We start from the raw sequence: 56,121 nt of genomic DNA, 5'->3' as shown, positions 1-56,121 counted from the left end.
CGGTTGGGACTTCGCCGACGTCTTCCCCGGTGGTCAGGGCAACTGGGGTGGCGCGTGGCTCTCGATCCCCGAGACCAGCAAGCACAAGGAAGAGGCCGCGAAGCTCGCCGACTGGCTGACCCAGCCCGAGCAGCAGGTCAAGCAGTCCAAGGCCGCGGGCAACTTCCCGAGCACCATCAAGGCGCAGGAGACCCTCGCCGCCGAGGCGACGCCGAACGAGTTCTTCAACGACGCGCCCACCGGTGCGATCCTCGCCGCGCGCGCCCAGGGTGTGGTCGCCCAGTTCAAGGGTCCCGACGACTCGGTGATCCAGGAGAACGCCTTCCAGGTCGCGCTCGACGCGTTCGACCGCGGTGAGGCGACCTCCGAGGAGGCCTGGAACCAGGCACTCGAGCTCGTCAACGAACTGGTCGGTTAGCCGACCGACGGGCGGGGACCCGAGCGTCAGCTCAGGTCCCCGCCCGTCACCCACCGCCCCGCCCCGCTCCAGCCGCACCGCCCCACCTCGACCGGCTCGGGGACCGGACCGAACCCACTCCGAGGAACTCCGATGACCACCACCCTCCGGCCGGATACTTCAGCCCCGCCCGCGGCGCCGACGCGCCGACGGATCCGGAGCGCACTCACCCCGCGTCAGCGCCTCAGCCGCTTCGACCAGAAGGCGAGCCCGTACTTCTACGTCTCGCCGTTCTTCATCCTCTTCGCCCTCGTCGGCCTCTTCCCCCTCGCCTACACGTTCATCGTGTCGCTGCACGAGTGGGACCTGCTCACCGGGCAGGGGCCGTTCGTCGGATTCGACAACTTCGTCGCCATCCTCAACGACCGCTTCTTCTGGAACTCGATCTTCAACACGGTGAGCATCTTCCTGCTCTCCGCGATCCCCCAGCTGATCGTCGCGCTGCTCTGCGCCTACCTGCTCGACCAGGGGCTGCGGGCCAAGACGTTCTGGCGCATGAGCATCCTGCTGCCCTACGTCGTCACGCCGGTCGCCGTCGCGCTCATCTTCTCCAGCGTGTTCAACGAGGCCGACGGTCTCGTGAACAACCTCCTCAACCTCGTCGGCATCCCCGATCAGGAGTGGAAGCACAACACCTTCCTCTCGCACATCGCGATCGCGACCATGGTGAACTGGCGGTGGACCGGCTACAACACGCTGATCCTCCTGGCCGCCATGCAGGCCGTGCCGAAGGACCTCTACGAGTCCGCCGCGATCGACGGGGCCGGCGCGGTACGCCGCTTCTTCTCGATCACGATCCCGAGCATCCGCCCGACGCTCATCTTCGTGGTCATCACCGCGACCATCGGCGGTCTGCAGATCTTCACCGAACCGCGCCTGTTCGACGTGTCGAACGCGGGCGGCATCGGCGGCAGCGACCGGCAATTCCAGACCACCGTGCTGTTCATGTGGGAGCTCGCGTTCTTCCGTCGCGACTTCGGCGAGGCGGCGGCGGTCGCCTGGCTCCTGTTCCTGCTGATCGTCGCGGTCGGCCTGATCAACTTCCTCATCTCGCGCCGTGTGGCCGCCTCCGGCACCACGCGCACTCGCCGCCCGAAGGGAGCGAAGCGATGACCACCGTCACCCCCGAGCCGATCCCCGCCGAACGCGTCGACGTCGTCTCGCCCGAGCGACCCGCGCGCCCCGGCCGCGGCGGCCGACACCGCTCGCGCCTCGGCGAGGCCGGCATCGGCAGCCGCCCCGGATTCCTGACCTACGGGCTGCTCGCGGCCTTCGTCATCGGCGGCGCCTACCCGCTGTGGTGGTCGTTCGTCGTCGGCAGCGGCACCAACGCCACCCGCGGCGAAACGCTGCCGCTCCTGCCCGGCGGCAACTTCCTGACCAACGCGCAGAAGGTGCTCGACGCCATCCCGTTCTGGCTGGCGCTGTGGAACTCCGTGCTCATCTCGTCGATCATCACGATCTCGGTCGTGACGTTCTCGACCCTCGCGGGCTACGCGTTCGCCAAGCTCCGCTTCCGCGGTCGCGACGGCCTCATGGTGTTCGTCATCGCCACCATGGCGATCCCGACCCAGCTCGGCATCATCCCGCTGTTCATGGTGATGAAAGAGCTCGGCTGGACCGGCACGATCGGCGCGGTCATCGTGCCCATGCTGGTGACGGCGTTCGGCGTGTTCTTCATGCGGCAGTACCTGGTCGACGTCATCCCCGACGAGCTCATCGAGGCGGCGCGCATGGACGGCGCCAGCCAGATCCGCACGTTCTTCCACGTCGCACTGCCGGCCGCCCGGCCCGCGATGGCGATCCTCGGCCTCTTCACGTTCATGACGGCCTGGACCGACTACCTCTGGCCGCTCATCGTGCTGAGCCCGTCGAACCCCACCCTGCAGACGGCGCTCAGCCAGCTGCAGTCGGGCTTCTACATCGACTACTCGATCGTGCTCACCGGCGCGGTCATGGCGACCATCCCGCTGCTCATCCTGTTCATCGTGGCGGGCAAGCAGCTCATCTCCGGAATCATGGCAGGAGCAGTGAAGGGTTGACCCAGCACACGCACTTCCCCGCAGGCTTCATCTGGGGCTCGGCGACCGCCGCGGCCCAGATCGAGGGCGCCGCCCACGAGGGCGGCAAAGAGGACTCGATCTGGGACGCGTTCGCCCGCGTGCCGAACGCCGTCGCCGGCGGCGACACCCCCGAGCAGGCCGTCGACCACTACCACCGCGTGCCCGAGGACGTCGCCCTCATGCGCGAGCTCGGCCTCGACTCGTACCGGTTCTCGACGTCGTGGGCACGGGTCGTGCCCGGCGGGCGCACCGTCAACCAGGAGGGCCTCGACTTCTACTCGCGGCTCGTCGACGAACTGCTCGAACAGGGCGTACTGCCCTGGCTCACGCTCTACCACTGGGACCTCCCGCAGGCGCTGCAGGAACGCGGCGGCTGGGCCAACCGCGACACCGCGTACCGGTTCGTCGAGTACGCCGAGGCGGTGTACGGCGCGCTCGGCGACCGCGTCTCGCACTGGACGACGTTCAACGAGCCGCTCTGCTCGTCGCTCATCGGCTACATCGGCGGCGAGCACGCGCCGGGCCTGAACGACCCGGTCGCGGGTCTGGCCGCGGTGCACCATCAGCATCTCGCCCACGGTCTGGCGGTCAAGCGGCTCCGCGAGCTCGCTGCGGCGTCATCGACGGATGCCGCGGGGCGCGACATCCGGTTGGGCATCACCCTCAACCTCACGAACGCGGTACCGAACCATCCCGCCGATCCCGTCGACCTCGAAGCGGCACGCCGCATCGACGCCCTCTGGAACCGGATGTTCCTGGAGCCGCTGCTGCTCGGGGCGTACCCGACCGACCTGCTCGAGGACGTGAAGGCGTTCGGCCTGGCCGAACGGATCCTGCCCGGCGACCTCGAGGCCATTTCGCAGCCGATCGACTTCCTCGGCGTGAACCACTACCACGACGACAACGTGTCGGGGCATCCGCTGCCCGAGGGCACGCCCGCCGGCCTGCGCCCGACCGACAAGCCCGGCCGCTCGCCGTTCCCCGGTTCCGAGTACGTGAGCTTCCCGTCGCGAGGCCTGCCGCGCACCGCGATGGACTGGGAGGTCAACCCGTCGGGGCTCGAGGAACTGCTCGTGCGGCTCGGCCGCGAGTACGACAACCTGCCGCCGCTGTACGTCACCGAGAACGGCGCGTCGTACGACGACGTGCTCGGCGACGACGGGCGCGTGCACGACGTCGAACGCACCCGGTACATCCTCGACCACGTCGCCGCCGTCGGCCGGGCGATCGATCGCGGCGCCGACGTGCGCGGATACTTCGTGTGGTCGCTGCTCGACAACTTCGAGTGGGCGTGGGGATACGCGAAGCGGTTCGGCATCGTGCACGTCGACTACGACACGCTCGTGCGCACCCCGAAGGACAGCGCCCTCGCGTACGCGCGGCTCATCGCCGAGGCGAAGGGCTCGGCGGGCGCGGGTGCTGCCGGTGCGGGCGCCGGTGCGGGCGCCGCACCCGCCGGGGCGTCCGGTGCATCCGGCGCTGCGGCTATCGTGGGGTAATCGGAGTCACGAGAGGGGGGCCGGATGGCTGGGATCCCGAACGCCGGCTCCGCGCCGACGTTGGAGATGGTCGCCGCGCGCGCCGGAGTCTCGCGCGCGACCGTCTCACGCGTCGTCAACGGATCGCCGAAGGTCAGCCCCGACGTCGTCGCCGTCGTGCAGGAGGCGATCGCGGCGCTGAACTACGTGCCGAACCGCGCGGCACGCTCGCTCGCGAGCCGGCGGACCCAGGCGATCGCGCTGGTCGTGCCCGAGTCCACCGCGAAGGTGTTCAACGACCCGTTCTTCGCGACCCTCGTGCAGGGCATCGGGCTCGCACTCGCCGACACCGAGTACACGCTGTCGATGCTCATCGAGTCCGAGGCCGCCTTCGACAAGACCCGGCGCTACCTGCTCGGCGGCAACGTCGACGGCGCCCTCGTCGCATCGCACCACACCGGCGACCACTCGTACGCGCACGTCAGCCGATCGCTGCCCGTGGTGTTCGGCGGCCGCCCGCTCGACCCGGGCGAGCAGGTCAACCACACCGTCGACGTCGATAACGCGCACGGCGCCGAACTCGCGGGCGACCACCTCGTCGAACGCGGCCGCCGCCGCATCGCCGCGATCGCCGGCCCGCAGGACATGCCGCCCGGCGTCGACCGGTTGCGCGGCTGGCAGCGGTCGCTCGAGCGCGCCGGTCTCGCGATCGACCTCGTGGGCTACGGCGACTTCAGCCCCGCCTCCGGTGCCGAGGCGATGCGGCGCCTGCTCGAGCGCGAACCCTCGATCGACGGCGTCTTCGCGGCGAACGACCAGATGGCGATCGGCGCGTACACGGCGATCCTCGAGACCGGGCGGTCGATCCCGGGCGACGTGGCCGTCGTCGGCTTCGACGACGACCAGTACGCCGCCATGGCCGTTCCGCCGCTCACCACCGTGCACCAGCCGTCGCTCGAGATGGGCGAGGTGATGGCCCGCACGCTCGTGCGGCTCATCGACGGCGAGGACGTGCCCGCGACGACGCTGCTGCCGACCCGGCTCGTGGTGCGCCAGTCGAGCTGACGCGGCGGCGCTGCGCAGCCGCGCGGCCGCTGCCGCTCGGCCCGGTCCCGCCGCTGCGCCACCTGCCCGTCCTTTGCGCCACCTCGGCTGGCGCGGAGGCCGCCGAAGTGGCGCAGAGCGGTGAACAGAGCGCGAGCGCGTGGGCCGCGGGGCGCGGGGCGCGGGCCCGCGTCAGCGCACCTGCGGCACGACCTCGCTCGCGAGGAGCTCGAGCACGTCGAGGTCGTCGAAGTCGAGCACCTGCAGGTAGATCGTCTCGACGCCCAGCTCGGCGAGCCCGCCGAGGCGGTCGACCAACTCCTGCGGGGTGCCGGCGACGCCGTTGCGGCGCAGCTCCTCGGGGTCGCGACCGATCGTCTCGGCCCGCCGGCGGTACTCGGCCTTGGTCGCCCCGACGGTCGAGGTGAGGGCCGCCGAGTACGTCATCGACCCGGGTGCGCGCCCGGCATCCGACACCGCCGCCCGCACTCGCGCGAAGCCCGCGGCGATCTCGTCGTCCGAGCGGAACGCCACGTTGTACTCGCTCGCGAACCTTGCGGCGATCGCGGGCGTGCGCTTCGGGCCCGCTCCCCCGACGATCACGGGCAGCGGCTGCTGCACGGGCTTCGGCAGCGCCGGAGCATCCGTCAGTGTGTAGTTCGCACCCGCGTGCGTGAAGGTCGCACCGATCGGGGTCGACCAGAGCCCGGTGATCACCTCCAGCTGCTCTTCGAGGATGCCGAAGCGCGCCTTCGGGAACGGGAATCCGTACGCGGCGTGCTCGGCCTCGAACCATCCGGTGCCGAGCCCGAGCTCGATGCGCCCGCGGCTCATCGCGTCGACCTGCGCGACCTGGATCGCGAGCAGCGACGGATGCCGGAACGTCGCGCTCGACACCAGCGTGCCGAGCCGGATCGTCGAGGTCTCGCGGGCGATCGCCCCCAGCGTCACCCATGAGTCGGTCGGCCCGGGCCGGCCGTCGACGCCCATCGCGAGGAAGTGGTCGCTGCGGAACCACGCGTCGAACCCGAGTCGTTCGGCGGCCTGCGCCATGCGCACCTGCTGCTCGTAGGTGGCGCCCTGCTGGGGCTCGGTGAAGATCCTGAACTTCATGTGCTGTCTGCTCTCCTGGTCGGGGCTCGATCGGCCGAGTGTTTCCGTTCGTGCCCTCGGTTTCCCTTCGGGCGGAAACACGGAGCGCGAACGGAAACACTCGCGCTCGTCGGTCGGGTGAGGTGGGTGGGGTGGTCAGGTGGGTGGGGGCGGGCCGGACGCCGCGGTCTCGAACGAGACATCCGCCAGCCCGGCGAACCGGCGCCGCATCACTGCGATCGCGTCAGGATGCTCGTCGATGAGCACGAACCGGCGGTCGAGGGCCGCGGCGACCGCCCCGGTCGTGCCGGACCCGGCGAAGAAGTCGAGCACCCAGTCGCCCGGCCGGCTCGACGCCTGCACAATGCGGCGCAGCACCCCCTCGGGCTTCTGCGTCGGATACCCCGTCTTCTCGCGCCCGGTCGGCGACACGATCGTGTGCCACCACACGTCGGTCGGCAGTTTGCCCGCCGCGGCCTTCTCGGGGGTCACGAGCCCCGGCGCCATGTACGGTTCGCGGTCGACGGCGGTCGAGTCGAACCAGTACGCGTCGGGGTTCTTCACGTAGACGAGGATCGTGTCGTGCTTGGTGGGCCAGCGGTGCTTCGCCTTCGCGCCGTAGTCGTAGGCCCAGATGATCTCGTTGAGGAACGACTCGCGCCCGAACCGCGCGTCGAGCAGCACCTTCGCGTAGTGCGCCTCGCGGTAGTCGAGGTGCAGGTACAGCGTGCCGTCGTCGGCGAGGAGTCGCCACGCCTCGTCGATGCGCGGCTCGAGGAAGCCCCAGTAGTCGTCGAAGCGGTCGTCGAAGCGCAGCAGGTCGCCGCGGATGCGCTCGTACTGCTTGCCGGCGAACCCGGTGATGGTGCGGGGTGCGGCGGGCGCGGCATCCGGTTCGGCTCGCGAGACCGCGGCAGCCTGGGAAGGTGCGGATGCCTCGGATTCCGCGCCGGAAGGCGCAGACGCGCCGGATGCTGCGGACGCCTCGGATGCCTCGGATGCTTCGCCGGAGGCGTCGCGCACCCGCACGTGGCGCAGCGCCCGGCGGGCCTGCGTCCGCCCGGTGTTGAACGGCGGGTCGAGGTAGACGAGGGTGAAGGATCCGCTCGGCAGGGTGGGCAGCACGGTGAGGTTCTCGGCCTGGATGACGCGGTTCGAACCCTCGGATGCCACGCGCTCCAGTCTGCCAGGCGTGTTGCCAGCGACGGCCTCCGCGCCACTTGCGCACCCTCTGCCCCACTCGGGCTGGCGCGGAGGCCGCCGAACTGGCGCAGGGGCGATCTCGGGCGACGCGGTAGCGTGGCGTCGGGGGTGGTCGCGATGCGCGCGCTGATCGTGGTGGAGTCGATCTGGGGGAACACCGAGGCGATCGCGGTCGCGATCGGGGCCGGCATGGGGCCGGGCGCCGACGTGGTGCGCATCGACCGCGCGCCGACCGAGTTCGCGGCCGACCTCGACCTGCTCGTGGTCGGCGGGCCGACGCACGCGTTCTCGATGTCGCGCGCCGACACCCGCAAGGCGGCGCGCGACCAGGGCGCGTCGAAGGTGCCGAGACTCGGCATCCGCGAGTGGATCGGCAAGCTCGGCACGCCGCCCCGCGGCACCCGGGTTGCGACCTTCGACACCCGCAGCGTCGACCCGAGACTGCCCGGATCGGCCGCGAAGAAGGCGATGAAACGGCTGGTCAAGCTCGGGTTCGAGCCGCTCGCCGCGGCCGAGTCGTTCGGCGTGTACGGCTACAGCGGTCCGCTCGAGGAGGGTGAGATCGCGCGCGCCGAGCAATGGGGACGCACGCTCGCGGGGCGGCTCGCCTGAGCCGAGCCCGTACTCGACCGCTACTGCTCGACGTCGAGGCGGATGTGCCCGCGGAACCGGTCGGGGTCGTCGTCGTCCGGAGCATCCGACGCGAACGCGATGCCCTTGTCGCCGTCGCCCGGCAGCGGCGCGGGCGCGGGCAGCCGACTCTGCCGATCCTGTTCGACGGCGGCCTCGTACTTGCGCGGCGCGAAGACCTCGTCGCCGATCATCATGACGCCGCCGGAACCCCCGCCGCCGCGCTTCGTCTTATCGGAGAGGTCGATGAAGCCGGCGCGTTGCGCGAGCCAACCGATGCCGATGACCGCCCCCGCGATCACGAGCCACACCCACCACTCCATCCGTCGAGTGTACCGAGGCCGGCTGAGGCTTCCTCGCGGGTGCGTCCGTCAGGGAACCCGGTACAGCCAGTCGGGGGTGGAGAACTTCGACGCGACCAGCGCCTCGGCCTCGGCGAGCTCGTCGGCGGTGACCGCGCCGGGCTTCGCGCCGTAGAGCGCGGCGAACGTGTGCTTCAGCGCCTCGATGATCGCCGCACGGCTGAGCCCGGTCTGCGAGCGCAGCGGGTCGACGCGCTTGGCCGCCGACGCGATGCCCTTGTCGCTGATCTTCTCGCGGCCGATGCGCAGCACCTCGAGCATCTTCTCGTTGTCGAGGTCGTACGCCATCGTCACGTGATGCAGCACACCGCCCGAGCCGAGGCGCTTCTGCGCGGCGCCGCCGATCTTGCCGAGCGGAGACGCGATGTCGTTCAACGGCTGGTACGTCGCCTCGACGCCGATCGAGCGCAGCCCCTGCAGCACCCAGTCGTCGAGGAACGCGTACGAGTCGGCGAAGCTCAGCCCCTGCACGAGCTCGGCGGGCACGTACAGCGAGTAGGTGACGACGTTGCCCTTCTCCATCATCATCGCGCCGCCTCCCGAGATGCGTCGCACGACCTCGAAGCCGTACTTCTCGGCGCCCTCGGGGTCGACCTCGTTCTTCACCGACTGGAACGAGCCGATCACCACGGCTGACTCGTCCCACTCCCAGAACCGCAGGGTCGGCTTGCGGCGCCCCTCGCCGACGCGCGTGGCGAGCACCTCGTCGAGCGCGAGGTGCAGGCGCGGCGGCACCGCCGCGTCGTGCACGATCTCCCACTCGTAGTCGGTCCAGCTGCGGGCGTCGGTGAGCGCGCGACGCACCGCGACCGCGACGGCCTCGGCCGAGAAGCCGAGCATCACGGCCCCGTCGCGCAGGCCCGCCGAGATCGCAGCCGCGATCTGCTTCGCATCGGATGCCGCGGGCAGGCCCTCGAGCGCGGCGTCGATGTCGCCCAGCGCCTCGTCGGGCTCGAGGAAGAAGTCGCCCGCGACGCGCGGGGCGCGGATCACGTCGTCGACGACATCGAAATCGACGACCACGAGCTTGCCGCCGGGAACCTTGTACTCGCCGTGGAATGGGGGCATGGGCGACAGCCTACGACCGGATGGCCCGGGCAGCGCCGGTTTCGCGCACGGCGCCGGCCCGAGGCATCCGATCGTCAGCGAACCGCGCCGGATGCCGCGACCTCCCGATACTCGGGCAGCGCGATGTCGTTGGCGAACATGTCGGTGAGCTTCATCATGCCGGCGAGCATGAGCCGGTTCTTGAAGGTGAGGTCGCGCATCGCGATGCGCCACCGGCTCGGCGGCGCGAGGAACGGCCCGGCGTTGCCGCTGCGGGCGACCTTCGAGTAGCGGAGCATCCGCTCGTCGTAGTTCGCGAACGCGACCCGGTGGTCGCCGCCGGCCGCGGCGAGTTCGCCGGCCAGCACGTAGGCGCCGACGATCGAGAGCCCGGTGCCGAATCCGCCGAGGGTGTTCGCGTACCCGGCGTCGCCGACGAGCACGACCCGCCCGCTCGTGAACCGGTCGAGGTGCACGCGGTTCAGGCCGTCGAGGTAGAACTCGTCGGCGGTCGCGAGGCGCTCGAGCATCTCGGGCACGCGCCAGCCCGCGCCGGCGTACGCGTCGGCGATGAGGCGCTTCTGGGCGTCGACGTCGTGTCGGAGGGCGCCTGGGTCGTCGGAGGCGAAGACGAAGAAGTCGGGCGCCTTCGGGCCGCCGATGACGGCGAGCCTGCCCGGTTCGTTGTACCAGAGGCCCGGCTGGGTGGGCACGCCGGGCGCGTCGGGCGCGCCCGGTGCGTCTCCGGCGGGGCGATCGGATGCCTCGGCCGCCGCCTTCGCACCGCCGACCACCGCGTACGAGTACCCGAGGTACTTCACGAACTGCTGCTCGGGCCCGAACGCGAGCCGCCGCACGCCCGAGTGCACGCCGTCGGCGCCGACCACGAGGTCGAACCGGCCGGTGCGTCCGCTGCGGAACTCGACGTCGATGCCGTCGGCGTGCTCGTGCATCCGCTCGATGCGGTCGCCGAAGACGTACTCGACGCGGTCGGCGGTGTGCTCGTACATCAGGTGCGCGAGGTCGCCGCGGGCGATCTCGACGTCGCCGCCGCTGAAGGTGTGGGGCATGACGGCGTTCGTGCGCCCGGTCGCGTCGACGAAGTGCGCGTCGACGGCGGGGGTGCGCAGGTCGTGGATCGCGTCCCACAGGCCCATGCGCTCGAGCACCCGCCGATGCGTCGCGCCTTTGAAGTCGACGGCCTGGCCGCCGGCGCGCAGGGCGGGCGCCTGCTCCACCACGGTGACGTCGTGACCGCTGCGCGAGAGCCAGAACGCGACCGCGGGGCCGGCGATGCTCGCGCCTGAGATGAGGACCTTCATGATCGTTCCCTTCGTTTCTGTGTCTACCCGACACATATTAGTGTCTGGTAGACACAGAAAGTCAAGACCCACGCCCGAACCGGGAGGAACGATGTCCGAGCCCACCACGGCCGACCTGCTCTGGGCGCCGACGATCGGCACCGCGACGCGCCGGGGACCGCGCCCACGGGTGACGCTCGCCGAGCTCGTCGCCACGGGCATCCGCTTGGCCGACGACGAGGGACTCGACGCGGCATCCATGCAGCGCGTCGCCGACGAGGTCGGCGTCACCAAGATGGCGCTCTACCGGTACGTGCCGAACCGCGACGCGCTCATCGCCCTGATGGTCGACACCGCCATGGGGCCGGTGAGCGCGTCGGCGAGCGCGTCGGGACCCGCTTCGGAAGCGGACGATCCGGATGCCTCGCCGGCGTCCTGGCAGCCGCGCCTGCGCGCGTGGGCGCACGCCGTGCACGACGTGTTCGCCGCCCATCGCTGGCTGCTGACCGCGGCGGTCGGCGCGCGCGTGTTCGGGCCGAACGAGCTGAGCTGGACGGAGGCCGGGCTCGGCGTGCTCGAGGAGCTGCCGCTGACCGCGGGTGAGCGGCTCGACACGCTCACGCTGGTGAGCGCGCACGTGCGCGGGCTCGTGCAGCAGGAGACGCAGCCCGACCTCGAGGCGCAGCTCGCCGAGACGCTCGGCGCCGTGCTGACGGCGAACGCCGACGCCTACCCGCTCGCGGCCGCCGCCTTCGCCGATGCGGCGACGGACACGGCCCAGGACGCCGCACTGGAGTACGGCCTCGACCGGATCATCGCCGGCATCGCCGCCCTGATCGCCGCGCGCCAGCGCGCACCCCGGCGTTCGTAGGACACACGCCGGAATGCAGGTCGCGCAGCAGCGTGCGCGACCCGCATTCCCCGCGTTGTCCGGCAAACCCGCCTTGCGGCCTCCGACGAGCTCACGGAGACGCGGCGAGCGGCGTGGTCAGCTCGTGCAGGGGGCTCCGTTCAACTCGAACAGCCAGGGCACGGTCGCCGGGTCGGCACCGTTGCCGATGAAGCCGATGGTCGTTCGGGCGCCGGGCGCGAGCGCAGCGTTCCACGCGAGCGACGACGCGGTGACGACGCTGCCCTGCTGCGACCAGTCGGCGCTCCATCCGTTGCCGACGCCGAGGTCGCCTCGGAACGCCCACTCGAGCTCCCAACCGTTGATCGCGGTGGTGCCGGTGTTCTTCACCCAGATCTGGGTGTTGAACCCGCCCGGCCAGGTGCCGTGCACGAGGTACTCGATCGCGCACGTCTGGGCGGCGATCGGCGGGTTCGCGAGGGCCACGAGTTCGCGCGCCTGCTGCGGGAACCAGACGCCGGCGGCCGGGTCCTCGATGCCGCGTTCGGGGTCGAGCGGTCCACCGGTGCCGCGGTAGCACTTGCCGTCGCTCTCGCCGGGCACCTTGATCCAGAGGAAGGCGTCGATGAGCGCGTCGCCCGTGTCGGTGGTGGGCCGCTCGCCGATGCCGCGTTCGGGCGGGTTGCACCAGGCCTCGGCGTCGGGGTAGGCGCCCGCGGGCGCCGTCCACGGGCCCTGGCCGTTGCGGCTGGTGTCGATCACGAAGTGCGCCTGCGCGGCGGGGTCGCGTGTGAGCCCGGTGTCGGCGTAGGCCTGGTCGTAGGTCGCGTCGGTCGCCGTCCAGGTGTCGAAGTCGGCCGGGTTCGCCGGATAGTACTGGCTGCCGCACCATCCGGGTTCCCACCACGAGTTCTGCGAGAGGTGGATGCACTCCGAGATCCAGGTGCCGTACCTCTCGAGCTTGCGGGTCTCCTCGTAGTTCGACGCGTTCAGGAAGAACCCGTCGGTGCGCTCGACGCCCGCCCGGATGAGTCGCGCCGAGATGTCGCCGACCCCGAGCCATCCGGTGTGGGTGCCGTCGAGGTAGACGTGCGTGCCGGCGAGCGCAGTGAGCCGGTCGACCGCGCCGTTGACCTGCACGTAGCGTTCGTCGGCTGCGGTCGCCGGGTCGAGCTCGGCGGGCTGGCACCACTCGGCGTTGCCGTTGCCGTCGGTGTTCCACGGGATGATGCCGAGCCCGTCGGGCTCGAGGATGACGATCGCGTCGCGATCGCCGATGCCGGCGGCGACGCCGTCGACCCACGCGAGGTAGGCGGCGGTGTCGGCCGCACCGCCGGCCGAGTACTGCGAGCAGTCGCGGAACGGGAGGTTGTAGACGACGAGGGTCGGCACCTGCCCGAGCGCGGCGGCGGCGTCGACGATCTCGTCGACGGCGGCCTGCGCCTCGGCGGGCGTGCCCTTCGTGATCCAGTCGGCCGAGGGGATGCTGCCGAGCAGCTGGGCGTCGGCGCGCGCCTGCCCGCTCAGCGACTGCGCCGCTTCGAGCGTGGTGCTGTACGGGTTGCGGTAGAGCTCGGCTCCCTGCAGCGTGCCGTCGTCGTCAGCGGCGTTCGCCGGGGCGGCGGTGATGCCGCCGATCGCGCAGATCGCGACGGTCGCGGCCGCCAGCGCGAGCGCGCGCGGAAGTGGTCGTGGGGTCATGTTCGCTACTCCAGTTGGTCGTCGTCGACCTCGGTCGACTTCGTCGTGGACCGTTCGGTGGTGCGGGTTCGCATCGATTCGTGAGAGCGCTCTCACGGATGCGAGTTCAAAATGGCACGACCGCGGGACGGCTGTCAAGAGCGAAGCAGACGGATGTCCCGGGGCCGGCGTGCGAGCGGGATACGATCGCCGCGTGACCACTTTCTTCCTCGCCCGTCACGGCGAGACGGAATGGCATGCCGATCACCGGTACGCCGGCAACTCCGATGTCGGGCTCACCCGGCACGGCCTCGGCCAAGCGGCCGCGCTCGCCGCCTGGGCCGTGGATGCGCGGCTCGATGCGATCATCTCGTCACCGCTCAGCCGCGCCCGCCGCTCGGCCGCACCGTCGGTCGAGACGACCGGTCTCGCGCTGCGGATCGACGACCGGCTCGTCGAGATCGACTTCGGCGTGGGCGAAGGGCTCACCCCCGAGGAGATCGCCGACCGCTACCCGGCGGAGTGGACGGCCTTCTGCCGGGCGCCGGCCTCGAGCCCGCTGCCCGAGGGCGAGTCCGGGCGAGCCGGCATCGCGCGGGCGATGCCCGTGCTCGACGAACTCGTCGCGGAGTTCCCCGACGGGCGGGTGCTCATCGTCGCCCACGCGACGCTCATCCGCCTGCTGTTCTGCGAGCTCGCGGGCATGGACCCCGACGGCTACCGCGACCTGCTGCCCGTGCTCGGCAACTGCAGCGTCACCACGATCGTGTACCCGTGGCTCACCGAGTCGACGGCGGCGCATCCGAACCATCCGCGGATGCGTCTGCTCGGGTTCGACGTCCCGCCCGACCGCGCGAGCGTCGTCGACTGACGGGCGGCACCCGCCGCGAGGCCGTTCAGTCGACCGCGAAGCGCTCGTCCAGCCATCCGATCAGGTCGTCGCGCACCTCGAGCCGATTCAGCTCGTTGAAGACCTCGTGCCGGGCGTCGGCGTAGACGACGACCTCGACGTCCACCAGCCCCGACCGCGACACGTACGCCTGCGCGAGCCGCCGCGCGCTCTCCTCGCCGCCCAGCGTGTCGTCGGAGCCGACCATGATGAGCAGCGGCAGCTCGCTCGGGATCGCCGGCGCCGGCGCCGGCCGGCCGAGCAGGCGCATCGCGTCGATCGTGCCGAACAGCCGCCGCAGCGGGGTGAGGGTCGTGTACGGGTCGGCGACGAACGCCTCCGCAACAGCCGGGTCGCGACTCAACCACTCGGCGCCCGTGGTGCCGAGGTGCCGGTGGCGGCGGTTCAGACGCTCGCCCGGATCCATCCAGCGGAGCGTGCGGTACGCCGTGCCGGTCAACACCGCCCCGTCGTAGCGCACGGCGCTGCGGTTCAGGATGATCTGCGCCATCAGCGACCCCCACGAGTGGCCGAGCAGCACCAGCGGCACCTCGTCGCCCTCAGCCTCGCGGATGACGTCGGTGAACTGCTCGACCGCCGCGATCGTCGCCCGCAGGCCGCCCGGACCGAGCCTGCCGATGCGGTCGAGATCGCCACCGTGCTGCTCGAACCCCGTCCGGCCGTGCCCGCGGTGATCGTCGGCCCAGACCGAGTACCCCGCCTCGTTCAGTGCCGCGATGAGCTCGCGGTACCGGCCGATGTGCTCGCCCACGCCGTGCGCGAGTTGGATCACCGCCGACGGATCATCGACCCGGTGCGCCTCGTAGTGGATGTGGACGCCGTACGCGTCGGTGAACGTGGGCATGCGGCCAGTGTGGCAGGTGGGATGCCGCGCGGGGAGCTCACGCCTCCCGCGTCACCTCGACGGTCACGAACAGTTCGGATGCCCCGGGGCCGGCGTACACCCCGCGCAGCGGTGAGACATCCGCGTAATCGCGGCCGCGACCGACCAGCACGTGCAGGTCGCCGACCTGCGACAGGTTCGTCGGATCGTAGCCGCGCCAGTCGCCGTCGAACCACTCGACCCACGCGTGCGACTCGCCCGTGACCGTGACGCCGACGCCGGCCGACGGGTCGGGATGCAGGTAGCCCGACACGTACCTCGCCGGAATGCCGATCGCGCGCAGCGCGCCGACCGCGAGGTGCGCCATGTCCTGGCAGACGCCCTTGCGCTCGGCCCACGCCTCGCTCGCGGTCGAGTGCACCCCGGTCGCCCCGGTCACGTACTCGACCGCCTCGCCGACGGCGCGGCACACCTCGAGCGCGGTCTCGGCGACCGGCAGCCCCTCGGCGGCGATGGTCGCGGCGAGCGCCGCGAGCTCGTCGGGCGGCGTCGTCGCGGCCGTCTGCGACGAGAACTCGACGAGCGCGACGGTGCTGCGGCGAGCGCGTTCGAGCGCCTCCCAGTGCAGCTCGGGCGCACGCCGGTGCGGTGTCGGCTGCACCTCGACGAGGCTCGTCGCCGTCACCGACAGCTCGCGGTGCGGGGTCAGCACCTCGAACGTCGAGACCCGCGTGCCCCAGTAGTCGAGGTAGGCGTGCTGCGTCGCGCCCGGACGGATGTCGAGGCCCGCCTGCAGCACGAACTGCTCGCCGCCCGAGTTCGGCAGCATGCGCGCCTCGTTGTACGACGCGGTCGCCGGCTCGGCGTAGCCGAAGCCCGTGCGGTGCACGACGCGCAGGCGGCTCATGACACCTCCCCCGTCCACACCGGTACGGCGCTCGCCGGGAAGTACCTGCGCCGGATCGCCTCGCTCGCGCCCGACACCACGGCCTGCACGTGCTCCATCTGGTCGCTCAGCTCGTCGATGATCTCGGCGATCGGCCGGTACTCGAGCTCGGATCGGATCTGCCCGAGCAGCCGCTGCGCCTGGTCGGTGACGCCGACCCGTCCGGCACGCGGGTCGATCTCGCGCAGCGACTCCTCGGCGCGGGTGACGCTCGCGATCACCGACCGCGGGAACAGCCGATCGAGCAGCAGGAACTCGGCCGCCGACTGCGTCGACGGCAGACCCCGGTAGCTGCGCAGGTACGACTCGTAGCCGCCGCAGCTGCGCAGCAGGGTCGTCCAGCTGGGGCCGGATGCCTCGGTGAGCTCGCGTGTGGCGAGCAGTCGAGCCGTCATGTCGGCGCGTTCGATCGCGCGGCCGAGCGAGAAGAACTGCCACGCCTCGTCGCGGCTCGACGCCGAGTCGACGACGCCGAGCGCGAGCGCGGTGCGGTCGCGCACCCAGCGGAAGAACTCGTGCGTCTTGTCGGTCGCCACCCGACGGGGCATCCGCGCGTTGGTCTCGTTGAGCGCCTCCCACAGCTCGGTCGAGACGATCTCGCGGGCGCGGCGGGCGTTCTCACGAGCGGATGCCACGGCGTGCGCGATCGAGGCCGGATGACTCCGGTCGACGCCGAGCAGGGCGATCAGGTCGGCGGGGGTGAGGTGCACGTCGTCGTCGGGCACGCTGCCCATGACCGACATGAGTGCGCGGCATGCGGTGTCCTCGTCGATCCACGGGTCCTCGAGGAGCAGCTGCAGGTGCACGTCGAGGATGCGCGCGGTGCCGTCGCTGCGCTCGAGGTAGCGGCCGATCCAGAAGAGCGATTCGGCGATGCGGCTCAGCATGAGGGGGCCTCCGCGTTCGTCGGTCGGGGCGCCTGTTGCTGTTGCTGTTGCTGTTGCTGTTGCTGTTGCTGGCGCACGGGCGCCTCGTCGTCCTGCGGGGACGACTCGAGGCGGTGCCCGCCCGGGTTCGGGGCATCCGGCACGACGACCGGCATCGCCCCCGTCTTCGGCGCCGCCTGGTGCGCGACGAGCGGGCCCGACGCGAGGCGGGTCTGCGCGGGCGACGACCCGGTGGTCGGCCCCGACGGCGGATCGCCGCCGAGCACCCAGGTGTCCTTCGATCCGCCGCCCTGGCTCGAGTTCACCACGAGCTGCCCCTCGGGCAACGCCACGCGGGTCAACCCGCCCGGCAGCACCCACACCTCGTCGCCGTCGTTGACCGCGAAGGGCCTGAGATCGGCGTGCCGCGGCCGCAGGCCGTCCTCCACGAGCGTCGGGATCGTCGACAGCTGCACCACCGGCTGGGCGATCCACCCTCTGGGGTCGGCCACGAGTCGCGAGCGCAGCTCGTCGAGCTCGCGCCGCGAGGCATCCGGACCGACCACCAGGCCCTTGCCGCCCGACCCGTCGACCGGCTTGACCACCAGCTCGTCGAGGCGGTCGAGCACCTCGGCGAGCGCGTCGGGCTCCTCGAGCCGCCAGGTGTCGACGTTCGGCAGGATGGGCTGCTCGGCCAGGTAGTAGCGGATGAGGTCGGGCACATAGGTGTAGACGAGCTTGTCGTCGGCGACGCCGTTGCCGACGGCGTTCGCGATCGTGACGTGCCCGAGGCGGGCGGCGAGCATGAGCCCGGGCGCACCGAGCACCGAGTCGGGCCGGAACTGCTGCGGGTCGAGGAACTCGTCGTCGACGCGCCGGTAGATGACGTCGACGCGGGTCGGGCCGGCCGTCGTGCGCATCCAGACGCGGCCGCCCGAGCAGAACAGGTCGCGCCCCTCGACGAGTTCGACGCCCATGAGCCGGGCGAGCAGGGTGTGCTCGTAGTACGCCGAGTTGTAGACGCCGGGCGTCAGCACGACGACCGTCGGGTCCTCGACGCCCTCGGGCGCGCTCGCGCGCAGCGCCTGCAGCAGCCGGTTCGGGTAGTCGCCGACGGGTCGCACCCGCATGCTCGTGAACAGCTCGGGCAGGGTCTGCGCCATCACCCGCCGGTTCGAGACCACGTAGCTCACGCCGCTCGGCACGCGCACATTGTCTTCGAGCACGCGCCATTCGCCGAGCTCGTCGCGGATCAGATCGATGCCGGCGACCTGGATGCGCACGCCGTTCGCGCTCACGATGCCCGCGGCCTGGCGGTGGTAGTGCGTCGACGAGCTCACGAGCGCGGCCGGAATGACGCCGTCGGCGACCGCACGCTGCGGCCCGTACACGTCCGAGAGGAAGGCCTCGAGCGCCCGAACCCGCTGCGCGACGCCGGCCTCGACGTGCGCCCAGTCGTCGGCGGCGATCACCCGCGGCACGGCGTCGAGCGGGAACGGGCGCTCCTCACCGGCGAAGTCGAACGTCACGCCCTGCGCGAGGTACGAGCTCGCGAGGGCCTCGGTGCGGCCGCGCAGCTCGTCCTGGGTCATCCGCGCGAGCGCCGGGTAGAGCTCGCGGTACGGATCGCGCACGGCGGGGTCGTCCGCCGGGAACATCTCGTCCCACGGCCGCGCACCCGGTCGGGCGGTGCCGACCGACGTGGTCGCGTAGCCGTCGAAGAGCGTGCCCATGCCCGAAGGTTCGCAGGCGACGGTTTCGAAGCTGTTTCCGGTCTGCGTCGTGCCCGCGACATCCGTTCGCTCGCCGGAATCATTAGCAACACTAATTTGTTAGGCTAACGAGGTGGCAGATCAACCCAGACGCAAGCCGCTCGCCGAGCAGAGCACCGAGCTCCGCCTCGCGATCATGCGGTTGAGCCGGCGCCTCCGCCAGGAGCGCGCCGACACCGAGCTGAGCGCGAGCCAGTTCTCGGCACTCGGCTGGATCGCCGGCGAGGGCCCGCTCACCCTCGGGCGGCTCGCCGAGCTCGAGCGGGTGACGCCGCCCTCGATGAACCGCACCGTGAACTGCCTCGCCGAATCGGGCCTGGTGGCCCGCGAAGGGGCCCCCGATGACGGGCGCAAGGTGCTCGTGCGCACCACCGAGGCGGGCGACGCGATCATGCGCGAGACCCGCCGCCGCCGCGACGCCTGGTTCGCCAAGCGGTTCGCCGCCCTCTCCCCCGACGAGCGCGCCGTGCTCGCCGACGCCGCAGACATCCTGAGGAGGATCGCCGACCAGTGACCGCCATGTTCCGCTCGCTCGCGCACGTCGACTACCGCATCTGGTTCGTGGGCGCCCTCGTCTCGAACGTGGGCACCTGGATGCAGGCGACCACCCAGAACTGGGTCGTGCTCACCGAGCTCAGCGCGAACGACGCGCTCGCGGTCGGGCTCACGATGGCGCTGCAGTTCGCACCGCCGCTGCTGCTCGTGCCGATCACGGGGCTCATCGCCGACCGATTCGACCGGCGTTACATCCTCATGTGCACGCAGTCGGCGCTGATGCTGCTCGGCATCGGCCTCGGCCTGCTGCTGCTGCTCGGCCACGCCGAGCTCTGGCACCTGTACGTCTTCGCCGCCCTGCTCGGCATCGTCAACGCGGTCGACACCCCGGCCCGCCAGACGTTCGTCTCCGACCTCGTCGCGTCGAGCGACATGTCGAACGCGGTCGCGTTGAACTCGGCGTCGTTCAATGCGGCGCGCATGATCGGCCCGGCCATCGCGGGCCTGCTCATCGTGCTCGTCGGCTCGGGCTGGGTGTTCATGATCAACGCGGCGACGTTCCTCGCGGTGATCGGCGCGCTCGTCGTGCTGGCCCGCCGGCCGATGCGGCGCATCGCGCGGGCGCCCCGCGAGCGAGGGGCGTTCGTCGCCGGCTTCCGCTACGTGATGGGGCGGCCCGACCTGCTCGTGGTGTTCGCGATCGTGTTCCTGATCGGTGCGTTCGGCATGAACTTCCCGATCTTCTCGTCGACGATGGCGGTCGAGTTCGGGCGGGGCGCCGGCGAGTACGGCGTGCTCAACTCGATCCTCGCGATCGGGTCGCTCTCGGGCGCCCTGCGCGCGGCCCGCCGCGAGCGTGCGCGCATCCGCATCGTGATCGCCGCCGCCGCGCTCTTCGGCGTCGCGTCGGTCGTCTCGGCGGTCATGCCCACGTACTGGACCTTCGCCGCGTCGACGGTGCTCATCGGCCTGAGCGCGGTGACGCTGCTCACCACCGCGAACGGGTACGTGCAGACCACCACCGATCCGCTGCTGCGCGGCCGTGTGATGGCGCTGTACATGGCGATCCTGATGGGCGGCACGCCGGTCGGCGCGCCCGTGGTCGGCGCGGTCGCGAACTCGTTGGGGCCGCGCTGGGCGCTGGGTGTCGCGGCGATCGCCGGCGCGGTCGCCGCGATCGTGGGCGTCTGCTGGTTGGTGGTCGCGCGCGGCATGCGGCTGGGGCGGCATCCGGTCCGGCGGTGGTCGGCCCGGCTGACCTTCGCGGATGCTCCGACCGCCGCCATCGCGGTCGTGCCCACGCGTGCGGTGCCGGTCGTGGGCGACGACACCCTCGCTCCCCCGCCGCCGGGCGAGGAGCTGGAGCCGACGCTCACGGCGGAGCATCCGACCGCCGATTCGGCTCGACCGGCGCGCACTCCCGCCCTCAGGGCGTCGCGCGCCCCCGCGTCGACTCGCGCACGATGAGCTCGGGCTGGAACACCACGCGTTCGCGCTCGAACCCGTCGCCGCGCTCGGCCTCCTTCAGCAGCAGGTCGACCGCGGTGTAGCCGATGAGCGCAGCGGGCTGGCGGATCGACGAGATCGGCACCACCGCCGCGCTCGCGAAGTCGATGTCGTCGTAGCCGATCAGCGCGATGTCGTCGGGCACGCTGACGGCGCCGCGCATGACGAGCGCCTGCAGCACGCCCATCGCGAGCAGATCGTTCGCCGCGAACACCGCGTCGGGCCGGTCGGCCGCATCGCGTTCGCGGATGAGCTCGCCGGCGCGCCGGCCCTCGAGCACGGTGAGCGCGTCGGTCTCCACGACGTCGAGCGTCGCTCCGGGCAGGCGCTCGACGGCGCGGCGCGCGCCGGCCAGACGGTCGGCGACCTGGCGGATGCTCCGCGGCCCGCCGACGTACGCGATGCGACGCCGCCCGGTGTCGAGCAGGTGCTGGGCCGCGAGTTCGCCGCCGACCACGTCGTCGACCGCGACCGACGAGAAGCGCAGGTCGGCGGCCTCGCGGTCGACGAGCACGACCGGGGTGCCGCGGCTGCGCACCCGCTCGAGGCGGGGCAGGTCGTCGGCGAGGGGCGAGATGAGCACCCCGTGCACGCGCTGCTCTTCGAAGAGGTCGAGGTACGCGCCCTCGCGGTCGGCGTTGTCGTCGCTGTTGCCGAGCAGGATCGTCATGCCGTCTTCGGCGGCGCGGTCCTCGGCGCCGCGCGCGACATCGGTGAAGAACGGGTTGCGCACGTCGAGCACGACGAGGCCGATCGAGCGGCTGCGGCCGGCGCGCAGCTGGCGGGCGGCGTCGTTGCGGACGAAACCGAGCTCGCGGATGGCCGCGGTGACCCGCTCGACGGTGGCCGGCGCCACCTTGTCGGGCCGGTTCAGCACGTTGGACACGGTGCCGACCGACACGGCGGCGGCAGCGGCCACGTCTCGCACGCTGACGGCCAATCTGCACCCCCTGGCGACTCGATCGGGCTCGAACATAGCAGAGCCGGGCCCGCTTCGGCTGAAACGTTCCAATTCGGTAACGAAGCGCGCCGGGCGCCCCCGGCACGACTTGACGGAGGGGCCGCGCGGTGGCACCTTGGTCACGGCGATGAAACGATTCATTCGCGCGACCATCCGCTCACCTCGACGAGGAGGAACCCTTGCAGACGGAACCTGCGCCGACCGAAGCGCCCCCGATGCTCGAGCTCTCGGACGTGGCCAAGTCGTTCGGCTCCGTGGTCGCCCTGCGCTCGGGCAGCCTGCGCCTCGAGTCGGGCTCGATCCACGCGCTCGTCGGCGAGAACGGCGCCGGCAAGTCGACGCTCGTGAAGATCATCGCCGGCCTCTACCGCCGCGACTCGGGCGACCTGCGGCTGCGCGGGGAGGAGGTCGACTTCACCTCGACCGCCCAGTCGAAGGCCGCCGGCATCGCGGTGATCTACCAGGAGCCGACGCTCTTCCCCGACCTCTCGGTCACCGAGAACATCTTCATGGGCCGCCAGCCCACCGGCCGGTTCGGCCGCATCGACCGCAAAGCCATGCGCACCGAGGCCGAAGCGCTCTTCGCCCGGCTCGGCGTCGCGATCGACCCCGACCGCCCCGCCGAGGGGCTGTCGATCGCCGACCAGCAGGTCATCGAGATCGCCAAGGCCGTCTCGCTCGACGCGCGCGTGCTCATCATGGACGAGCCCACCGCCGCTCTGAGCGGCGTCGAGGTCGACCGCCTCTTCGCCGTCGCACGGAGCCTGCGCGACGAAGGCCGTGCGCTGCTGTTCATCTCGCACCGCTTCGACGAGATCTTCGCCCTCTGCGACGTCGTCACCGTGATGCGCGACGGCGCCTACATCGCCACCACCCCGATCGCCGACACCACCGTCGACGACCTCGTGCGCCAGATGGTCGGCCGCGACGTCACCGAGCTCTTCCCGAAGACCCCGGCCGAGATCGGCGAGCCGCTGCTCGAGGTCGAGGGCCTCACCCGCACAGGCGTCTTCCACGACATCTCGTTCCGCATCCGCGCGGGCGAGATCGTCGCGCTGGCCGGTCTCGTCGGCGCCGGCCGCAGCGAGGTCGCGCGCGCCGTCTTCGGCGTCGACCCCTACGAGTCGGGTTCGGTGCGGATCGGCGGGCGGGCGCTCGCCAAGCAACGACCGGATGCCGCGATCCGGGCCGGTCTCGCACTCGTGCCCGAGGACCGCCGCAAGCAGGGCCTCGTGCTCGAATCGTCGGTCGCCCGCAACATGTCGCTCGTCATCCGCAACCAGCTCGCCAAGGCCGGCCTCATCAGCTCGGCCGCCGAGAACAGCGCCGCGAAAGTGTGGGCGAGCCGGCTCGAGGTCAAGGCGAACGCGCTCGACACCGTGGCCGGCACGCTCTCGGGCGGCAACCAGCAGAAGGTCGTCCTCGGCAAGTGGCTCGCGACCGAGCCGACCGTGCTCATCATCGACGAGCCCACCCGCGGCATCGACGTCGGCACCAAAGCCGAAGTGCACCGCCTGCTCTCCGAACTCGCGGGCAAGGGCATGGGCATCCTCATGATCTCCAGCGAGCTGCCCGAGGTGCTCGGCATGGCCGACCGCGTGCTCGTCATGCGGGAGGGCCGCATCACCGCCGAGATCGATCGAGCGGACGCCACGAGCGAGAACGTGATGTTCGCAGCCACCCACGCCACCGGAGCCCACGCATGACCGCGCCAAGCCCCTCGACCAAGCCCGCTCCCGCCATCGAACGCGCCGACGTCACCAAGCGGCTGCGGGCCATCGGCGCCGCCCGCGAGTTCGGCATCCTGCTCGCCCTCGCCCTCGTCGTGATCGCGGCGACCGTCGCGAACCCGAACTTCCTCTTCTCGAGCGACGGCTGGCGCGACCTGCTGCTCACCCCGTCGATCCTGGTGCTCGTCGCGGTCGGCCAGGCCATCGTGCTCATCTCGCGCAACGTCGACCTGTCGGTCGGCTCGGTGCTCGGCCTCTCGGCGTACCTCGCCGGACGCCTGTTCATCGACGTGCCCGGCATCCCGATCCTCGCCGTGTTCGTCGCCGCGACCGTGTTCGGCGGTCTGCTCGGACTCGTGAACGGCGCGCTCGTCGCCTTCGCGAAGGTGCCCGCGATGGTGATCACCCTCGGCACCCTGTACGCCTACCGCGGCATCAACGTGCTGTGGACGGGCAGCGACCGGGTGAACGCATCCGACCTGCCGAAGGACTTCCTCGCACTCGGCACCGGCCAGATCCTGTGGATCCCGATCCTCACGATCATCGCGCTGGTCGTGCTCGTCGTCGCCGGCTGGATGATGAAGAACACCCGCGGCGGCCGCGAGTTCTACGCCATCGGATCCGACCCGGCCGCGGCCGAGCTCTACGGCCTCCGGGTCACCCGCCGCCTGCTCTTCGCGTTCGTGCTCTCGGGTGCGCTCGCGGGCCTGGCCGGCGTGCTCTACGCCGCCCGCTACGGCACGATCAACTCGCAAGCCGGCGCCGGGTGGGAACTCGACGCGGTCGGTGCCGCCGTCATCGGCGGCGTCGCGATCACCGGCGGCGTGGGCTCGGTCTGGGGTGCCGCGATCGGCGCCGTGCTGCTGCTCACCATCAACCGGGCGCTGCCGATCCTCGGCATCCCCGACTTCTGGCAGCGGGCCGTGGTCGGTGCGCTCATCATCGGCGCGATCGTGCTCGACCGCGTGCTCGCAGTGCGACAGAAACGCAAGCTCATCGAGGCGAGGGAGGACGACTGATGACGACCGCGACCACCGGCACCGCCGCCGTCCGCACCTACCGCGACTACGACCGCCCGCTCTGGCAGCGCCTGCTGCTGACCCGCGAGATGGCGATCGTGGGCCTGCTCGTGATCGTCGCCGTCGTGGCATCCGTCACCGTGCGCGGATTCGGCCAGCCGATCACGCTGACCTATCTGCTGCTGGATGTCACGCCCATCCTGCTCATCGCGCTGCCGATGACGCTCATCATGATCACCGGCGAGATCGACCTCTCGGTCGCCAGCATCGTCGGGCTCTCGAGCGTGGTCATCGGCGTGCTCACCCAGGCCGGGGTCCCGTTCGAGCTCGCGATCGTGATCGCGCTCGTGGTGGGCGCCGCCGGCGGTGCGGTCAACGGATTCCTCGTGACCGTCGTCGGCCTGCCGTCGCTCGCCGTCACGATCGGCACGCTCGCGCTCTTCCGCGGGCTCGCGGTGGGCCTGCTCGGCACGACCGCGGTGACCGACTTCCCCGACTTCTGGACCGGCCTCGCGAAGATGCGGGTGGGCAACACGAACATCCCCGTCGTGCTGTTCCTGTTCCTCGCGCTGCTCGTCGTCTTCGTCGTGCTGCTGCACTTCACGCCGTTCGGCCGAGGAGTCTACGCGATCGGCCTGTCGAAGGCGGCGGCGCGGTTCTCAGGCGTGCACGTCGAGCGCACGAAGCTCACCCTGTTCGTGCTGTCGGGCACCGTGGCGGCGCTCGCCGGCGTCTTCTACACGCTGCGCTTCGGCAGCGCCCGCGGCGACAACGCCACCGGCCTGGAACTGCAGGTCATCGCCGCGGTCGTGCTCGGCGGCGTGTCGGTCTTCGGCGGGCGCGGCGCGATCCACGGCGTGATCGCGGGCGTGCTGCTCATCGGCGTGCTCGCGAGCGCCCTGCGCCTCGCGAACGTCACGTCCGACGTCATCAACATCATCACCGGCGCCCTGCTCGTGGCGTCGGTGGTGGCCAACAGCTTCCTGGCGTGGCTGCGCAAGCGGCGGCGAGCACCAGGGGGAACCCCGCGCGTCGAGGCCTCCACAGCAGGGTGACCGGGCCGCGCGATCTGTCGATGCGATCACTCATCGACGAACCGATGAAGGGAAGAACAACGATGTTTCAGAACAAGCGGCGCGCGGGTGCGCTGACCGCGCTCGCGGTGGGCGTTGCGCTCATCGCCAGCGGGTGCGCGGTCGACTCCGGCACCGACGGCGGTTCGACCGAGGGCGGCGGCGAGGCGAACCTCGCGATCACGTTCCTGCCGAAGAACCTCGGCAACCCGTACTTCGACACCTCGTCGTCCGGCGCGCAGGAGGCCATCGACGAGTTCGGCGGCACCTTCGCCGAGGTCGGCCCGGCCGAGGCCACGCCCGACGCGCAGGTGAGCTACATCAACACCCTCACCCAGCAGGGCGTCGGCGCGATCGCGGTGTCGGCCAACGACCCCGAGGCGATCTGCGACGCGCTGAACGAGGCGCGCGACGCCGGCGTCAAGGTCGTCACGTTCGACTCCGACACCAACCCCGAGTGCCGCGACCTGTTCATCAACCAGGCCACCGCCGAGGGCATCGCGAAGATCCAGATCGACCTCATCGCCGAGCAGATCGGCGACGCGGGCGAGATCGCGATCCTGTCGGCCTCGGCCAACGCGACGAACCAGAACGCGTGGATCGAGCTGATGGAGGAGGAGCTCGCCGCCAGCCACCCCAACATCACCCTCGTCGAGACGGTCTACGGCGACGACGACGACCAGACGTCGTTCGACAAGACCGCGGCGCTGCTGCAGACGCACCCGAACCTGAAGGGCATCATCTCGCCCACCACGGTCGGCATCGCGGCCGCGGCGCGCTACCTCTCGACGTCGGAGTACAAGGGCAAGGTGGCCCTCACCGGCCTCGGCACGCCCAACCAGATGCGCGAATACGTCGAGGACGGCACCGTCACCGCGTTCGCGCTGTGGAACCCGGCCGACCTCGGCTACCTCGCCGCGTTCGCCGCGAAGGCGCTCATCGAGGGCGAGATCACGGGCGCCGAAGGCGACACCTTCGACGCGGGCAAGCTCGGCTCGTACACCGTCGACGAGAACGCCACCGTGCTGCTCGGCGACCCGTACGTGTTCGACGCCGACAACATCGGGGACTTCGACTTCTAGGCCGACGTCCCGCAGGGCCCGGCCGGCCGCGAACCGGCCGGGCCCCCGGACCCGCTCAGCGATCATGACCCAGCGCATCTGCTTCCAACTCCAGGTCGAGCCAGGACTGCTCGACGAGTACCGCGAACGGCACGCGGCCGTCTGGCCCGACATGCTGCGCGCCATCCGCGACGCCGGTCGGCGCAACTACTCGCTCTTCCTGCGCGACGACGGCCTGCTCATCGGCGTCTACGAGACCGACGACGACGCGGCATCCCAGCGTGCGCTCGAGGCCGACCCGCGCACCGCGGCCTGGGAGGCCGAGATGTCGGGCTTCTTCGTCACCCTCGACGGCCGACCCGACCAGGCCGCCCCCAGACTCGCCGAGGTGTTCCACCTCGAATCCCAACTCGCCGCGCTCGACGAGGCGCGCTGACCGAGGCATCCGCCCCAGATCGAAAGCAGGACGCAGTGACCACGTTCTCCCCAGAAATCCAGGCCGCGCTCGCGCAGCAGGCCATCGAGCTGCCGAGCTGGGCGTTCGGCAACTCGGGCACCCGGTTCAAGGTCTTCGCGACGCCCGGCACCCCGCGCGACCCCTACGAGAAGATCGCGGATGCCGCGCAGGTGCACCGGTACACGGCGCTCGCGCCGACGGTCGCGCTGCACATCCCGTGGGACCGCGTCGACGACTACGACGACCTGCGCCGCCACGCCGACGACCACGGCGTCGCGCTCGGCACGATCAACTCGAACACGTTCCAGGACGACGACTACAAGTTCGGCGCCCTCACGCACGAGGACGCGGCGGTGCGGCGGAAGGCGATCGACCACCACTTCGAGTGCATCGACATCATGGATGCCACGGGCAGCCGCGACCTCAAGATCTGGCTCGCCGAAGGCTCGAACTACCCCGGCCAGGCCGACCTGCGCGGCCGGCAGGACCGCCTGCACGACTCGCTCGCGACCATCTACGAGCGACTCGGCGACGACCAGCGTCTGGTGCTCGAGTACAAGTTCTTCGAGCCGGCTTTCTACCACACGGATGTCCCGGACTGGGGCACCTCGTACGCTCAGGTCGCCGCGCTCGGCGATCGCGCCGTCGTCTGCCTCGACACCGGACACCACGCGCCCGGCACGAACATCGAGTTCATCGTGATGCAGCTGCTGCGGCTCGGAAAGCTCGGCTCGTTCGACTTCAACTCGCGGTTCTACGCCGACGACGACCTGATCGTGGGCGCGGCCGACCCGTTCCAGCTGTTCCGCATCATCTTCGAGGTGATCCGCGGCGGCGGGCTCAACTCGCCCGACGTGGCGTTCATGCTCGACCAGTGCCACAACATCGAGGACAAGATCCCCGGGCAGATCCGCTCGGTGCTGAACGTGCAGGAGATGACGGCGCGGGCGCTGCTCGTCGACCGCTCCGCACTGGAGGCGGCCCAGAAGGCCGGCGACGTGCTCGAAGCGAACCGCATCTTCATGGACGCGTTCTACACCGACGTGCGCCCCGCGCTCGCCGAGTGGCGCGTCTCGCGCGGGCTGCCCGCCGACCCGATGCGCGCGTTCGCCGAGTCGGGCTACCTCGCGCAGATCGCCGCCGACCGCGTCGGCGGCGTGCAGGCCGGATGGGGGGCGTGAGCATGACGAACCCCACTGCTGCCGAACTGATCGCGCGGTCGAACCGCCTCGGCGCCGACCCGCGGAACACGAACTACGCCGGCGGCAACACGTCGGCCAAGGGCGTCGAGACCGACCCCGTCACGGGCGAGCCCGTCGAACTGCTCTGGGTGAAGGGCTCGGGCGGCGACCTGGGCACCCTCACCGAGCAGGGCCTCGCGGTGCTGCGGCTCGACCGGCTGCGCGCGATGGTCGACACCTACCCCGGTGTCGAACGCGAGGACGAGATGGTCGCGGCCTTCGACTACGCGCTGCACGGCAAGGGCGGTGCGGCGCCGTCGATCGACACCGCCATGCACGGCCTCGTGGACGCGGCGCACGTCGATCACCTGCACCCCGACTCGGGCATCGCGATCGCGACCGCCGCCGACGGCCCCGAGCTCACCGAGCGGATCTTCGGCGACCAGGTCGTCTGGGTGCCGTGGCGTCGCCCCGGGTTCCAGCTCGGGCTCGACATCGCCGAGATCAAGGCGGCGAACCCGCAGGCCGTCGGCTGCATCCTCGGCGGTCACGGCATCACCGCGTGGGGCGACACGAGCGACGAGGCCGAACGCAATTCGCTCTGGATCATCGACACCGCCGCCGCGTACCTCGCCGAGCACGGAGCATCCGAACCGTTCGGTGCGGTCGTGCCGGGCTACGAGTCACTCCCGCCCGCCGAGCGCCGCGCGAAGGCGGCGGCGCTCGCCCCGACCATCCGCGGCCTCGCGAGCGTCGACAAGCCGCAGGTCGGGCACTTCACCGACAGCGACGTCGTGCTCGAGTTCCTCTCGCGCGAGAAGCTCGCCCCGCTCGCGGCGCTCGGCACGAGCTGCCCCGACCACTTCCTGCGCACCAAGGTGCGCCCGCTCGTGCTCGACCTTCCGGCCGACGCGTCGATCGAGGCATCCGTCGCCCGCCTGAAGGAGCTGCACGCCGAGTACCGCGCCGACTACGCCGCCTACTACGAGCGCTACGCGACGCCTGCTGCGGTCCCTGAGCCCGTCGAAGGGAGCCCCGCTTCGACGAGCTCAGCGAGCGAGAGCGGGAGCTCCGCTTCGACGAGCTCAGCGAGCGAGGGCGGGAGCCCCGCGATGCGCGGCGCCGACCCGGCGATCGTGCTCGTGCCGGGCGTCGGCATGTTCTCGTTCGGCAAGGACAAGCAGACCGCGCGCGTCGCGGGCGAGTTCTACGTCAACGCGATCAACGTGATGCGCGGCGCCGAGTCGGTCTCGACGTACGCGCCGATCAGCGACGAGGAGAAGTTCCGCATCGAGTACTGGGCGCTCGAAGAGGCGAAGCTGGCGCGGATGCCCCGGCCGAAGTCGCACGCGACGCGCGTCGCCCTCGTCACGGGCGCCGCGTCGGGCATCGGCAAGGCGATCGCGACGCGGCTCGCGGCCGAGGGCGCGTGCGTCGTGATCGCCGACCTCGACCTGGAGAAGGCGCAGGCGGCCGCGGCCGAGCTGGGCTCTTCGGATGTCGCGATCGGCGTCGCGGCGAACGTGACGGATGCCGCGCAGGTGCAGGCCGCGATCGATGAAGCGGTGCTCGCATTCGGCGGGCTCGACCTGATCGTGAACAACGCCGGGCTCTCGCTCTCCAAGCCCCTGCTCGAGACCACCGAGGCCGACTGGGACCTGCAGCACGACGTCATGGCGAAGGGCTCGTTCCTCGTGTCGAAGGCCGCGGCCCGCGTGCTCATCGACCAGGGCATGGGCGGCGACATCGTGTACATCTCGTCGAAGAACTCGGTCTTCGCCGGCCCGAACAACATCGCGTACTCGGCGACGAAGGCCGACCAGGCGCACCAGGTGCGCCTCCTCGCGGTCGAACTCGGCGAATACGGGGTGCGCGTCAACGGCGTGAACCCCGACGGCGTCGTGCGCGGGTCCGGCATCTTCGCGTCGGGATGGGGCGCGAACCGCGCCGCGACCTACGGCGTCCCCGAGGAGAAGCTCGGCGAGTTCTACGCGCAGCGCACGATCCTGAAACGCGAAGTGCTGCCCGAGCACGTCGCGAACGCCGTGTACGTGCTGACCGGGCCCGAGCTCAGCCACACGACCGGGCTGCACGTGCCGGTCGACGCGGGCGTCGCGGCGGCGTTCCTGCGATGAACGGAGACGCCCGCTCCGCCGGTCGAGGAGCGCCGGCGGGCGCGGTCGCCGCGGTCGACCTCGGAGCGACGAGCGGGCGGGTCGTCGTCGGGCACGTCGACGCGGCCGCCGGCCGCCTGGAGCTCGAGCACATCGCGCGATTCCCGAACGGCGGCGTGCGCCTCGCCTCGGGGCTGCACTGGGACCTCACCGGGCTCATCCGCGACGCGTCCGCCGGGCTCGCCGAAGCGTTCCGGCGGGTCCCCGGCATCCGGTCGGTCGGGATCGACGCGTGGGCCGTCGACTACGCCCTGCTGCGCGGCGACCGCATGCTCGGCGAACCGTTCCACTACCGCGACGAGCGCACCGCGCGCGGCGTCGAGGCGGTGCATCGCGTCGTGCCGTTCGCCGAGCTGTACCGCCGCAACGGGCTCCAGTTCCTGCCGTTCAACACGGTCTACCAGCTCGCCGACGAGCAGGAGAACGGATGCCTCGCCCTCGCCGACACCGTGCTGCTGGTGCCCGATCTCATCGCGTTCCAGCTCACCGGCGCGCGCGTCGCCGAGCGCACGAACGCGTCGACGACCGGACTCGTCGGGGTCTCGTCGGGCGAGTGGGACACCGAGCTGATCGCGCGGCTCGGGCTCGAGGCATCCGTGCTGCCCCCGCTCGTCGCACCCGGCACCTCGCTCGGGCCGCTGCGCCCGGCCGTCGCGACCGAGCTCGGCGCGCCCGGGCTCGGCGCAACCGACGGCGTCGAGGTGGTCGCGGTCGGATCGCACGACACGGCGTCCGCCGTCGTCGCGGTGCCGATGCGCGCCGAGTCGGCCGCGTACATCTCGTGCGGCACGTGGGGACTCGTCGGCGTCGAGGTGGCCGAACCCGTGCTCTCCGACGCGGCCCGCGAGGCGAACTTCACCAACGAGGGCGGCGTCGACGGACGCATCCGGTTCCTGCACAACGTGATGGGGCTGTGGCTGCTCAGCGAATCGGTGCGCTGGTGGGAGCGCGAGTCGGGCGAACCCGTCGACCTGCCGAGCCTCATCGGCGCCGCCCGCGACGTCGTCGCCGAGGTGCCCGTGTTCGACGTCGACGACCCGCGCTTCATGGCGCCCGGCGACGTGCCCGGCCGCATCGCCGAGTGGTGCGCCGAGCACGGCGTCGCCGCGCCGCGCACGCGCGCGGAGTTCGCCCGCTCGATCATCGAGAGCCTCGCTGAAGCGTTCGCGGCCGCCGTGCGCACCGCGTCGATCCTGTCGGGGGTCGACGTCGAGACGATCCACCTGGTCGGCGGCGGCTCGCAGAACACGCTGCTCTGCCAGCGGACCGCCGATCGCGCCGGCATCCCGGTGCTCGCGGGGCCTGTGGAGGCGACCGCGCTGGGCAACGTGCTCGTGCAGGCGCGCGCCCAGGGGTTGGTCGCCGGTGACGCCGACCTCGAGTCGCTGCGCGCGCTCGTCGCGGCCGCGCTGCCGCCCAGACGGTACGAACCGCGCTGAGTCGGGCGTGCGGGGCGTCGCCCGCGTCGCGCTGCCCGCGCTGCCCGCGCGACGTCCCGCGCGACGTCCCTCCGGCAGGTCGCCGCTGCGCCACCTGCGCGGCCTCCGCGCCAGCCGAAGTGGCGCGGCGCCGGCCGAGGTGGCGCAGCGGCGGCGGGCGGGGCCGATCGAGACGACGCCCGCCCGCGCGGCACACGAGCGCCGGGAATCATCGGGGCCGAGCCGCGCTTGCACCAACCATGGGGAATCCGCCTGCGACGGCCGCGCTCACCGCGACGCGCGATGCGGCGAGCATCGACGCCGTGCTCGACCGCCTGCGGTGGCGCGTGCTCGAGTTCGCCGACTACTCGCTGGTTCCGGGCGTCGACCGGGCCGACGCGGGGCAGGGCATCCGATTCCACTACGTCGCGAGCGGAACGGTGTCGATCAGCTGCCCCGCCGGTGCGATCGACGTGCGCGCGGGCGACTTCGTGCTGCTCTCGCGGGCCGTCGGCGCGACGCTGCGCGCCGACGGCCCGACCCGACTCGTCAGCGGATCGCTGCACCTCGAACTCGGGGGCGGCGTCGCGCGCGGGCTGATGCCCACCGTGCTGTTCGCCGGCGGATTCCGCACGCACGAGCCCGCCTTCGCATCGCTGCTCGAGACGCTGAACCGCGAGGCCGTCGGCGAGCGCGCGGGATACGAATCGGTCGCCCGCCGGGTCGCCGACCTCGTCGCATCCGCTGCGCTGCGCGTGTGGTTCGAGCACGGCTGCGGCGACCCGCGCGCCTGGCTCGTGCATCTCCAGGACCCGAACCTGGCACGCGCGCTCGAGGCGATGCACGCCGATCCGGGCGGGCGCTGGACCGTCGAGGCCCTCGCGCGCCTCGCGCGGGCCTCGCGGTCGCAGTTCGCCGAGCGGTTCCGGCAGTCGGTCGGCGAGACGCCCGCGAGGTACCTCACCCGACTGCGCATGGAGCGGGCCGAGCGGATGCTCCGGGCCGGCGCCAGCGTGACCGAAGCCGCCGCCGCGCTCGGCTACGACAGCGACGAGGGGTTCAGCCGCGCGTTCCGCCGGCACGCGGGCGCTCCGCCGAGTCTCTGGAGGGCGACCGCCGGCGCCGCGTGAGCCGCCGGCCGCCCCACCGTGTGCCGACATTCGACGAATGCGGGGTCAGCGGCGCCCGGCCGCCACCAGCACGACCCCGCCGGCGACCGCGACCAGACCGCCCGCGATGAGCGCCGCCTGCACGCCGGCCGAGTCGACGACGAGCCCGCCGACGGCTGCGCCCACCGCGATCGCGATCTGGAAGGCCGAGACCACCAGCCCGCCCGCGCTCTCGAGTCGGTCGGGTGCGACCCGCGCGATCCACGCCTGCACGGTCGTCGGCACCGCGCCGAACCCGGTGCCCCACACCAAGACGCCCAGCGCCACGAGCCAGAGGTTCGACCCGCCGAGGGCGAGCATCGCGGTGCCGACGCCGATCGCGAGCGGCACGCCGACGAGCAGCACCCCGAGGCGCCGGTCGGCGATCGGCCCGGCGGCCAGGTTGCCGATGAAGGTCGCGACCCCGAACACCACGAGCAGACCCGCCAGCAGCGCCGCCGACATCCCGTCGACCGATTCGAACACGGGACGCAGGTAGGTGAACCCCATGAAGTGGCCGCCCGCGAGCAGCACGATCGCGAGCACGCCGAGCGCCACGACCGGGCGCGCCGCGGTCTGCAGCAGCGAGCGCACGCCGGGCGCTCCCGTCGGGGGCACCGACGGCAGCGTGATCGCCTGCACGATGAGCGCCACGACCGCAGCGGCCGCAGCGAGCAGGAACACCGCGCGCCAGCCGAGCACCTCGCCGAGGTAGGCGCCCGCGGGCACCGCGGCGATCGTGGCGAGGGTCATGCCGGTGTTCACGACGGTCATCGCCCGGCCGATCCGGTCGGCGGGCACGAGCTGCGCGGTCACCGCGAGCGAGAGCGCCCAGATGCCCGCGATCGCGAGCCCGAGCAGCAGGCGAGCGGCGAGCATGCCGCCGAAGGACGGCACCACGGCCACGAGCACGTTCGACAGCGCGGCCAGCGCGGTGAGGCCCATCACCACCCAGCGCCGGTCGACGCGCGGCACGACGGCGACCACGAGCGGCCCGCCGACGATGCCGGCGAGGCTGGTGGCGGTCACGAGCTGGCCGGCCGCGCCCTGCGTGAGGCCGAGGTCGGCCGCGATCGGCGAGAGCAGGCTCGCCGGCAGGAACTCGCTCGCGACCATCGTGAAGATCGCGAGGCTGATCGAGACGACGCCCGCCCACGCGGCGCGGGTGCGCTGGGGCGGCGACGCCGGTGGTGCATCGCGGACGACGCCGGCGGCGGTCGGGGTCGCGATCGGTGCGGCGGGGATGGAGGACGTGTTCGTCATGCTGCTCCTTCAGGTCTTCCCCTGCGGCAACGCGCCGATGCACGCGGTCGATCCGACCATGCGTCGGCATCACCCGACCGTTCCGCCGGGAATCGTCGCCGGCACCAGACCGCAGCGAGGACCGAGCCGAACACCGCACCGGGCCGCGCGCCGCGCGTCGCGTGCCGCGCGTCGCGGGCCGCCCGCGTGCCGCCGCCCGCGCGCCGCTACCCGAGCAGCGGCAGCGCGGCGCCGATCGCGAGGTCGGCGGTCGCCACGGCCTGGCCGGTGACGAGCGAGCGGTTGCCCGCGAGGCCGACCGCCATCGAGCGCACCCCGTCGTGCCAGGTCGCCGCACGCCCGAGCGGGTCGGCTTCGGCGCCCGCGAACACGTCGCGCAGCAGCACTGCATCGCCGCCGCCGTGGCCGCCCTCGCCGTTCGGGATCGGCACCTCGCGCGCGGCGCCGAACTGACGCTGCACCACGAGCCGCTCCGACACGGGTCGCCCGCTCTCGCGAGCCACCTCGTCGGGCCGGGCACTCGGGTCCACCACCGGGCGGCCGTCGCCGTCGACGAGCACGGCTCCCCGCTCGACGACCGTGAGCTCGGCCCGGCCCGCGGTGCCGTTCACCGCGACCGTGTAGCCCTCCCACGGCGAGTGCGCGTTGAGCGAGTACGACATGGTCGCCCCACCCGCGTAGTCGACGACGAGCGCGAGGTTGTCCTCGATGGTGATGCCCTCGTCGAACACGTCGCGGTCGCGCAGGTAGCCGTCGTGGTGCTCCTGGTCGTAGTAGAGGCCGCGCAGCACGGGGTCGTCGCGCAGATCGAGGCTGAACGCGTCGCGCAGCGGCGAGTCGTCGGTGCCGCGCGCGGGGCGCGCACCGAGGCCGCGGCGGCGCGCGTTCTCGGCGCCGTAGAAGCGCAGGCCGCCGCTGGCGTACACCCGGGTCGGCCGGTCGTCCAGCCACCAGTTCACCAGGTCGAAGTGGTGGCTCGACTTGTGCACGAGCAGCCCGCCCGAGTTCTGCTTCTCGCGGTGCCAGCGCCGGAAGTAGTCGGCCCCGTGCGCGGTGTCGAGCACCCACTCGAAGTGCACGGACGTGACCTCGCCGATCTCCCCGGACGCGATGAGCTCCTTGAGCGCGGTGTTGCGCGGCGAGTAGCGGTAGTTGAACGTGATCACCACGTCACGGCCGGTGCGTTCGACGGCCTCCGCGATGGCGCGGACGCCGGCCTCGTCGACCGTGAGCGGCTTCTCGACCACCGCGTCGGCCCCGCCCTCGAGCGCGGCGACGATGTAGCCGGCGTGGGTGAAGTCGGGCGACGTGATGATGACGCGGTCGATGCCGTGCTCGGCGATCGCCTCGCCGAGGCGGTCGGCGTCGAAGCGCGCAGGCACCGGCAGCGAGGCATCCGCGAACACCTGCTCCGACCAGTCGAGCCGGCCCGCATTCGGATCGCTCCAGGCGACCAGCCGGGCGGTGTCGGCGTGCGCACCGGTGATGGCACCGAGGTACATCTGCGCGCGTGAACCGGTGCCGATCAGGGCGTAGCGGATGCTCCGGGGCTGCGACATGGGACTCCTGACGTCGGCTGAACTGTGGTGGTCGGGTGGTGGCCGGCTTACTTGATGCCGGTGGTCGCGAACCCCTTGATGAGGTAGCGCTGTCCGATGAGGAACGCGAGGAACAGCGGGATGAGCGACACCACCGACATCGCGAACATGGCGCCGTAGTTCGACGACGACTGCGCATCGATGAAGCCCTTCAGCGCCACCGACACGGGGAAGTTGTCGCGGGTGCGCAGGTAGATCAGCGGCCCGAAGAAGTCGCCCCACGTCCAGATGAACGTGAAGATCGCGGTGGTGGCCAGAGCCGGCACCATGAGCGGCAGCGTGATCTGCGCGTAGATGCGGAACTGCCCGGCGCCGTCGATCCGCGCCGCCTCGAAGATCTCCTTCGGCAGGCCGCGGATGAACTGCACCATCAGGAAGATGAAGAACGCATCGGTCGCGAGGAACTTCGGCACCACCAGCGGCAGGAAGGTCTCGAGCCACCCGAGCTCGCGGAAGATGATGAACTGCGGCACCAGCACGACATGGAACGGCAGCATGATCGTGCCGAGCATGATCGCGAAGAACAGGTTGCGGCCCCAGAACTTCAGTCGCGCGAACGCGTAGGCGGCCAGCGAGCAGGAGACCAGATTGCCGATGATGGCGCCGATGACCAGGATCGAGGAGTTCGCGAGGAACACGCTGAACGGCAGCTGCTGGGAGGTCCAGCCGTGCACGTAGTTGTCGAGGGTGAGGTCGGTGGTGAAGATGCCGAGGTCGCTGAAGATGCGCTCGTTCGGTTTGAACGACGACACCACCAGCCACAGCAGCGGATACACCATGATCAGCGAGAGCAGGATGAGCCCCGCGTGCTTCAGCACCGAGACCCACGCGCGTCGCGCGGGGCGCGGCCGCACGCGCGCGGTGGGGGCGACGATCGCGCGGGTCGCGGCGGTCGGGTCGACGGTGGAGGTCATCATCGGGCTCCGTTCTTCGGTCGTGGCTGACGCAGGTCCGAGGGCGGTGGGGGCACGGCCCAGCTCAGTCGTCATAGAAGACCCAGAACTTCGAGAACCAGAAGTTCACCGCCGTCAGCCCGCCGATGACGAGCAGCAGGAACCACGCCATCGCCGACGCGTAGCCCATGTTCAGCTCGGTGAACGCCTCCTTGTACAGGTAGAGCGTGAAGAACATCGTCGAGTCGCTCGGGCCGCCCGTGCCGCCCGAGACGATGTACGCCTGGGTGAACGACTGGAACGCGAAGATGATCTGCAGCACGAGGTTGAAGAAGATGATCGGCGTCAGCAGCGGCAGCGTGATCGAGAAGAACCGGCGGAACCGGCCGGCCCCGTCGACCTCGGCGGCTTCGTAGAACATCTCGGGGATCTGGCGCAGCCCCGCGAGGAAGATCACCATCGGCGAGCCGAAGGTCCACACATGCAGCACGATGATCGTGCCGAGGGCGAAGTCGGGGTGGGCGATCCATCCGGGTCCGTCGATGCCGAACCAGGCGAGGACGCCGTTGACCAGGCCCTCCTTGCCGAACACCTGACGCCAGAGGATGGCGATCGCCACCGATCCGCCCATGAGGCTCGGCAGGTAGAAGATCGAGCGGTAGAACGACAGGCCGCGCATGCCGCGGTCGAGCAGCATCGCGACGGCGAGCGCGAGCGCGAGCTGCAGCGGCACCGACACGAAGACGTAGACGAGCGTGACCCGGAACGAATTCCACAGCCGCGCGTCGCCGAGCATGCGCGTGAAGTTGTCGAGGCCGCTCCAGGTGGGCGGCTGCAGCAGGTTGTAGTCGGTGAACGCGAGGTAGAGCGACGCCAGCATCGGCCCGATCGTGAACACCGCCACGCCGATCAGCCAGGGCGCGAGGAACAGGAACCCGGACCGGTTGTCGGGGTACTTCTGCGTGACCCGCGGCCCGCTGGTTCGCGCCGCACGCGCGAGCGTGCGGAGTTCGCCGAGACTACTCACTGGTCGACCTCCCTGTCAGCCGGCACCGAACGCGCGGTGAAAGCGGTTTCTCATGCGAGGATCGATTATGACCGCGGAGGGTTCGATCCGTCAAACATCGGATCGGACCGGGCACGAGGCCCGCGCGGCGAGCACGCGGCCGGGAGCGCCCCGACTGCGCGGAAGGAAGGGTCGCCGTGGTGAGACGATCGGCATCGACGACGATCACGGATGTCGCGAGCCACGCCGGCGTGTCGCCGGCCACGGTCTCGCGAGTGATGAACGGCCGGTTCCTGGGCGAGCCCTCGGTCGCCGAGCGCGTGCGCGCGGCAGCCGACGAGCTCGGCTACTCGCCGAGTCCGCTCGCCCGCAGCCTCGCCCTCGGCGAGACCCGCACCATCGCGTTCCTCGTGCCCGACCTCGGCAACCCGGCGTTCCAGGCGGTGCTGTCGGGCCTCACCAAGACCGCCGCCAGGGACGGCTACCGCGTGCTCATCGCCGACTCCGGCGAGTCGCCCGACGACGAGGCGCCGCTCGCCCTCGAGATCCGGCGCCGGTGCGACTCGATCGTGCTGTGCGCTCCTCGCATGCCCGAGGAGCAGTTGCTCGAGATCGCGCCGTCGCTGCATCCGCTCGTGCTCATCAACCGGCCCACTCCGCGGATCTCCGCGCCGTCGCTCGCGATCGACTACGAGTCGGGCATCCAGAACATCGCCCACCATCTGGCCTCGCTCGGCCACCGGCACCTGGTCTACCTCGCCGGACCCGAACGCAGCGTCTCGAACACCTACCGGCTGCGCGGCCTCGAGTCGTTCGAGCGCGCGGTGCCCGAGCTGCGCATCGACCGGATGCCGGGCGGAGTGCGCCCCGAGGACGGCGTCGCCGCCGCACCGGCGGTGCAGGCGTCGGGCGCGACGGCCGCCATCGCGTACAACGACCTCGTCGCGGTCGGCCTGGTCAACGGGCTGATCGAACGGGGCGTGCGGGTACCCGAGGACGTCTCGGTCACGGGCTTCGACGACATCCCGTTCTCGCGGTACACGACACCCCCGCTGACCACCGCGTCGGTGCCGCACGAAGAGCTCGGCGTGCAGGCGTGGCGTCGGCTGAGCGCGCTGATCGGGGGCACGGCGCCCGAGCACAACGTGATGTTCCAGCCCCGCGTCGAGGTGCGCGGATCCACCGGACCGGCCCCGTCGGCGCACTGAGATCGGCGGCCGCGGAGCACCGCGGCGCCGGCCGTCGAGCACCCGCACCATTTCGTTGACAGTCACAACATATCGGTGTACTTTCCGTGAAAGCGGTTTCTCTGTGCACTCCGAGACACCGCCGCCCCGGGCGATCCTGCCGCCCGGGACATCCAACTCGAGGGACCCGTCCGCGAGCCCCTCCAGAACCGAAGAGAGGCGCAATGACGCGACCATCACGCACCGTCGCCCGACACGCGGCGCTCGGCCTGGCCCTGACCGGAGCACTGCTCCTCACCGCGTGCTCGGGGCAGGCCCCCGCAGCCGACGGCGGCTTCGACCCCGACGAAGAGATCGAACTCCACATCGCCTGGTGGGGCAACGACGAACGAGCGGCCATCATGGCCGACGCGATCGACCTGTTCGAAGCCGAGTACCCGAACATCACCGTCGTCGAAGAACCGGTCGGCGCACCCGACGACCTCTTCAACCGGCTCGCGACCGACTTCGCCTCCAACACCGCCCCCGACGTGTTCGCACTCGGCGGCGCGAAGCCGCAGGAGTACGGCGCCGCCGGCGCGCTGCTCGACCTCTCGACGGTCGCCGACCAGCTCGACACGAGCAAGTACCCCGACTTCACGCTCACCAACGCCACCGTCGACGACACCCTCTACGGGCTGCCGACGGGCGGCAACGCGATCGGCGCACTCATCAACGTCGACCTGTTCACACAGGCCGGCGTGCCCGTGCCCTCCGACGACTGGACGTGGGAGGACCTGGCCGACGCGGCGAACCAGATCTCGGCCGAGCTCCCCGGCGTCGTCGGCCTCGACCTGCGCATCCAGGACATCCTGGGCACCTACATCGCGCAGTACTCCGAGGACGGCATCTACGACTGGGACGGCGAGCTCGCCACCGACGCCGAGACGGTGCAGCAGTGGTACGAGTACGAGCAGTCGCTCGTCGAATCGGGCGGCCTGCCCGACCCCTCGACCATCGTCGAGCACTGGAACGTCACCCCCGACCTGACCCTGTTCGGCACCGGCAAGGCGGCGATCAGCTTCGCCTACAACAACCAGATCGGCTCGTACGCGGCCGGAACGGGCGGCGCCGACGTGCAGATCATCGCCCCGCCGTCGTCGACCGGGGTGTCGGGCGTCTCGGTGCTGCCCTCGCAGTTCTGGTCGATCGCCTCGGGCAGCAAGCATCCCGAAGCCGCAGCGCTGCTGGTCGACTGGCTGCTCAACCAGCCCGAACCGGCGAAGCTGATCCTCGCCAACCGCGGCCTGCCGTTCAACCCCGACACCCTCGCGGTCGTGAAGCCCCTGCTCGCCCCGGCCGACGCGCAGTCCGCCGAATACCTCGAGAAGGTGCTCGAGGTCGGCGTCGTCGCCCCGCCGCAGCCCGCGGGCGGTTCGATCCTGAACGAGCTGTCGCAACGCATCGAGTCCGACATCCTGTTCGGCAAGACGTCGGCCGCCGACGGCGCGAAGCAGTGGATCGACGAGCTCGGCACGTCGCTCGCGAACGACTGAGTCCGCTCGGCACCAGCGTCGTGGGCGGTCCCGCCGGGCCGCCCACGACGCCTCCCCGCCCAAGCTCCCTGAGCCCGTCGAAGGGAGCCCGCCGAAGCTCCCTGAGCCCGTCGAAGGGAGCCCGTCGAAGGGAGCCCGCTTCGACAAGCTCAGCGAGCCACCACCGCCGACCGCTCCCTGAGCCCGTCGAAGGGAGCCCCCGCCCCGACAAACTCAGCGAACCACCACCGCCGACCGCTCCCTGAGCCCGTCGAAGGGAGCCCGCTTCGACAAGCTCAGCGAGCCACCGCCGACCACGAGGAGCATGCACGGATGCCCCGACACGACCTGCTCGACCGCCTGCGTTCGTCCCCGGTGCGCCTCGGCGAGGTGCGCTTCGCCGCGACCGGCGGGCCGCTCGAGTCCGCCTGGCGGCAGGCGGTCGACGAGCTCGCCGGATGCATCCATCCGCTCGTCGACGACGGCCCGCCCCTGCTCAACGAGGGCGGCGTCTATCCCGGCAGCTGGCTCGAGTCGACCGCGTCGATCAACGCCGAGGTGCTCGACCGGTTCCTGCCCCACGTCACGCACGCCACGCACCTCGCCTTCGCCGATGCGCAGCGCGCCGACGGGCTGCTGCCCTACAAGCTCACGGCCGACGGGCCGGGCTTCGCGCAGATCCAGATGGTCACCCCGTTCGCACGGTGCGTCTGGCGGCACTACCTCGCGACCGGCCGCGACCGCGACTACCTCGCGCGCATGTACCCGGCGCTCGCCCGGCACGACGCCTGGCTGGCGGAGCACCGCGACACCCGCGGCACGGGCGGCGTCGAGGCGTTCTGCACCTACGACACCGGACACGACCGGTCGCCGCGGTTCTGGGGCGTGCCCGACCAGACGCCCGGCGGCGACGCCGCACGCTTCGACCCCGAGTCGGGCATCCTGCCGTTCGTCGCGCCCGACCTGACCGCGAACGTCGCGTGTCAGCGCGCCTACCTCGCGCGGATCGCCGCCGAACTCGGCGACGATCCGGCGCCCTGGCTCGAGCGCGCGGGCGCGAGCCGCGCAGCGCTCGACGGATGCTTCGACGCCGACGACGGCCTCTGGTACGACGTGGACGCGGCCGGCCGGTTCGTGCGCGTGCAATCCGATGTGCTGCTGCGGGTGCTCGCCTGCGAGGTGGTTCCAGCCGAGGTGTTCGATGCGGCGCTCGGGCGCTACCTGCTGCACACCCGCAAGTTCTTCTCGGCGTACCCCTTCACCTCGCTCGCCCTCGACGACCCGCGGTTCGACCACGACTTCCGCGCGAACTCGTGGGGCGGGCCGGTCAACTTCCTCACGCTCATCCGCGCGCCGCAGGCGTTCGAGCACTACAGCCGAGCCGCCGAGCTCGCGTTCGCGCTCATGCCCGTGGTCGCCGCGGTGGCGCGCATGGGCCGATTCCCGCAGGTCATCAGCCCGTGGACGGGCGAGCCCGGGTACACCGAGCAGTACTCCCCCGCGATCCTGTGGCTGCTCGACACGGTCGAACGGCTCTTCGGCATCCTGCCGACGCCCGAGGGCGAGTTGTGGTTCTCGGGTCTCGTGCCGCGTCGCGTCGACCACCACGATGTCGCGGATGCGCTCGCCTATGAGCGCACGGTCGACGGGGTGCGCTTCGAGCTCGTGAACACGTACGAGGGTGCGGTCGGCTATCGCGACGGAGTCGAGTTCCTGCGGATGCCGCACGGCGTGCGGGCGATCGCCGGGCGCGACGGGCGGGTGCACGCCGTGGTGGGCCTCACCGCCCGCCCCGTCAGGGGCGAGTTGGTGATCGACGGGGTGCGGACCGAGGTGGAGGTCGCCGGCAACGAGCGGCTCGACGTCGACTCGGGCCGGGTCGTCTCCCGCCGCGGCGGCGGCGTGGTGCTGCCGCGGTCCTGAGGGGCCGAAGGGACGCTCCCTGAGCCCGTCGAAGGGAAGCTCCCTGAGCCCGTCGAAGGGAGCCCGTCGAAGGGAGCCCGCCGTGCTGGCACCCCGGTCGCGCCCTTCGACAAGCTCAGGGAGCGACACGCTCAGGGAGCGACAAGCTCAGGGAGCGACAAGACAGCTCCCCACGAACCTCACCGCCCGCCCGCGAGGTGGTCGCGCAGCACCTCGGTGAGCCCGACCCGTTCGACGCACCGGTCGAAGCGGAAGGATGCCGCGAGCTCGCGCGCGCGCTCCACGCTCACGCCGGCGAACCGGTCGCCGAAGCGTTCGGCGAGCGGCTCGGCGAGCAGGATGTGCCGCACGAGCACGGCGATGTGCGGCGTGCGGCCCCAGGGCCACGGCGCGTACTCGGGGAACTCTCGGTCGAAGAGCGCGTCGATCGGGTCCAGCACGTCGCGCACGCCCGCGTCGGATCCGCCCCACGAGTCGACGCCGAGCCGCTGCTTCTGCTCGAGCTCGGGCCGGATCAGCTCGACGTACGCACTGTCGGGCGCCGCGTGCACGAGGCCCTGCAGACCGATGTCCTTGTAGGTCCATAGGGCCCAGCTCGCGCCGTGCTCGCGGTAGATCTCGAGCTGGTCGCGCAGCAGCTGCAGCCGCCACGCGTCCTGGCTGCGATCGGGCGGGTACACCGGCCCGAACTCGCCGATCCAGATGGGCGTGCCGGTGCGGCGCATGTACTCGGTGCGCCGCAGGAACGTCCGTTCGACCGCGTCGCGATCGAAGTACTCGCCGCGGGTGGTGCCGGGGTACTCGGTCGCGCTCGTGATGCCGGGCAGGGCGTAGTCGTGCGCGGTGTACACGGTGTTCGGCAGCGGCTCGGCGCGCCCGTCGAAGACGCTGAAGTCGGTCGAGTACTTGTTGCCGTCGAGGAAGAGGATGTGGCGCGGGTCGATGGCGCGGATGGCCCGTTCGAGTCGGTCGTAGAAGGGCGGCAGCCGCTCGCCGGTCGGGTCGGCCGGTTCGTTGATCGGGTTGTACCCGGCGACCTCGGGGCGGTCCTTGAAGCGTTCGGCGAGCGCCTCCCACAGGTGCACCACACGATCCTGGAAGTGCGGATGGTTCCAGAACTCGGCGAGGTGGGTCGGGTTGTCGCTGTGCCAGTGCTGGTTCTGCCGGCCCGGCAGGGCGTGCAGGTCGAGCACCGAGTAGATGCCGTGCCGGCCGAGCAGCGTCACGACGCGGTCGAGTCGGGCGAATCCCTCCTCGCGCAGTTCGAAGGGGCGGGCGTCGTCTTCGAAGTGCCGGTAGTTGAACGGGATGCGCACGCTGTTGATGCCGATGGCGGCGAGGTGCGCGGCGTCGTCTTCGTCGAAGAAGTCGGTGAGGAACGCGTCGAAGAATGCGTCGTACGCGTCACGGCCCATGCGATCGAGCAGGATGCGGCGGAGATTCTGCTCGTTGCCCGGATACCCCGTGATGAAGTTCTCCATGTTCATCCAGCCGCCCAGGCCGACGCCGGCCAGGCGGACGACGCGGCCGGCGTCGTCGACGAGGTCGGTACCGCGCACGGTCAGGAAGGAGAGGTCGGTCATGGCTGGATGGTCCGTTCCGAGGGGGTGTCCGGCAGGGGGTGGCGGGGCGGCACGACGTGCATCAGGCGAGCGGCAGCGCGTCGGGGCGGGCGAGGCCGCGCACGTCGACGGTGGGCCAGCGTTCGTCGACGGTGAGCACCTCGACTCGCCCGCCGGCGACGACGACGGTGTCCTCGATCTTCTGCCTGGCCGTCGTCGGGTTCCAGGCGTACGCCTGCCCGTCGACGACGAGGTCGCCGGTCGCCGGCCCGGCTTTGGGGTCGCGTCCGGCGTAGCCGGTCGGGCCACCCTGGTGGTGGCGCAGCCACTCGTCGCGGTCGAACCCGTGCCGTTCGTACGACGCGGCGATGTCGGCGAGCACGTCAGCCAGTCGACGCCCCGGCCGGGTGGCGGCGAACGCGTCGGCTTCGACCTCGAGCAGTCGGCGCGCCACGGCGGCGGAGCCCGGTTCGTCGCCCAGCCATCGGGTGAGGTTCACGATCAGTCCGTTGCGGCGCGCGCCGACGACGGTCATCGCCCGGCGTCCGATCGGTGCGTCGGTGGGCAGCGGGTGACGCAGATCGAGTCGTCCTTCGCCGGCGACGAGCAGCACGACGGGCTCGGCGCCGAGGGCGATCAGCGCACGGGCCAGATCGGCGGTGAGGTCGCGCTCGCGCGTGGCCGCGCCGGCACCGGCGAGCACGTCGGTGAGCGCGGTCGCCAGGTCGGATCCGAGCGCCCGGTAGCGGGCGAGTTCGCCCGGCAGGAGTCGGGCGCGCAGTGCCCGCAGCTCGGCGGCCACCTGTGCTTCGCGGAGGTCGGCGGCGCCGTCGTCGGCCCGGGTGCCGGGCAGCGTGTCGAACCAGGCGACCGTGCGGGCGCGGATGCCGAGCGACGCGAGGTCGGGCAGCTCCTCGGCGAGCAGCCGGTCGTTCTCGTTGCGCAGGATGTGCAGCTCGACGCCGTCGCGCCGCACGATGGCGCTCAGCACCGGGTCGCCACCGAGCGGCACGGTCACGCGGGCGCCGTCGAGGAGCCAGGCGAGGCTCTCCCGGCCGGTGAGGGCGAGCGATTCGACGCCGCGCGCGTCGAGCAGTTCGTGGAGGCGGGCGAGCTTGGCGGGAACGTCGGCGCCTCGCGTCGGGATGGCCGTGACGGTGTCGGTCATGATCGCCCACTCTAGGCGAGAAACCGCTTTCACGAAAGCGGGGTCCGCCGGCCTCAGGCGATGATCGCAGCGGCCGGCGCGGTCGAGGATGCCACGCGCCCGCGTGCACGCTCGGTGTCGCGCATGCCCATCGCCGAGACGCCCACGCCGTACGTGACGAAGTCGCCGCGGGGTCGTACCGCGAAGGCCGTGATGCCCTGCGCCGCCTCGTCGCCGAACTCGAGCCCGTGCAGCAGCGCGTGCGCGACGTCGGGCGCCAGGTCGGCGACGGGCGTCGGCTCGGCCGCCCCCGAGAAGGTGATCGTGGCGGCGGGGATGCGGATCCACGGCAGGAACCAGACCCGCTTCGGGATGGCGACGGTGACCGACACCTGGGGGTGCGCGGTCAGGTGTCGGGTCTTCCAGTCGGCGGAACTGGTGGTGAACCACACGCGTCCGTCGTGCACCGCGTGCATGACGCCGGCCGTGCGGGCCTCGCCGCGGGCGGTGACCATACCGACCACCATGAAGTTCGTGCTCGCCATCGTCTGCCAGACGGTGTCGCGGGTCAGGTCGACCATCACGGGCTCCTTTACAATGTCAAGTGAATGTCGGGAGCGACGCTACGGCACGTAGCTTTACAATGTCAAGGGCTTCGAGACATCCGTTCCTCGACGGCGACGTAAGGTGACCACATGACGACCGCTGCGACCGGCACCTCCCCGGGCCGCGCCGCGCTGCTCAAGGCGCTCGAGGAGCTGGCCCGCGAGCAGGGCGTGAACAACGTCGGCCTGCGCGAGGTCGCGCGCCGCGCGGGTCTCTCGCACGCGGCGCCGACCCACTACTTCGGCAGCCGCGAGGGCATGATCCGCGCGCTCGCGCTCGAGGGTCTCGCCATGCTCGAAGACGAGCTGTGCACGGCGCAGGAGCGCGCCGCGCATCTGCCGGGGCGCGAACGGCTCGTCGACGACTCGCTGCAGTTCGTCGCGTTCGCCGTGCGGCATCCCGCGCACTACGACGCGATGTTCCGCACGCCGTCGGCGGCATCGGGCGACGAGACGCTCGACCGAGCCCGGCTCGCCGCGCTCGACGGGCTGCGGGCGCTCGTCGTCGACGTGCGCGAGCGCGGCGACATCGCCGGCGACGTCGAGACGACGTTCCTCCAGCTCTGCGCGCTGAGCCACGGCCTCGCCTCACTGGCCGTCGACGGGCTGCTGCACGGACTCGACGGCCCCGCGGCATCCGCGACCGATGCGGGCCGCGACCTCGTCGAGCGCACCGTCCGCGCCCAGGTCGCGCAGCTGCCCTGACCGCGACCCGCCGAACCTCAGCAGAGAACCGCCCGGCTCACGCGACCGCTGCGTCGAGCTCCGCCTCGAGCCGCGCCACATCCTCGGCCCGGCACAGCTCGGCGGGCGGGCGCATCGCCGTCGCGCTGCCCGCCGCGACCGCGGTGCGGAACGCCCGTTCGATCGGCGCCCCCTGCGCGAGCCGCAGCACCATCGCGCCGAGGAACGCGTCGCCCGCTCCCACCGCACTGTGCACCGTGATCTGCGGCGCCGGCAGCCGCACCACCCCGTCGGCGGTCACCAGCACGGCACCGCGACCGCCCAGGGTGAGCGCGACGGCCTCACTGCGACCGGATGCCACGAGCTCCTGCGCGGCCGCCACCTGCTGGTCGGCCGCCAGCTCGCCCTCGTGCCCGACGAGCTCGCCGAGCTCGCGCAGGCTGGGCTTGATGAGGAACACGCCCTCGTCGAGCGCCGCCGCCAGCGCCGGCCCCGAGGCATCCACCACGCAGCGCACGTCGTGCTCGCGGCAGATCCGCGCGACCTGCGCGTAGAAATCGTCGGGCACGCCCGGCGGCAGGCTGCCGCTCGCGATCACGTACCCGCCGACCGGAAGCGAGTCGGCGACCGTCGACAGGCAGGCCCGCCACTCGGGCTCGCGCAGTGGCGGCCCCTGCAGCACGAATCGGAACTCCTCACCGGTCGCGGTCTCCACGATCGTCACGCACTCGCGCGTGCTGCCGCCGATGCGCACGACCTGCCCGGCGATGCCCTCGGCCTCGAGCAGCTCGCGATAGGCGTGCCCCGTCGGCCCGCCGATCGGATACACCCCCACCGACCACCCGCCGAGCGCACTGATCGTGCGGGTCGCGTTCACCCCGCCGCCGCCCGGTGAGAGCTTCGTCGGGCCGCAGCGCAGCTTGTGCTCGGGTTCGACCCGCTCAGTGGTGGATGCCACGTCGAGCGCCGGATTCATCGTGAGCGTGAGGATCGGGGACTGGGTCGCGACCATGCTCCCGAGCATAGGGAGGCGGCCGGGGCGGCGACAGAGCCCGTCGACCCCGCCAAGGCTCGCTGAGCCCACCCAAGCCCGCTGAGCCCGTCGAAGCGAGCGTCCCTTCGACAAGCTCAGGGAGCCCCACCCGCCAAGTCGAAGCGAGCGTCCCTTCGACAAGCTCAGGGAACCGCACCCGCCGACGCGGCAGGATGGGAGCATGCCTGAGCCCCGCCTCCTCGTGACCGTGCCCGGTGCGACCCTGCGCGACGCCGTGCTCGCGCTCGGCCCGCTGCCCGACGGCGTCGAACTCGCGATCTGGAACCTCGACTCCCCCGCACCCGCCGACTCGATCGACCTCGTCGTCCCGCCCTACATGGGCGCGTCGCCGAAGCTCGCCGCGTTGCGGGGCGTTCGCACGCGGCTCGTGCAGTCGCAGTCGATCGGGTACGACGACGTGCCCGCGCACCTGCCGCCGGGCCACGTGTTCGCGAACGCGGCGAGCGTGCACGAGACCTCGACCGCCGAGCTCACCCTCGCACTCGTGCTGGCGGCGCAGCGCGGCATCCCCGAGTTCGTGCGCGCCGCGTCCGAGGGCCGCTGGGCGCCCGAGCGGCGCGCGAGCCTCGCCGACCGCCGCGTGCTGCTGGTCGGCTACGGCGGGGTGGGCCGGGCGATCGAGGCGCGACTCGAACCGTTCGAGGTCGAGCTCACCCGGGTCGCGAGCCGCGCCCGCGACGACGACCGCGGCCGCATCCACGGCATCGACGAACTGCCGACGCTGCTGCCGGAGGCCGAGATCGTGATCGTCGGCGTTCCGCTGACGGATGCCACGACCGGCCTCGTCGACGCGGAGTTCCTCGCCGCACTGCCCGACGGGGCGCTCGTGGTGAACATCGCCCGCGGCCGGGTCGCCGACACCGAGGCGATCCTCGCCGAGGCGACGAGCGGTCGGCTGCGCTTCGCGCTCGACGTCACCGACCCCGAGCCGCTGCCCGAGCACCACCCGCTGTTCGCCCTGCCGAACGTGCTCATCTCGCCGCACGTGGGCGGCGCGTCGACCGCGATGATGCCGCGGATGGCCCGGCTCGTGCGCCGCCAGATCGATCGGCTGCTCGCCGACGAGGCCCCGCTCAACGTGGTGCTCGAGAGCTGAGCCCGGCCGGCGGTGGCCGCGGCATCGGCCCGCGTCATCCGACCGTCTTCCCCCGTTCACCCCCCGCGCGCCACCCGTTCACCGCCCGCTCGTACGCTCCCGAATGACCCGGGAGCACCCCATCGCGCCGCCTGGTGCGACCTCCTCGGGCCACCCCACCCGAGAGAGGACCTCCTGTGCACGCCACCCGCACACGCACGCTCGCCGCGGTCGCCCTGCTGGGCGCCGCCGCGCTCGCACTCAGCGGCTGCGCATCCGCCGACGCGTCGTCCGACGACACCGGCGGCGTCGACGCGGCCACCGCGACCAGCGTCGCCGACTTCGGCACGTTCGCCGACCTCGAGGCCGCCGCGAAGGCCGAAGGCGCGCTGAACGTCATCGCGCTGCCGCGCGACTGGGCCAACTACGGCGAGATCATCGACGCGTTCACGGCCCGGTACCCCGAGATCACGGTCAACGAGATCACGCCCGACGCTTCGAGCGCCGAGGAGATCGAGGCCGCCAAGACCAACGCGGGCCTCGACACGGCGCCCGACGTCTTCGACCTCGGCCTCACCGTCACGCTGCAGAACACCGACCAGTTCGCGCCGTATCAGGTGCAGACGTGGGACGACATCCCCGACGACCTCAAGGAGCCGAGCGGCCTCTACGTCGGCGACTACGGCGGGTTCATGTCGGTCGGCTACGACTCGTCGAAGTACCCGGCGCCGAAGACGCTCGACGACCTGCTCGGGGCCGACTACACGGGCGCCGTCGCGATCAACGGCGACCCCACGCAGGCCGGTGCGGCCTTCGCCGCGGTCGGCCTCGCGACGGTGCAGTCGGGCGGCACGCTCGACGACTTCCAGCCGGGCATCGACTTCTTCGGCGAGCTGCAGCAGGCGGGCAACCTGCTGAAGGTGGATGTCACGACCGCCACGGTCGCGTCGGGCGAGACGCCCGTCGTGTTCGACTGGGACTACCTGAACGCGAGCCACGTCGCCGACAACCCGAACTGGAAGGTCGTGGTGTTCCCGGGCACCGGGTACGCCGGGTACTACAACCAGGCGATCAACGTCGATGCCCCGCACCCCGCCGCCGCGCGTCTCTGGCAGGAGTTCCTCTACAGCGACGACGCGCAGAACCTGTGGCTGAAGGGCGGCGCGCGCCCGGTGCGCGCCGAGGCGATGGCAGCCGCGGGCACCATCGACGAGAAGCTCTGGAACGCGCTGCCCGCCGTGCCCGATGACATCGCCATTCCCACGCAGGACCAGAGCACCGCTGCCGGCGAATTGCTCGGCCAGAAGTGGGCGGCTGCGGTTCAGTAATGACCGCCATCGCTCCCGCGGTCAGCGGCGGGACGGATGCCACGCCGGCTCCGTCCCGCCGCGGCGCGGCCTCCGTCTCGGTACCTGCGGCGCTGGGCCTCGTGCCCTTCGCCGCGTACGTGCTGGTCTTCCTCGCGCTGCCGACGCTGCTCGCCGTCATCAGCGGGTTCTTCGACGACGACGGCGCCTTCACACTCGACAACCTCATCGCGCTCGGCGACCCCGTGATCGTGCAGACCTTCGTCAACTCGATCTGGCTGTCGGCGCTCACCGCCGTCGCCGGCGCGATCATCGGCGCACTCGCCTGCTACGCGCTGCTGGGCCTGCCGTCGACGAGCCGGGTGCGCTCGACCGTCGACGCCGTCGCGGGCGTGCTGGCGCAGTTCGGTGGAGTGATGCTCGCGTTCGCGTTCATCGCCACGATCGGGCTGCAGGGCATGATCACGCTCTGGCTGCAGAACGTGTTCGGCGTCGACATCTTCGCCGAGGGGGCGTGGGTCTACAGCCTGCCCGGGCTGATCCTGCCGTACATCTACTTCCAGGTGCCGCTCATGGTGATCACGTTCATGCCCGCGGTGTCGGCGCTGAAACCGCAGTGGGCCGAGGCGAACCTGACGCTCGGCGGGTCGCGCACCGGGTTCTGGCTGCGCATCGGCATGCCCGTGCTCGCACCGAGTTTCCTGGCGAGCCTGCTGCTGCTGTTCGCGAACGCGTTCTCGTCGTACGCGACGGCGGCAGCGCTCGCGAGCCAGGGGTCGCAGATCGTGCCGCTGCAGATCCGCGCGGCGCTGACCAGCGAGACCATCCTGGGGCGCTCGAACCTGGCGGGTACGCTCGCGCTCGGCATGATCGTGATCATGGCCGTCGTGATGTGGCTGTACTCGCTCGTGCAGCAGCGGGCGGCCCGGTGGCAGCGGTGAGCCGGGCGGCGGCGAGCACCGGCTTCGCGCCGGGCCGCACCGCCCGCTGGATCATCGGCATCCTGATCGCGGGCGTCTTCTCGATTCCGATCATCGCGATGATCGAGTTCACGCTGCGCGACCGCGACGGCGGCCACTCGTTCGTGCACTGGACCGGCCTGTTCGACCCGGCCAACGCCCCGAAGTACCAGCCGATCTGGCAGGGCCTGACGAACTCGCTGATCCTCGCGGTCGTCACGATCGCGATCGTGCTGCTGCTGCTCGCACCCACGATGATCCTCGTGACCCTGCGGTTCCCGCGCCTCAGCCGGCCGCTCGAGTTCATCGCGCTGCTGCCGATCTCGATCCCCGCGATCGTCCTCGTCGTCGGGCTCGCGCCCGTGTACCTCGTCATCGGCCGCACCTTCGGCACCGGCATCTGGTCGCTCGCGTTCGCGTACGGCATCACCGTGCTGCCGTACGCGTACCGAGCCATCCAGGCCTCGATCGATGCGACCGATGTGCGCACCCTCGCCGAGGCCGCCCGCTCGCTCGGCGCGAGCTGGAGCGACGTGCTGTTCCGGGTGCTCGCGCCGAACCTGCGCGCGGGGCTGCTCGCGGCATCCCTCATCTCGGTCGCGGTGGTGCTCGGCGAGTACACCATCGCGTCGCTGCTCGCCCGCCAGAACCTCCAGACCGCGCTCGTCGTCGTCGGCAAGCAGGACGCCTACGTCGCCGTCATCTTCTCGCTGCTCGCCCTCGCGTTCGCGTTCGCCCTGCTGCTCGTCATCGGACGCGCGAGCACCCGCACCGCCCGAAAGGCCCGTTCATGACCGTCACCCGCGAATCGGCCGCCTCGGCCGTCATCCCCACCGAGCGCAACCTGGTGCTCGCCAGCCGCGGCGAAGGCGTCGCCGTCGCGTTCGACCGGGTCGTGAAGGACTACGGCTCGGGCCCGGTGCTGCACGACTTCACGCTCGAGATCGAGGCCGGCGAGTTCGTCTCGCTGCTCGGGCCGTCGGGCTGCGGCAAGACGACGGCGCTGCGCGTGCTCGCCGGGCTCGAGACCGCGACCGACGGGGTGGTGCGCATCGGCGGCGAGGATGTCTCGCGGGTGCCGACCAACCGGCGCGACCTCGGGATGGTGTTCCAGTCGTACTCGCTGTTCCCGCACCTCACGGTGCTCGGCAACACCCTCTTCGGGCTGCGGATGCGCCGGGTTGCGAAGGCTGACGCGCGAGCGCGAGCGCTCGACGCGCTCGAACTCGTCGGGCTCGGGCACCTCGCCGACCGGTACCCGCACCAGCTGTCGGGCGGGCAGCAGCAGCGGGTCGCGCTCGCCCGTGCCATCGTCACCGAGCCGCGCGTGCTGCTGCTCGACGAGCCGCTGTCGGCGCTCGACGCGAAGGTGCGGGTGCAGCTCCGCGACGAGATCCGCCGCATCCAGCTGCGACTCGGCATCACGACCGTCTTCGTCACGCACGACCAGGAGGAGGCGCTGGCCGTCTCCGACCGCATCGCCGTGATGGACCGCGGCGGCATCGAGCAGGTCGGCACCCCCGAAGAGCTCTATCTGCGGCCCGCCTCGCCGATCGTGGCCGCCTTCGTGGGGCTCAGCTCCCTCGTGCCGGCGACGATCAGCGGCGGGTTCGCCGAACTCTTCGGCACCCGCGTCCCCGTGCTCGGCGACGCGCCCGACGGCTCGGCCGAGGTGTTCGTGCGCCCCGAGAACGTGCGGCTCGCCGGCGACGACGGCATCGCGGCGACCGTGCAGGAGAGCACGTTCCTCGGCAGCTTCCGCCGCACGCTGGTCACGACCGCCGACGGCACCGCGCTACGCCTGCAGCACGACGCCGACGAGCGGCTCGAGTTCGGCGACCGGGTGCACGTCGCCCTGGCGCCCGCACCCGTGGCGGTGCGCAGCACCGACCCATCCGCCCCCTGACCAGGCGCTTTTCTCAGGAGATCCGGTGACGGATCTCGGGCCGCGACGGCGTGTCCTCCTGAGAAACGGCGCGAAACGCGGGGCGACTCCTGAAAAAGGTATCGGCCGGCGGCCGAGGGGACGGGCGGGCGGGTCGGCGCGTCAGGCGGATGCCGCGGCGAGCGCCGCGAGCTCGTCGTCGGTGAGCACGAGGTCGATCGAGGCGAGCAGGTCGCCGAGCTGATCCACGCTGCGCGCGCTCGCGATCGGCGCGACCACGGTCGGCTGCTGCCGCAGCCAGGCGAGCGAGACGGATGCCACGGCCGCCCCGTGCGCCGCGGCCACCGCGTCGAGCGCGGCGAGCACCCGCAGACCGCGCTCGTCGACGTACGCGCCGGCGGCGCGCGCCCGCACGCTCGCACCGTCGGCCGCGACCTGCTCGGCCGACCGGTACTTGCCCGACAGGAACCCCTTCGCGAGCGAGAAGTACGGGAACACCGCGAGCCCCTCGCGTTCGGCGCGCTCGCGCAGCCCGTCCTCGAACCCGCGCTCGAGGAGGTTGTAGTGCGGCTGCAGCGCGACCGCGCGGTGGAACCCGCCCTCCTCGGTGACGCGGAACCACTCGTCGATGCGCTCGGGCGTGTAGTTCGAGATGCCGATCGCGCGCACCTTGCCGGCGTCGACGAGCGCCGAGAGCGCGCCGATCGTCTCCTCCAGCGGAACCGACTCGTCGTCGAAGTGCGCGTAGTAGAGGTCGATCACGTCGGTGCCGAGGCGCTGCAGCGAGGCATCCGCCGCGGCCGCGATGTTCGCCGCCGCGAGACCCGGGAACGACGGGTGCGTACTGACCTTGGTGGCGATGACGAGCCGGTCGCGCGCGCCGCGCGCGGCGATCCACTCGCCGATGAGCCGCTCGCTCTCACCGCCGGAGTGCCCCTGCACCCAGTGCGAGTACCCGTCGGCGGTGTCGACGAAGTCGCCGCCGCCCTCGGTGAACGCGTCGAGCACGGCGAAGGTCGCGTCGCGGTCGGCCGTCCAGCCGAACACGTTCGTGCCGAGCGCGAGGGGGGCGATCTCGAGGTCGGATGCGCCGATACGGACACGGTCGGCGGTCTGGACGGGCTCGGTCATGGAGGCTCCTTCGGCGATGTGCGACGACCTCCGACGCTACCCCTGCCGAGCGGGACGGGGTCTCCCCTGTGGCGAACGGTGACGCCCCCACCCCTCCAACCGGTACGCAATTCAGGTTTGCGCTCGGCGTGTCGCCCGATTCGGGCCCTAACGGGGCACGACACGCCGGGGCGTACCTGAATTGCGTTCCCTCGGTGGCGGTGAGGGTGGGTGGTGTGGGCGGGCGGCTGGTCAGCGCAGCACGGCGGCGACCTGCCAGGCGCCGCGCCGCACGGCCCGCTCGAGCCCGTAGGCGCGGGAGTCGAAGTCCTTCGCCTGCACCGACACCGACACCGCGCCGACGAGCCGGCCCGCGGCGTTGCGCACCGGGGCGGCGATGCACGCGAGCTTCGGCAGGTACTCCTCGATCTCGACCGCGAGCTGCTGCGCCCGCACTTCGTCGAGCTGCTCGCGCAGCTTCGCGGCATCCGTCACGCTCTGATGGGTGAGCGCCCGCGCACCGTGCCTCGCCAGATAGCGCGAGAGCTGCGCCTCGTCTTTCGAGGCGAGCATCAGCTTGCCGAAGGCGGTCACATGGGATGCCTCGCTGAAGCCCACGTGCAGTTGGGTGATCTGCGGATGCTGCGGCGAGTCCTCGATGTGCGCGACCGCGATGTCGTCGCCGCGGAAGACGGTCAGGTACGCGGGGGCGTGCGCGTCGTCGTGCACTGTGCGCAGCGCCGCCCGCACCGGCGGGGTCACCACGAGCTGCGCCTGCACCGACCGGCCGAGCCGATCGACCGCGCGGCCCAGGATGTACCGGTGCTCGTCGGGCTGTCGGCCGATGTAGTCGGCGGCGTGCAGGGTCTGCAGCAGCCGGTACGTCGTCGCCTGCCCGAGCCCCAACCGCTCGGCCACCTCGGCGGCGGTCAGGCCGGATGGCGAGTCCCCGATCGCGTCGAGCACGCGCAGCACACGCGACACCGACTGGAGGCCGGTGTCCGCGCTGCCCTGCGACGTCATGCCGCCGAGTCTAGGCATCTCGCGCGGCCGTGTCCGCACCCGTTTCGCACATCGTGCGAATCCGGGTCGCGGAGGTCGCGGCATCCGATCGAACCTGGCTCCCGACCATCCCCCGGAGTACATGGAGGTACCCCCGATGTCCAAGATCCTCATCATCACCGGCGACGCGGCCGAGACGCTCGAGGTGTTCTACCCGTACCACCGCCTGCAGGAGGCCGGCTACGAGGTGCACCTCGGCGCACCGGCCAAGCGCAAGCTGCAGTTCGTCGTGCACGACTTCGTCGACGGGTTCGACACCTACACCGAGAAGCCCGGCCACACGTGGGACGCCGACATCGCGCTCGCCGACGTCGACCCGGCCGACTACGTCGCGATCGTCATCCCCGGCGGGCGTGCGCCCGAGTACCTGCGCAACAACGAGGACGCGAAGCGCATCGTGCGCCACTTCTTCGAGCAGGGCGCCCCGGTGGCGGCGACCTGCCACGGCCCGCTGCTGCTCGGCGCCGCGGGCGTGCTCGACGGCCGCACCTCGAGCGCGTACCCCGAGCTGGCGATCGACGTCGAGACGGCCGGCGGCGTCTTCGAGAACGGCGGCGGAGTCGTCGACGGGGCGCTCGTCACCGCCCGCGCCTGGCCCGACAACGGCACCTGGATGAAGGCGTTCCTCGAGGTGCTCGCCGCCCACGAGGCATCCGCCGCCGAAGCCGCCTGAGCCCCGGCCCCGCCCCGCCCTCGCCCTCGCCCTGAACGCAATTCAGGTACGCACTCGGCGTGTCGAGCCGAATCATCCGGATTCTGGCCCGACACGCCGAGTGCGTACCTGAATTGCGAACCGCCGCGCGGTGCGGTCGCACCGACCGCGGTCGCACCGACCGCGGTCTGCACCGACCGGGGTCGCGGGTCAGCGCCGCCGGCGCTGCTGCGACGCCGGGCCGTAGATGATCACGCCCGCGACCGGGACGAGCAGGAAGAACAGCCACGACCACGCCCACCCGTCCCACGCGAATCCGGCGATGAAGAACAGGCCGAGGGCGAGGAACGGCACGAACGCCATGATCGTCGCACCCCACCCGCCGCCGAGCGCGCGGCTGCTGCCCCAGTCGTCGTCGGCGGGCGCCGAGCTGTTCCAGCCGGCGGTGGCGCCGAAGCCGCCGCCGGCTCCGGCGGCGCCCGCGGCGCCGCTGATCGAGGGCGGCAGGTCGGCGAACAGCGGCGCGAGGTCGCCCCAGGTGACCGAACTACGAGCGGATGCCACGCGCTCCTCGAACTCGACCGAGCTCAACCGCCCCTCCTCGCGTGCCTGGGTGAGCGCAGCGACGGCGGCGTCGCGGTCGGCATTGCCGATGCGCTCGGACGGACGGGTGGGGTTCGCGAAATCGACCATGCCCCAAGCATCCCGCAGTCGGCCCCCCGGGTCGAGGTGATGCGCAGGTCGGGGGGCGTAGGCTCGGGGGATGGCCAGCGCAGAACCCCGCGTCGCGCTCTACTTCGACTTCGACAACATCGTCATCTCGCGATACGACCAGTTGCATGGCGACGGCGCGTACCGCAAAGACACCTCCCGATCCAAGACGCCGAC

The 56,121-nt window shown here is 71.6% G+C and carries 52 protein-coding genes (2 of these 52 only partly in view); 30 read left to right on the top strand and 22 right to left on the bottom strand.

Features of this window, described 5'->3' with window-relative positions; genetic code table 11:
* The 5 genes from MTO99_RS16200 to MTO99_RS16180 form a co-directional block, all read left to right on the top strand.
* Window positions 1–418 carry the 3' portion of an ABC transporter substrate-binding protein gene (locus MTO99_RS16200; protein ID WP_243554852.1) on the top strand. Its footprint begins 887 nt before the window's first position, so only the last 418 of its 1,305 coding nucleotides appear in the window; its start codon lies off the left edge, out of view; the stop codon is at window positions 416–418.
* A 132-nt stretch (window positions 419–550) separates the two neighbouring features.
* Complete coding sequence (locus MTO99_RS16195; protein WP_243554851.1) at window positions 551–1,570, top strand: carbohydrate ABC transporter permease; 1,020 nt, start codon at window positions 551–553, stop codon at window positions 1,568–1,570.
* Window positions 1,567–2,499, top strand: a complete 933-nt coding sequence (locus MTO99_RS16190; protein WP_243554850.1) for a carbohydrate ABC transporter permease — start codon at window positions 1,567–1,569, stop codon at window positions 2,497–2,499. The genes MTO99_RS16195 and MTO99_RS16190 overlap by 4 nt, the downstream gene beginning before the upstream one ends.
* Window positions 2,496–4,019 (top strand): glycoside hydrolase family 1 protein, encoded by a 1,524-nt coding sequence (locus MTO99_RS16185; RefSeq protein ID WP_243554849.1) that lies wholly within the window; start codon window positions 2,496–2,498, stop codon window positions 4,017–4,019. Before MTO99_RS16190 ends, MTO99_RS16185 begins: the two co-directional genes overlap by 4 nt.
* 24 nt (window positions 4,020–4,043) lie before the next feature.
* Entirely contained in the window at window positions 4,044–5,063 is a 1,020-nt protein-coding gene (locus MTO99_RS16180; protein ID WP_243554848.1) for a LacI family DNA-binding transcriptional regulator, read from the top strand.
* 171 nt (window positions 5,064–5,234) lie between these two features.
* On the opposite strand, the gene MTO99_RS16175 is transcribed toward MTO99_RS16180, so the two are convergent.
* Together MTO99_RS16175 and MTO99_RS16170 are read right to left on the bottom strand one after the other, a co-directional pair.
* Window positions 5,235–6,155, bottom strand: a complete 921-nt coding sequence (locus MTO99_RS16175) for an LLM class F420-dependent oxidoreductase (RefSeq protein ID WP_243554847.1) — start codon at window positions 6,153–6,155, stop codon at window positions 5,235–5,237.
* A 135-nt stretch (window positions 6,156–6,290) separates the two neighbouring features.
* Window positions 6,291–7,307, bottom strand: coding sequence for a DNA-methyltransferase (locus MTO99_RS16170; protein WP_243554846.1), 1,017 nt, complete (start codon window positions 7,305–7,307; stop codon window positions 6,291–6,293).
* Window positions 7,308–7,454: 147 nt separating this feature from the next.
* Between MTO99_RS16170 and MTO99_RS16165 the strand changes: the two genes are divergently transcribed.
* Window positions 7,455–7,949 carry a flavodoxin family protein gene (locus MTO99_RS16165; protein WP_243554845.1) on the top strand — a complete coding sequence of 165 codons (495 nt, stop codon included), beginning with the start codon at window positions 7,455–7,457 and terminating at the stop codon, window positions 7,947–7,949.
* Window positions 7,950–7,969: 20 nt separating this feature from the next.
* Here the strand turns inward: MTO99_RS16165 and MTO99_RS16160 are convergent, their stop codons facing one another.
* The 3 genes from MTO99_RS16160 to MTO99_RS16150 all read right to left on the bottom strand — a co-directional run bounded on the left by MTO99_RS16160 (window position 7,970) and on the right by MTO99_RS16150 (window position 10,698).
* On the bottom strand, window positions 7,970–8,290 hold the full coding sequence (locus MTO99_RS16160; protein ID WP_243554844.1) for a hypothetical protein: 321 nt from the start codon (window positions 8,288–8,290) through the stop codon (window positions 7,970–7,972).
* 48 nt (window positions 8,291–8,338) lie between these two features.
* Entirely contained in the window at window positions 8,339–9,397 is a 1,059-nt protein-coding gene (lplAB, locus tag MTO99_RS16155; protein ID WP_243554843.1) for a lipoate-protein ligase LplAB, read from the bottom strand.
* A gap of 74 nt (window positions 9,398–9,471) precedes the next feature.
* A complete protein-coding gene (locus MTO99_RS16150) occupies window positions 9,472–10,698 on the bottom strand; it encodes an FAD-dependent monooxygenase (protein ID WP_243554842.1) in 1,227 nt (408 codons plus the stop codon).
* A gap of 91 nt (window positions 10,699–10,789) precedes the next feature.
* On the opposite strand from MTO99_RS16150, the gene MTO99_RS16145 reads away from it, so the two are divergent.
* Window positions 10,790–11,548, top strand: coding sequence for a TetR/AcrR family transcriptional regulator (locus tag MTO99_RS16145; protein WP_243554841.1), 759 nt, complete (start codon window positions 10,790–10,792; stop codon window positions 11,546–11,548).
* A 117-nt stretch (window positions 11,549–11,665) separates the two neighbouring features.
* Here MTO99_RS16145 and MTO99_RS16140 read toward each other — a convergent pair whose 3' ends face one another.
* Window positions 11,666–13,228: a glycoside hydrolase family 6 protein gene (locus MTO99_RS16140; RefSeq protein WP_243554840.1), complete on the bottom strand. Its 1,563-nt coding sequence runs from the start codon at window positions 13,226–13,228 to the stop codon at window positions 11,666–11,668.
* Between the two features lie 193 nt (window positions 13,229–13,421).
* Between MTO99_RS16140 and MTO99_RS16135 the strand changes: the two genes are divergently transcribed.
* The gene (locus MTO99_RS16135) at window positions 13,422–14,078 is read left to right on the top strand and encodes a histidine phosphatase family protein (protein WP_243554839.1); all 657 of its coding nucleotides are present in this window, start codon (window positions 13,422–13,424) and stop codon (window positions 14,076–14,078) included.
* Between the two features lie 25 nt (window positions 14,079–14,103).
* Here MTO99_RS16135 and MTO99_RS16130 read toward each other — a convergent pair whose 3' ends face one another.
* The 4 genes from MTO99_RS16130 to MTO99_RS16115 are packed head-to-tail and all read right to left on the bottom strand — an operon-like array spanning window position 14,104 to window position 18,485.
* Window positions 14,104–14,961, bottom strand: coding sequence for an alpha/beta fold hydrolase (locus MTO99_RS16130; protein WP_243554838.1), 858 nt, complete (start codon window positions 14,959–14,961; stop codon window positions 14,104–14,106).
* 37 nt (window positions 14,962–14,998) lie between these two features.
* Window positions 14,999–15,847: a transglutaminase family protein gene (locus MTO99_RS16125; protein WP_243554837.1), complete on the bottom strand. Its 849-nt coding sequence runs from the start codon at window positions 15,845–15,847 to the stop codon at window positions 14,999–15,001.
* Window positions 15,844–16,773: an alpha-E domain-containing protein gene (locus MTO99_RS16120; protein ID WP_243554836.1), complete on the bottom strand. Its 930-nt coding sequence runs from the start codon at window positions 16,771–16,773 to the stop codon at window positions 15,844–15,846. The genes MTO99_RS16125 and MTO99_RS16120 overlap by 4 nt, the downstream gene beginning before the upstream one ends.
* Complete coding sequence (locus MTO99_RS16115; RefSeq protein ID WP_243554835.1) at window positions 16,767–18,485, bottom strand: circularly permuted type 2 ATP-grasp protein; 1,719 nt, start codon at window positions 18,483–18,485, stop codon at window positions 16,767–16,769. The genes MTO99_RS16120 and MTO99_RS16115 overlap by 7 nt, the downstream gene beginning before the upstream one ends.
* A 112-nt stretch (window positions 18,486–18,597) precedes the next feature.
* Here MTO99_RS16115 and MTO99_RS16110 point away from each other — a divergent pair, with 112 nt between their 5' ends.
* Window positions 18,598–19,038 carry a MarR family winged helix-turn-helix transcriptional regulator gene (locus MTO99_RS16110; protein WP_243554834.1) on the top strand — a complete coding sequence of 147 codons (441 nt, stop codon included), beginning with the start codon at window positions 18,598–18,600 and terminating at the stop codon, window positions 19,036–19,038.
* Complete coding sequence (locus MTO99_RS16105; protein ID WP_435520769.1) at window positions 19,035–20,486, top strand: MFS transporter; 1,452 nt, start codon at window positions 19,035–19,037, stop codon at window positions 20,484–20,486. Before MTO99_RS16110 ends, MTO99_RS16105 begins: the two co-directional genes overlap by 4 nt.
* Here the strand turns inward: MTO99_RS16105 and MTO99_RS16100 are convergent.
* Window positions 20,446–21,465, bottom strand: a complete 1,020-nt coding sequence (locus tag MTO99_RS16100; RefSeq protein ID WP_243554833.1) for a LacI family DNA-binding transcriptional regulator — start codon at window positions 21,463–21,465, stop codon at window positions 20,446–20,448. The two genes, MTO99_RS16105 and MTO99_RS16100, sit on opposite strands and share 41 nt — an antisense overlap.
* A 236-nt stretch (window positions 21,466–21,701) precedes the next feature.
* On the opposite strand from MTO99_RS16100, the gene MTO99_RS16095 reads away from it, so the two are divergent.
* The 9 genes from MTO99_RS16095 to MTO99_RS19095 all read left to right on the top strand — a co-directional run bounded on the left by MTO99_RS16095 (window position 21,702) and on the right by MTO99_RS19095 (window position 32,729).
* The gene (locus tag MTO99_RS16095) at window positions 21,702–23,192 is read left to right on the top strand and encodes a sugar ABC transporter ATP-binding protein (protein ID WP_243559154.1); all 1,491 of its coding nucleotides are present in this window, start codon (window positions 21,702–21,704) and stop codon (window positions 23,190–23,192) included.
* The gene (locus MTO99_RS16090) at window positions 23,189–24,235 is read left to right on the top strand and encodes an ABC transporter permease (RefSeq protein ID WP_243554832.1); all 1,047 of its coding nucleotides are present in this window, start codon (window positions 23,189–23,191) and stop codon (window positions 24,233–24,235) included. Before MTO99_RS16095 ends, MTO99_RS16090 begins: the two co-directional genes overlap by 4 nt.
* Entirely contained in the window at window positions 24,235–25,290 is a 1,056-nt protein-coding gene (locus MTO99_RS16085) for an ABC transporter permease (protein WP_243554831.1), read from the top strand. Before MTO99_RS16090 ends, MTO99_RS16085 begins: the two co-directional genes overlap by 1 nt.
* A 62-nt stretch (window positions 25,291–25,352) precedes the next feature.
* Window positions 25,353–26,390, top strand: coding sequence for a rhamnose ABC transporter substrate-binding protein (rhaS, locus tag MTO99_RS16080; RefSeq protein WP_243554830.1), 1,038 nt, complete (start codon window positions 25,353–25,355; stop codon window positions 26,388–26,390).
* 64 nt (window positions 26,391–26,454) lie between these two features.
* Window positions 26,455–26,805 carry an L-rhamnose mutarotase gene (locus MTO99_RS16075; protein ID WP_243554829.1) on the top strand — a complete coding sequence of 117 codons (351 nt, stop codon included), beginning with the start codon at window positions 26,455–26,457 and terminating at the stop codon, window positions 26,803–26,805.
* Window positions 26,806–26,840: 35 nt separating this feature from the next.
* Window positions 26,841–28,007: an L-rhamnose isomerase gene (rhaI, locus tag MTO99_RS16070; RefSeq protein ID WP_243554828.1), complete on the top strand. Its 1,167-nt coding sequence runs from the start codon at window positions 26,841–26,843 to the stop codon at window positions 28,005–28,007.
* Between the two features lie 2 nt (window positions 28,008–28,009).
* A complete protein-coding gene (locus MTO99_RS16065; protein ID WP_243559152.1) occupies window positions 28,010–30,142 on the top strand; it encodes a bifunctional aldolase/short-chain dehydrogenase in 2,133 nt (710 codons plus the stop codon).
* On the top strand, window positions 30,139–31,620 hold the full coding sequence (locus MTO99_RS16060; RefSeq protein WP_243554827.1) for a rhamnulokinase: 1,482 nt from the start codon (window positions 30,139–30,141) through the stop codon (window positions 31,618–31,620). The genes MTO99_RS16065 and MTO99_RS16060 overlap by 4 nt, the downstream gene beginning before the upstream one ends.
* Before the next feature lie 239 nt (window positions 31,621–31,859).
* Window positions 31,860–32,729, top strand: coding sequence for a helix-turn-helix domain-containing protein (locus tag MTO99_RS19095; RefSeq protein WP_290428390.1), 870 nt, complete (start codon window positions 31,860–31,862; stop codon window positions 32,727–32,729).
* A gap of 45 nt (window positions 32,730–32,774) precedes the next feature.
* Here the strand turns inward: MTO99_RS19095 and MTO99_RS16045 are convergent, their stop codons facing one another.
* The 4 genes from MTO99_RS16045 to MTO99_RS16030 form a co-directional block, all read right to left on the bottom strand.
* Entirely contained in the window at window positions 32,775–34,010 is a 1,236-nt protein-coding gene (locus tag MTO99_RS16045) for an MFS transporter (protein ID WP_243554826.1), read from the bottom strand.
* 206 nt (window positions 34,011–34,216) lie between these two features.
* Window positions 34,217–35,569, bottom strand: coding sequence for a Gfo/Idh/MocA family protein (locus MTO99_RS16040; RefSeq protein WP_243554825.1), 1,353 nt, complete (start codon window positions 35,567–35,569; stop codon window positions 34,217–34,219).
* A gap of 47 nt (window positions 35,570–35,616) precedes the next feature.
* Complete coding sequence (locus MTO99_RS16035) at window positions 35,617–36,522, bottom strand: carbohydrate ABC transporter permease (RefSeq protein ID WP_243554824.1); 906 nt, start codon at window positions 36,520–36,522, stop codon at window positions 35,617–35,619.
* 64 nt (window positions 36,523–36,586) lie between these two features.
* Window positions 36,587–37,528, bottom strand: coding sequence for a carbohydrate ABC transporter permease (locus tag MTO99_RS16030; protein WP_243554823.1), 942 nt, complete (start codon window positions 37,526–37,528; stop codon window positions 36,587–36,589).
* A 176-nt stretch (window positions 37,529–37,704) separates the two neighbouring features.
* Between MTO99_RS16030 and MTO99_RS16025 the strand changes: the two genes are divergently transcribed.
* The 3 genes from MTO99_RS16025 to MTO99_RS16015 all read left to right on the top strand — a co-directional run bounded on the left by MTO99_RS16025 (window position 37,705) and on the right by MTO99_RS16015 (window position 42,131).
* Window positions 37,705–38,715, top strand: a complete 1,011-nt coding sequence (locus tag MTO99_RS16025) for a LacI family DNA-binding transcriptional regulator (RefSeq protein ID WP_243554822.1) — start codon at window positions 37,705–37,707, stop codon at window positions 38,713–38,715.
* Between the two features lie 203 nt (window positions 38,716–38,918).
* The gene (locus tag MTO99_RS16020; RefSeq protein WP_243554821.1) at window positions 38,919–40,229 is read left to right on the top strand and encodes an ABC transporter substrate-binding protein; all 1,311 of its coding nucleotides are present in this window, start codon (window positions 38,919–38,921) and stop codon (window positions 40,227–40,229) included.
* A gap of 312 nt (window positions 40,230–40,541) precedes the next feature.
* Window positions 40,542–42,131 carry an MGH1-like glycoside hydrolase domain-containing protein gene (locus tag MTO99_RS16015; RefSeq protein ID WP_243554820.1) on the top strand — a complete coding sequence of 530 codons (1,590 nt, stop codon included), beginning with the start codon at window positions 40,542–40,544 and terminating at the stop codon, window positions 42,129–42,131.
* A 179-nt stretch (window positions 42,132–42,310) separates the two neighbouring features.
* On the opposite strand, the gene MTO99_RS16010 is transcribed toward MTO99_RS16015, so the two are convergent.
* The 3 genes from MTO99_RS16010 to MTO99_RS16000 form a co-directional block, all read right to left on the bottom strand.
* On the bottom strand, window positions 42,311–43,714 hold the full coding sequence (locus MTO99_RS16010) for a glycoside hydrolase family 5 protein (RefSeq protein ID WP_243554819.1): 1,404 nt from the start codon (window positions 43,712–43,714) through the stop codon (window positions 42,311–42,313).
* 61 nt (window positions 43,715–43,775) lie between these two features.
* Window positions 43,776–44,861 carry a M24 family metallopeptidase gene (locus MTO99_RS16005; protein WP_243554818.1) on the bottom strand — a complete coding sequence of 362 codons (1,086 nt, stop codon included), beginning with the start codon at window positions 44,859–44,861 and terminating at the stop codon, window positions 43,776–43,778.
* A 53-nt stretch (window positions 44,862–44,914) separates the two neighbouring features.
* The gene (locus tag MTO99_RS16000) at window positions 44,915–45,421 is read right to left on the bottom strand and encodes a pyridoxamine 5'-phosphate oxidase family protein (RefSeq protein ID WP_243554817.1); all 507 of its coding nucleotides are present in this window, start codon (window positions 45,419–45,421) and stop codon (window positions 44,915–44,917) included.
* A 114-nt stretch (window positions 45,422–45,535) separates the two neighbouring features.
* Between MTO99_RS16000 and MTO99_RS15995 the strand changes: the two genes are divergently transcribed.
* A complete protein-coding gene (locus MTO99_RS15995; RefSeq protein WP_243554816.1) occupies window positions 45,536–46,150 on the top strand; it encodes a TetR/AcrR family transcriptional regulator in 615 nt (204 codons plus the stop codon).
* 37 nt (window positions 46,151–46,187) lie between these two features.
* On the opposite strand, the gene MTO99_RS15990 is transcribed toward MTO99_RS15995, so the two are convergent.
* A complete protein-coding gene (locus MTO99_RS15990; RefSeq protein ID WP_243554815.1) occupies window positions 46,188–47,141 on the bottom strand; it encodes a 1-phosphofructokinase family hexose kinase in 954 nt (317 codons plus the stop codon).
* 202 nt (window positions 47,142–47,343) lie between these two features.
* Here MTO99_RS15990 and MTO99_RS15985 point away from each other — a divergent pair, with 202 nt between their 5' ends.
* The 5 genes from MTO99_RS15985 to MTO99_RS15965 all read left to right on the top strand — a co-directional run bounded on the left by MTO99_RS15985 (window position 47,344) and on the right by MTO99_RS15965 (window position 52,430).
* A complete protein-coding gene (locus tag MTO99_RS15985) occupies window positions 47,344–48,279 on the top strand; it encodes a 2-hydroxyacid dehydrogenase (RefSeq protein ID WP_243554814.1) in 936 nt (311 codons plus the stop codon).
* A 176-nt stretch (window positions 48,280–48,455) separates the two neighbouring features.
* On the top strand, window positions 48,456–49,586 hold the full coding sequence (locus MTO99_RS15980) for an ABC transporter substrate-binding protein (RefSeq protein ID WP_243554813.1): 1,131 nt from the start codon (window positions 48,456–48,458) through the stop codon (window positions 49,584–49,586).
* On the top strand, window positions 49,586–50,506 hold the full coding sequence (locus tag MTO99_RS15975; protein ID WP_243554812.1) for an ABC transporter permease: 921 nt from the start codon (window positions 49,586–49,588) through the stop codon (window positions 50,504–50,506). Before MTO99_RS15980 ends, MTO99_RS15975 begins: the two co-directional genes overlap by 1 nt.
* Window positions 50,494–51,318, top strand: coding sequence for an ABC transporter permease (locus MTO99_RS15970; RefSeq protein WP_243554811.1), 825 nt, complete (start codon window positions 50,494–50,496; stop codon window positions 51,316–51,318). Before MTO99_RS15975 ends, MTO99_RS15970 begins: the two co-directional genes overlap by 13 nt.
* A complete protein-coding gene (locus tag MTO99_RS15965; RefSeq protein WP_243554810.1) occupies window positions 51,315–52,430 on the top strand; it encodes an ABC transporter ATP-binding protein in 1,116 nt (371 codons plus the stop codon). Before MTO99_RS15970 ends, MTO99_RS15965 begins: the two co-directional genes overlap by 4 nt.
* A gap of 141 nt (window positions 52,431–52,571) precedes the next feature.
* Here the strand turns inward: MTO99_RS15965 and MTO99_RS15960 are convergent, their stop codons facing one another.
* A complete protein-coding gene (locus tag MTO99_RS15960; RefSeq protein WP_243554809.1) occupies window positions 52,572–53,540 on the bottom strand; it encodes an aldo/keto reductase in 969 nt (322 codons plus the stop codon).
* A 231-nt stretch (window positions 53,541–53,771) separates the two neighbouring features.
* Window positions 53,772–54,542, bottom strand: a complete 771-nt coding sequence (locus tag MTO99_RS15955; protein WP_168209131.1) for an IclR family transcriptional regulator — start codon at window positions 54,540–54,542, stop codon at window positions 53,772–53,774.
* 136 nt (window positions 54,543–54,678) lie between these two features.
* Between MTO99_RS15955 and MTO99_RS15950 the strand changes: the two genes are divergently transcribed.
* Window positions 54,679–55,254: a DJ-1/PfpI family protein gene (locus tag MTO99_RS15950; RefSeq protein ID WP_243554808.1), complete on the top strand. Its 576-nt coding sequence runs from the start codon at window positions 54,679–54,681 to the stop codon at window positions 55,252–55,254.
* 189 nt (window positions 55,255–55,443) lie between these two features.
* Here MTO99_RS15950 and MTO99_RS15945 read toward each other — a convergent pair whose 3' ends face one another.
* A complete protein-coding gene (locus MTO99_RS15945) occupies window positions 55,444–55,926 on the bottom strand; it encodes a DUF1707 SHOCT-like domain-containing protein (RefSeq protein WP_243554807.1) in 483 nt (160 codons plus the stop codon).
* 70 nt (window positions 55,927–55,996) lie between these two features.
* On the opposite strand from MTO99_RS15945, the gene MTO99_RS15940 reads away from it, so the two are divergent.
* A protein-coding gene (locus MTO99_RS15940) for an NYN domain-containing protein (RefSeq protein ID WP_243554806.1) crosses the window boundary here: on the top strand, window positions 55,997–56,121 show its 5' portion. Its footprint extends 919 nt past the window's final position; the window shows 125 of its 1,044 coding nt (coding positions 1–125); the start codon lies at window positions 55,997–55,999; the stop codon falls past the right edge of the window.

This window comes from Agromyces larvae, assembly GCF_022811705.1.
Taxonomy (GTDB): Bacteria; Actinomycetota; Actinomycetes; order Actinomycetales; family Microbacteriaceae; genus Agromyces; species Agromyces larvae.
This window is presented reverse-complemented; position numbering and strand designations above follow the sequence as displayed.

Bases quoted from the DNA above. Each gene is read 5' to 3' on its own strand.
- lplAB (WP_243554843.1), bottom strand. From the start codon at position 9,397: ATGCCCCCATTCCACGGCGAGTACAAGGTTCCCGGCGGCAAGCTCGTG.
- MTO99_RS15975 (WP_243554812.1), top strand. From the start codon at position 49,586: ATGACCGCCATCGCTCCCGCGGTCAGCGGCGGGACGGATGCCACGCCG.
- MTO99_RS16065 (WP_243559152.1), top strand. From the start codon at position 28,010: ATGACGAACCCCACTGCTGCCGAACTGATCGCGCGGTCGAACCGCCTC.
- MTO99_RS16115 (WP_243554835.1), bottom strand. From the start codon at position 18,485: ATGGGCACGCTCTTCGACGGCTACGCGACCACGTCGGTCGGCACCGCC.
- MTO99_RS16090 (WP_243554832.1), top strand. From the start codon at position 23,189: ATGACCGCGCCAAGCCCCTCGACCAAGCCCGCTCCCGCCATCGAACGC.
- MTO99_RS16075 (WP_243554829.1), top strand. From the start codon at position 26,455: ATGACCCAGCGCATCTGCTTCCAACTCCAGGTCGAGCCAGGACTGCTC.
- MTO99_RS16010 (WP_243554819.1), bottom strand. From the start codon at position 43,714: ATGACCGACCTCTCCTTCCTGACCGTGCGCGGTACCGACCTCGTCGAC.
- MTO99_RS16125 (WP_243554837.1), bottom strand. From the start codon at position 15,847: ATGAGCCGCCTGCGCGTCGTGCACCGCACGGGCTTCGGCTACGCCGAG.
- MTO99_RS16060 (WP_243554827.1), top strand. From the start codon at position 30,139: ATGAACGGAGACGCCCGCTCCGCCGGTCGAGGAGCGCCGGCGGGCGCG.
- MTO99_RS16190 (WP_243554850.1), top strand. From the start codon at position 1,567: ATGACCACCGTCACCCCCGAGCCGATCCCCGCCGAACGCGTCGACGTC.
- MTO99_RS16040 (WP_243554825.1), bottom strand. From the start codon at position 35,569: ATGTCGCAGCCCCGGAGCATCCGCTACGCCCTGATCGGCACCGGTTCA.
- rhaS (WP_243554830.1), top strand. From the start codon at position 25,353: ATGTTTCAGAACAAGCGGCGCGCGGGTGCGCTGACCGCGCTCGCGGTG.
- MTO99_RS16195 (WP_243554851.1), top strand. From the start codon at position 551: ATGACCACCACCCTCCGGCCGGATACTTCAGCCCCGCCCGCGGCGCCG.
- MTO99_RS16005 (WP_243554818.1), bottom strand. From the start codon at position 44,861: ATGACCGACACCGTCACGGCCATCCCGACGCGAGGCGCCGACGTTCCC.
- MTO99_RS16160 (WP_243554844.1), bottom strand. From the start codon at position 8,290: ATGGAGTGGTGGGTGTGGCTCGTGATCGCGGGGGCGGTCATCGGCATC.
- MTO99_RS16140 (WP_243554840.1), bottom strand. From the start codon at position 13,228: ATGACCCCACGACCACTTCCGCGCGCGCTCGCGCTGGCGGCCGCGACC.
- MTO99_RS16175 (WP_243554847.1), bottom strand. From the start codon at position 6,155: ATGAAGTTCAGGATCTTCACCGAGCCCCAGCAGGGCGCCACCTACGAG.
- MTO99_RS15995 (WP_243554816.1), top strand. From the start codon at position 45,536: ATGACGACCGCTGCGACCGGCACCTCCCCGGGCCGCGCCGCGCTGCTC.
- MTO99_RS16130 (WP_243554838.1), bottom strand. From the start codon at position 14,961: ATGCCCACGTTCACCGACGCGTACGGCGTCCACATCCACTACGAGGCG.
- MTO99_RS15985 (WP_243554814.1), top strand. From the start codon at position 47,344: ATGCCTGAGCCCCGCCTCCTCGTGACCGTGCCCGGTGCGACCCTGCGC.
- MTO99_RS16095 (WP_243559154.1), top strand. From the start codon at position 21,702: ATGCTCGAGCTCTCGGACGTGGCCAAGTCGTTCGGCTCCGTGGTCGCC.
- MTO99_RS19095 (WP_290428390.1), top strand. From the start codon at position 31,860: ATGGGGAATCCGCCTGCGACGGCCGCGCTCACCGCGACGCGCGATGCG.
- MTO99_RS15990 (WP_243554815.1), bottom strand. From the start codon at position 47,141: ATGGTCGCGACCCAGTCCCCGATCCTCACGCTCACGATGAATCCGGCG.
- MTO99_RS15950 (WP_243554808.1), top strand. From the start codon at position 54,679: ATGTCCAAGATCCTCATCATCACCGGCGACGCGGCCGAGACGCTCGAG.
- MTO99_RS15965 (WP_243554810.1), top strand. From the start codon at position 51,315: ATGACCGTCACCCGCGAATCGGCCGCCTCGGCCGTCATCCCCACCGAG.
- MTO99_RS16035 (WP_243554824.1), bottom strand. From the start codon at position 36,522: ATGACCTCCACCGTCGACCCGACCGCCGCGACCCGCGCGATCGTCGCC.
- MTO99_RS16000 (WP_243554817.1), bottom strand. From the start codon at position 45,421: ATGGTCGACCTGACCCGCGACACCGTCTGGCAGACGATGGCGAGCACG.
- MTO99_RS16165 (WP_243554845.1), top strand. From the start codon at position 7,455: ATGCGCGCGCTGATCGTGGTGGAGTCGATCTGGGGGAACACCGAGGCG.
- MTO99_RS16015 (WP_243554820.1), top strand. From the start codon at position 40,542: ATGCCCCGACACGACCTGCTCGACCGCCTGCGTTCGTCCCCGGTGCGC.
- MTO99_RS16085 (WP_243554831.1), top strand. From the start codon at position 24,235: ATGACGACCGCGACCACCGGCACCGCCGCCGTCCGCACCTACCGCGAC.
- MTO99_RS16045 (WP_243554826.1), bottom strand. From the start codon at position 34,010: ATGACGAACACGTCCTCCATCCCCGCCGCACCGATCGCGACCCCGACC.
- MTO99_RS16020 (WP_243554821.1), top strand. From the start codon at position 38,919: ATGACGCGACCATCACGCACCGTCGCCCGACACGCGGCGCTCGGCCTG.
- MTO99_RS16150 (WP_243554842.1), bottom strand. From the start codon at position 10,698: ATGAAGGTCCTCATCTCAGGCGCGAGCATCGCCGGCCCCGCGGTCGCG.
- MTO99_RS15945 (WP_243554807.1), bottom strand. From the start codon at position 55,926: ATGGTCGATTTCGCGAACCCCACCCGTCCGTCCGAGCGCATCGGCAAT.
- MTO99_RS16145 (WP_243554841.1), top strand. From the start codon at position 10,790: ATGTCCGAGCCCACCACGGCCGACCTGCTCTGGGCGCCGACGATCGGC.
- MTO99_RS16180 (WP_243554848.1), top strand. From the start codon at position 4,044: ATGGCTGGGATCCCGAACGCCGGCTCCGCGCCGACGTTGGAGATGGTC.
- MTO99_RS15955 (WP_168209131.1), bottom strand. From the start codon at position 54,542: ATGACGTCGCAGGGCAGCGCGGACACCGGCCTCCAGTCGGTGTCGCGT.
- MTO99_RS15960 (WP_243554809.1), bottom strand. From the start codon at position 53,540: ATGACCGAGCCCGTCCAGACCGCCGACCGTGTCCGTATCGGCGCATCC.
- MTO99_RS16120 (WP_243554836.1), bottom strand. From the start codon at position 16,773: ATGCTGAGCCGCATCGCCGAATCGCTCTTCTGGATCGGCCGCTACCTC.